This is a genomic window from Rhodococcus sp. ABRD24, from assembly GCF_004328705.1.
Lineage (GTDB): Bacteria > Actinomycetota > Actinomycetes > Mycobacteriales > Mycobacteriaceae > Prescottella.
The window spans coordinates 2,473,108-2,530,778 of the sequence record NZ_CP035319.1 but is presented as its reverse complement, the minus strand read 5'-3'; the positions used below and the strand labels follow the sequence as shown (position 1 = coordinate 2,530,778).

General features: G+C 67.3%; 50 protein-coding genes and 3 pseudogenes (2 of these 53 only partly in view). 28 read left to right on the top strand and 25 right to left on the bottom strand.

Annotated features, from left to right (window positions below; all coding sequences use genetic code 11):
• The 12 genes from ERC79_RS11140 to ERC79_RS11085 all read left to right on the top strand — a co-directional run.
• Positions 1 to 1,086, top strand: partial view of an alpha-D-ribose 1-methylphosphonate 5-phosphate C-P-lyase PhnJ gene (locus ERC79_RS11140; protein WP_131578154.1) — the 3' portion only. The gene continues 762 nt to the left of window position 1, outside the view; the window shows 1,086 of its 1,848 coding nt (coding positions 763–1,848); the start codon falls outside the window, past its left edge; it ends in the stop codon at positions 1,084 to 1,086.
• Between the two features lie 4 nt (positions 1,087 to 1,090).
• Positions 1,091 to 1,831, top strand: a complete 741-nt coding sequence (locus ERC79_RS11135; RefSeq protein ID WP_242676820.1) for an ATP-binding cassette domain-containing protein — start codon at positions 1,091 to 1,093, stop codon at positions 1,829 to 1,831.
• Positions 1,828 to 3,057, top strand: coding sequence for an alpha-D-ribose 1-methylphosphonate 5-triphosphate diphosphatase (locus ERC79_RS11130; protein ID WP_131578152.1), 1,230 nt, complete (start codon positions 1,828 to 1,830; stop codon positions 3,055 to 3,057). Before ERC79_RS11135 ends, ERC79_RS11130 begins: the two co-directional genes overlap by 4 nt.
• A 237-nt stretch (positions 3,058 to 3,294) precedes the next feature.
• Positions 3,295 to 4,245, top strand: a complete 951-nt coding sequence (locus ERC79_RS11125) for a phosphate/phosphite/phosphonate ABC transporter substrate-binding protein (protein ID WP_131578151.1) — start codon at positions 3,295 to 3,297, stop codon at positions 4,243 to 4,245.
• Between the two features lie 43 nt (positions 4,246 to 4,288).
• The gene (phnC, locus tag ERC79_RS11120; protein ID WP_131578149.1) at positions 4,289 to 5,113 is read left to right on the top strand and encodes a phosphonate ABC transporter ATP-binding protein; all 825 of its coding nucleotides are present in this window, start codon (positions 4,289 to 4,291) and stop codon (positions 5,111 to 5,113) included.
• A gap of 94 nt (positions 5,114 to 5,207) precedes the next feature.
• Positions 5,208 to 6,860 carry a phosphonate ABC transporter, permease protein PhnE gene (gene phnE / locus ERC79_RS11115; protein ID WP_131578148.1) on the top strand — a complete coding sequence of 551 codons (1,653 nt, stop codon included), beginning with the start codon at positions 5,208 to 5,210 and terminating at the stop codon, positions 6,858 to 6,860.
• Positions 6,836 to 7,678 carry an inositol monophosphatase family protein gene (locus tag ERC79_RS11110; RefSeq protein WP_242676819.1) on the top strand — a complete coding sequence of 281 codons (843 nt, stop codon included), beginning with the start codon at positions 6,836 to 6,838 and terminating at the stop codon, positions 7,676 to 7,678. Before phnE ends, ERC79_RS11110 begins: the two co-directional genes overlap by 25 nt.
• A gap of 165 nt (positions 7,679 to 7,843) precedes the next feature.
• Positions 7,844 to 8,926 (top strand): sn-glycerol-3-phosphate ABC transporter ATP-binding protein UgpC, encoded by a 1,083-nt coding sequence (gene ugpC / locus ERC79_RS11105; RefSeq protein ID WP_131578146.1) that lies wholly within the window; start codon positions 7,844 to 7,846, stop codon positions 8,924 to 8,926.
• Between the two features lie 146 nt (positions 8,927 to 9,072).
• A complete protein-coding gene (locus ERC79_RS11100; protein ID WP_131578145.1) occupies positions 9,073 to 10,356 on the top strand; it encodes an ABC transporter substrate-binding protein in 1,284 nt (427 codons plus the stop codon).
• 39 nt (positions 10,357 to 10,395) lie between these two features.
• Positions 10,396 to 11,487, top strand: coding sequence for a sugar ABC transporter permease (locus ERC79_RS11095; protein WP_131578143.1), 1,092 nt, complete (start codon positions 10,396 to 10,398; stop codon positions 11,485 to 11,487).
• Between the two features lie 131 nt (positions 11,488 to 11,618).
• Positions 11,619 to 12,434: a carbohydrate ABC transporter permease gene (locus ERC79_RS11090; protein WP_207390510.1), complete on the top strand. Its 816-nt coding sequence runs from the start codon at positions 11,619 to 11,621 to the stop codon at positions 12,432 to 12,434.
• Positions 12,435 to 12,448: 14 nt separating this feature from the next.
• Positions 12,449 to 12,640, top strand: coding sequence for a hypothetical protein (locus ERC79_RS11085; RefSeq protein WP_131578140.1), 192 nt, complete (start codon positions 12,449 to 12,451; stop codon positions 12,638 to 12,640).
• 91 nt (positions 12,641 to 12,731) lie between these two features.
• Here the strand turns inward: ERC79_RS11085 and ERC79_RS11080 are convergent, their stop codons facing one another.
• Both ERC79_RS11080 and ERC79_RS11075 read right to left on the bottom strand, forming a co-directional pair.
• Complete coding sequence (locus ERC79_RS11080; protein WP_131578139.1) at positions 12,732 to 13,505, bottom strand: hypothetical protein; 774 nt, start codon at positions 13,503 to 13,505, stop codon at positions 12,732 to 12,734.
• Positions 13,502 to 14,071, bottom strand: coding sequence for an RNA polymerase sigma factor (locus ERC79_RS11075; protein WP_131578137.1), 570 nt, complete (start codon positions 14,069 to 14,071; stop codon positions 13,502 to 13,504). Before ERC79_RS11075 ends, ERC79_RS11080 begins: the two co-directional genes overlap by 4 nt.
• Before the next feature lie 298 nt (positions 14,072 to 14,369).
• Here ERC79_RS11075 and ERC79_RS11070 point away from each other — a divergent pair, with 298 nt between their 5' ends.
• A complete protein-coding gene (locus ERC79_RS11070) occupies positions 14,370 to 16,631 on the top strand; it encodes a transglycosylase domain-containing protein (RefSeq protein WP_131578135.1) in 2,262 nt (753 codons plus the stop codon).
• A gap of 41 nt (positions 16,632 to 16,672) precedes the next feature.
• On the opposite strand, the pseudogene ERC79_RS11065 reads toward ERC79_RS11070, so the two are convergent.
• The 4 genes and pseudogenes from ERC79_RS11065 to ERC79_RS11050 form a co-directional block, all read right to left on the bottom strand.
• Positions 16,673 to 17,888 (bottom strand): annotated as a pseudogene (locus ERC79_RS11065) (MFS transporter).
• 450 nt (positions 17,889 to 18,338) lie between these two features.
• Positions 18,339 to 19,409 carry an ABC transporter permease gene (locus ERC79_RS11060; protein ID WP_131578133.1) on the bottom strand — a complete coding sequence of 357 codons (1,071 nt, stop codon included), beginning with the start codon at positions 19,407 to 19,409 and terminating at the stop codon, positions 18,339 to 18,341.
• A complete protein-coding gene (locus ERC79_RS11055; RefSeq protein WP_131578131.1) occupies positions 19,406 to 20,263 on the bottom strand; it encodes an ABC transporter ATP-binding protein in 858 nt (285 codons plus the stop codon). The genes ERC79_RS11060 and ERC79_RS11055 overlap by 4 nt, the downstream gene beginning before the upstream one ends.
• The gene (locus ERC79_RS11050) at positions 20,260 to 20,661 is read right to left on the bottom strand and encodes a GntR family transcriptional regulator (protein ID WP_131578129.1); all 402 of its coding nucleotides are present in this window, start codon (positions 20,659 to 20,661) and stop codon (positions 20,260 to 20,262) included. The genes ERC79_RS11055 and ERC79_RS11050 overlap by 4 nt, the downstream gene beginning before the upstream one ends.
• A 184-nt stretch (positions 20,662 to 20,845) precedes the next feature.
• Between ERC79_RS11050 and ERC79_RS11045 the strand changes: the two genes are divergently transcribed.
• Complete coding sequence (locus ERC79_RS11045) at positions 20,846 to 23,005, top strand: transglycosylase domain-containing protein (protein WP_131578127.1); 2,160 nt, start codon at positions 20,846 to 20,848, stop codon at positions 23,003 to 23,005.
• 170 nt (positions 23,006 to 23,175) lie between these two features.
• A complete protein-coding gene (locus ERC79_RS11040) occupies positions 23,176 to 24,774 on the top strand; it encodes a hypothetical protein (protein WP_242676877.1) in 1,599 nt (532 codons plus the stop codon).
• 15 nt (positions 24,775 to 24,789) lie between these two features.
• Here the strand turns inward: ERC79_RS11040 and ERC79_RS11035 are convergent, their stop codons facing one another.
• The 5 genes from ERC79_RS11035 to ERC79_RS11015 form a co-directional block, all read right to left on the bottom strand.
• Positions 24,790 to 25,734: a DUF1214 domain-containing protein gene (locus ERC79_RS11035; RefSeq protein WP_242676818.1), complete on the bottom strand. Its 945-nt coding sequence runs from the start codon at positions 25,732 to 25,734 to the stop codon at positions 24,790 to 24,792.
• Between the two features lie 82 nt (positions 25,735 to 25,816).
• A complete protein-coding gene (locus ERC79_RS11030) occupies positions 25,817 to 26,488 on the bottom strand; it encodes a GAP family protein (protein WP_131578125.1) in 672 nt (223 codons plus the stop codon).
• Between the two features lie 25 nt (positions 26,489 to 26,513).
• Positions 26,514 to 26,939 (bottom strand): hypothetical protein, encoded by a 426-nt coding sequence (locus tag ERC79_RS11025; protein ID WP_131578123.1) that lies wholly within the window; start codon positions 26,937 to 26,939, stop codon positions 26,514 to 26,516.
• Between the two features lie 130 nt (positions 26,940 to 27,069).
• Positions 27,070 to 29,526, bottom strand: coding sequence for a LuxR C-terminal-related transcriptional regulator (locus ERC79_RS23735; protein WP_165497092.1), 2,457 nt, complete (start codon positions 29,524 to 29,526; stop codon positions 27,070 to 27,072).
• Positions 29,527 to 29,681: 155 nt separating this feature from the next.
• Positions 29,682 to 30,284, bottom strand: a complete 603-nt coding sequence (locus tag ERC79_RS11015) for a TetR/AcrR family transcriptional regulator (protein ID WP_131578119.1) — start codon at positions 30,282 to 30,284, stop codon at positions 29,682 to 29,684.
• 93 nt (positions 30,285 to 30,377) lie between these two features.
• On the opposite strand from ERC79_RS11015, the gene ERC79_RS11010 reads away from it, so the two are divergent.
• Together ERC79_RS11010 and ERC79_RS11005 are read left to right on the top strand one after the other, a co-directional pair.
• The gene (locus ERC79_RS11010; RefSeq protein WP_131578117.1) at positions 30,378 to 31,610 is read left to right on the top strand and encodes an acyl-CoA dehydrogenase family protein; all 1,233 of its coding nucleotides are present in this window, start codon (positions 30,378 to 30,380) and stop codon (positions 31,608 to 31,610) included.
• Positions 31,607 to 32,677, top strand: a complete 1,071-nt coding sequence (locus ERC79_RS11005) for a phosphotransferase family protein (protein WP_131578115.1) — start codon at positions 31,607 to 31,609, stop codon at positions 32,675 to 32,677. Before ERC79_RS11010 ends, ERC79_RS11005 begins: the two co-directional genes overlap by 4 nt.
• A gap of 46 nt (positions 32,678 to 32,723) precedes the next feature.
• Here the strand turns inward: ERC79_RS11005 and ERC79_RS11000 are convergent, their stop codons facing one another.
• The 5 genes from ERC79_RS11000 to ERC79_RS10980 all read right to left on the bottom strand — a co-directional run bounded on the left by ERC79_RS11000 (position 32,724) and on the right by ERC79_RS10980 (position 36,904).
• On the bottom strand, positions 32,724 to 33,302 hold the full coding sequence (locus ERC79_RS11000) for a hypothetical protein (RefSeq protein ID WP_131578114.1): 579 nt from the start codon (positions 33,300 to 33,302) through the stop codon (positions 32,724 to 32,726).
• A 166-nt stretch (positions 33,303 to 33,468) separates the two neighbouring features.
• Complete coding sequence (locus tag ERC79_RS10995; protein ID WP_131578111.1) at positions 33,469 to 34,566, bottom strand: inositol-3-phosphate synthase; 1,098 nt, start codon at positions 34,564 to 34,566, stop codon at positions 33,469 to 33,471.
• The gene (locus ERC79_RS10990; RefSeq protein WP_131581007.1) at positions 34,559 to 35,125 is read right to left on the bottom strand and encodes a PadR family transcriptional regulator; all 567 of its coding nucleotides are present in this window, start codon (positions 35,123 to 35,125) and stop codon (positions 34,559 to 34,561) included. Before ERC79_RS10990 ends, ERC79_RS10995 begins: the two co-directional genes overlap by 8 nt.
• 106 nt (positions 35,126 to 35,231) lie before the next feature.
• Complete coding sequence (locus ERC79_RS10985) at positions 35,232 to 36,017, bottom strand: DUF1707 domain-containing protein (protein WP_242676817.1); 786 nt, start codon at positions 36,015 to 36,017, stop codon at positions 35,232 to 35,234.
• Positions 36,018 to 36,040: 23 nt separating this feature from the next.
• A complete protein-coding gene (locus ERC79_RS10980) occupies positions 36,041 to 36,904 on the bottom strand; it encodes a DUF1707 domain-containing protein (RefSeq protein ID WP_131578107.1) in 864 nt (287 codons plus the stop codon).
• A gap of 189 nt (positions 36,905 to 37,093) precedes the next feature.
• On the opposite strand from ERC79_RS10980, the gene ERC79_RS10975 reads away from it, so the two are divergent.
• From ERC79_RS10975 to ERC79_RS10965, 3 genes are all read left to right on the top strand, one after another.
• Entirely contained in the window at positions 37,094 to 37,501 is a 408-nt protein-coding gene (locus ERC79_RS10975; RefSeq protein WP_242676875.1) for a DUF5318 family protein, read from the top strand.
• Positions 37,502 to 37,920: 419 nt separating this feature from the next.
• Entirely contained in the window at positions 37,921 to 40,080 is a 2,160-nt protein-coding gene (locus ERC79_RS10970) for a transglycosylase domain-containing protein (RefSeq protein WP_242676874.1), read from the top strand.
• Between the two features lie 23 nt (positions 40,081 to 40,103).
• Entirely contained in the window at positions 40,104 to 41,690 is a 1,587-nt protein-coding gene (locus tag ERC79_RS10965; RefSeq protein ID WP_131578103.1) for a glycosyltransferase family 87 protein, read from the top strand.
• Positions 41,691 to 41,724: 34 nt separating this feature from the next.
• Here the strand turns inward: ERC79_RS10965 and ERC79_RS10960 are convergent, their stop codons facing one another.
• Complete coding sequence (locus tag ERC79_RS10960; RefSeq protein ID WP_207390465.1) at positions 41,725 to 42,150, bottom strand: DUF2752 domain-containing protein; 426 nt, start codon at positions 42,148 to 42,150, stop codon at positions 41,725 to 41,727.
• A gap of 113 nt (positions 42,151 to 42,263) precedes the next feature.
• Positions 42,264 to 43,607, bottom strand: a complete 1,344-nt coding sequence (locus ERC79_RS10955) for a glycosyltransferase 87 family protein (protein WP_242676873.1) — start codon at positions 43,605 to 43,607, stop codon at positions 42,264 to 42,266.
• A 206-nt stretch (positions 43,608 to 43,813) separates the two neighbouring features.
• On the opposite strand from ERC79_RS10955, the gene rpsF reads away from it, so the two are divergent.
• From rpsF to dnaB, 5 genes are all read left to right on the top strand, one after another.
• Entirely contained in the window at positions 43,814 to 44,101 is a 288-nt protein-coding gene (gene rpsF, locus ERC79_RS10950) for a 30S ribosomal protein S6 (protein ID WP_131578101.1), read from the top strand.
• An 89-nt stretch (positions 44,102 to 44,190) separates the two neighbouring features.
• Positions 44,191 to 44,715, top strand: coding sequence for a single-stranded DNA-binding protein (locus ERC79_RS10945; RefSeq protein ID WP_131578099.1), 525 nt, complete (start codon positions 44,191 to 44,193; stop codon positions 44,713 to 44,715).
• A 41-nt stretch (positions 44,716 to 44,756) separates the two neighbouring features.
• A complete protein-coding gene (gene rpsR / locus ERC79_RS10940) occupies positions 44,757 to 44,999 on the top strand; it encodes a 30S ribosomal protein S18 (RefSeq protein ID WP_031936841.1) in 243 nt (80 codons plus the stop codon).
• Between the two features lie 17 nt (positions 45,000 to 45,016).
• Positions 45,017 to 45,472: a 50S ribosomal protein L9 gene (gene rplI / locus ERC79_RS10935; protein WP_131578097.1), complete on the top strand. Its 456-nt coding sequence runs from the start codon at positions 45,017 to 45,019 to the stop codon at positions 45,470 to 45,472.
• A gap of 501 nt (positions 45,473 to 45,973) precedes the next feature.
• Complete coding sequence (dnaB, locus tag ERC79_RS10930) at positions 45,974 to 48,286, top strand: replicative DNA helicase (protein ID WP_131578095.1); 2,313 nt, start codon at positions 45,974 to 45,976, stop codon at positions 48,284 to 48,286.
• Positions 48,287 to 48,889: 603 nt separating this feature from the next.
• Here dnaB and ERC79_RS10925 read toward each other — a convergent pair.
• From ERC79_RS10925 to ERC79_RS10915, 3 genes and pseudogenes are all read right to left on the bottom strand, one after another.
• A pseudogene (locus ERC79_RS10925) lies at positions 48,890 to 50,053 on the bottom strand (IS256 family transposase); the annotation flags it as partial.
• 63 nt (positions 50,054 to 50,116) lie between these two features.
• Positions 50,117 to 50,935 (bottom strand): IS21-like element helper ATPase IstB, encoded by an 819-nt coding sequence (gene istB / locus ERC79_RS10920; protein ID WP_131578093.1) that lies wholly within the window; start codon positions 50,933 to 50,935, stop codon positions 50,117 to 50,119.
• Positions 50,932 to 52,305, bottom strand: a pseudogene (locus tag ERC79_RS10915) (IS21 family transposase). The gene istB and the pseudogene ERC79_RS10915 overlap by 4 nt, the downstream one beginning before the upstream one ends.
• A gap of 203 nt (positions 52,306 to 52,508) precedes the next feature.
• Here ERC79_RS10915 and ERC79_RS10910 point away from each other — a divergent pair.
• On the top strand, positions 52,509 to 53,099 hold the full coding sequence (locus ERC79_RS10910) for a recombinase family protein (RefSeq protein WP_347563589.1): 591 nt from the start codon (positions 52,509 to 52,511) through the stop codon (positions 53,097 to 53,099).
• A 143-nt stretch (positions 53,100 to 53,242) separates the two neighbouring features.
• Here ERC79_RS10910 and ERC79_RS10905 read toward each other — a convergent pair whose 3' ends face one another.
• The 3 genes from ERC79_RS10905 to ERC79_RS10895 form a co-directional block, all read right to left on the bottom strand.
• Positions 53,243 to 54,646: an ATP-binding protein gene (locus tag ERC79_RS10905; RefSeq protein WP_131578089.1), complete on the bottom strand. Its 1,404-nt coding sequence runs from the start codon at positions 54,644 to 54,646 to the stop codon at positions 53,243 to 53,245.
• Positions 54,647 to 54,866: 220 nt separating this feature from the next.
• A complete protein-coding gene (locus ERC79_RS10900) occupies positions 54,867 to 55,205 on the bottom strand; it encodes a hypothetical protein (RefSeq protein ID WP_242676816.1) in 339 nt (112 codons plus the stop codon).
• Positions 55,202 to 55,990: a hypothetical protein gene (locus ERC79_RS10895; protein WP_242676815.1), complete on the bottom strand. Its 789-nt coding sequence runs from the start codon at positions 55,988 to 55,990 to the stop codon at positions 55,202 to 55,204. Before ERC79_RS10895 ends, ERC79_RS10900 begins: the two co-directional genes overlap by 4 nt.
• A 137-nt stretch (positions 55,991 to 56,127) precedes the next feature.
• Between ERC79_RS10895 and ERC79_RS10890 the strand changes: the two genes are divergently transcribed.
• Together ERC79_RS10890 and ERC79_RS10885 are read left to right on the top strand one after the other, a co-directional pair.
• A complete protein-coding gene (locus ERC79_RS10890; protein WP_131578087.1) occupies positions 56,128 to 56,628 on the top strand; it encodes a hypothetical protein in 501 nt (166 codons plus the stop codon).
• A 20-nt stretch (positions 56,629 to 56,648) separates the two neighbouring features.
• Positions 56,649 to 56,966, top strand: a complete 318-nt coding sequence (locus ERC79_RS10885; RefSeq protein WP_131578085.1) for a hypothetical protein — start codon at positions 56,649 to 56,651, stop codon at positions 56,964 to 56,966.
• Positions 56,967 to 57,000: 34 nt separating this feature from the next.
• Here the strand turns inward: ERC79_RS10885 and ERC79_RS10880 are convergent, their stop codons facing one another.
• Positions 57,001 to 57,671: the 3' portion of a hypothetical protein gene (locus ERC79_RS10880; protein ID WP_242676814.1), read on the bottom strand. The gene runs 238 nt beyond the window's last position; only the last 671 of its 909 coding nucleotides appear in the window; its start codon lies beyond the right edge, outside the window; it ends in the stop codon at positions 57,001 to 57,003.

The window sequence follows — 57,671 nt, the reverse complement described above, 5'->3', positions numbered from 1 at the left end:
GCTGAACAGCGCTGCCACCGTTGTGGTTCGGCGGATACCTTCCTCGTCGAGGCGCCGGGAGGCCGCACTGCGTGCAGTGACGTCGAGTGGTGCACCCGCACCCTCGACGGCGATGTGGACGCGTCGTGGCACACCGAGCACGCCCCGCTACGGTTCCTCCCGGACCCCGCTCAGCGGGTGCGTTCCGCGGCGTCCGCGACTCGTCGCGATCCCGGCGAGCTCGAGGCCCGTCCCGTTCCCGCGACCGCGGAGGGCTGGACGCTGGCGGTGCGCGGTGTCGGCAAGGTGCACGGCCCGGGCGGCGCCGACGCGGTGCCGGGCACCGGTCCGGACGCCGGCACGGCAATCAGTCCCCGCACCGGCGCGGTGGTGGCGGCGTGGGACGTGCATTTCGACGTCGCCCCCGGCGAGGCGCTCGGTCTGATCGGCGAGTCCGGTTCCGGCAAGTCCACGGTGCTGCGTTGCTTGGTCGGTGAGGAGACCGCCACCGCAGGTTCGATGTTCCTGACCACGGTCGGTGACGGCCGCACCGATGTGTTCGGGCTCGATGCCACCGCCCGCCGGGCGCTGCGAGTCGACACGCTGGGTCTGGTGCACCAGAACCCGGCGGACGGATTGACGATGACCGTGTCGGCCGGTGGCAACATCGCCGAACGGCTCACCGCCGCAGGATGGCGCAACTATCACGAGATCCGCGACCGCGCCGCCTATCTGCTGGAGAAGGTGGAGGTGCCGCTGGATCGGATGGACGACCCGGTGCAGACCTTCTCCGGCGGCATGCGTCAGCGCGTGCAGATCGCCAAGGCGCTCGCGACCGACCCGCGGGTGCTGCTGCTCGACGAGCCGACCACTGGACTCGACGCGTCCGTCGCCGCCGGCGTACTGGATTTGCTGCGCAAACTCCTTGCGGAGCGGGACACGGCGGCGGTTGTGGTCAGCCACGATTTCGCGGTCATCGAGGCGCTGACTGATCGCTGCCTGGTGATGAACGTCGGCCGGGTGGTCGAGTCCGGCCTGACCGACCAGCTCTTCCAGGACCCGCACCACCCCTACACCCAGCGGCTCGTCGCCGCGGCACGAAGGTGAGCGCATGATGACGAAGAACGTTCTGTCCGTTCGGGACCTCCGAAAGACCTTCACCCTGCACACCATCGACGGCCGCACGGTGACGTCGCTGCACGGCGTCGACCTCGATGTCGCGGCCGGCGAGCACGTCGCCCTCGCCGGACCGAGCGGCGCAGGCAAGTCCAGCCTGCTGCGTTGCGTGCATCGTAGTTACCTGCCGGACGGTGGCACCGTCACGCTCGGCACCGATGCCGGACCGGTGGAGTTGACCACCCTGCCCGATCGGGAGATGGCCCGGCTCCGGGGCCGTGAACTCGGATATGTCTCCCAGTTCCTGTCCGCGCCGCCGCGCACCGGTCCGATGGAAGTTGTTGCGGCGTCCGGTCGGCGACGTGGACTGAGCCGGTCGGATGCCCGAGACGCGGCGGCCGAGTCGCTGCGCCGGCTGGCGCTGGACGAGACATTGTGGGACGTGGACTGCAGTGTCCTCTCCGGCGGCGAGCGCCAGCGTGTGAACATCGCCGCGGGAACGGTACATCCGCCGCGGCTGCTGTTGCTCGACGAGCCGGTCTCCGCGCTCGACCCGATCAACCGGGAGCGCGCGCTGGAGCTGATCGCGTCGCTGTCCGCACAGGGCGTGGCGGTGCTGGCGGTGTTCCACGACTTGGATGCGATGCGCCGCCTGGCGTCGCGCGTGATCCGGTTCAGTGATGGTCGAATCGCGCAGCAGGGCAGCGCGATCGAGGTTCTCGGGGTGGCGGCATGACGGAGCAGACGACACTCGAACAGCCGCGCGCCTGGTCGCTACCGCGGTCGCCGCGGGACTATGTGCTCGGCCATGTGCGGGCGGTGCTGCCGAACCGCATCCTCGACGACGCCCGGATCGTGGTGCGTGACGGCCGGATCGTGGAGGTCGGCGAGAGCCGGGTCGGCACCCGCGCCGATGTCGACGGTGGTGGGCTGTTCTGCCTGCCGGGGCTGGTGGATGTGCACTCCGACGGGCTCGAGCGTGAGCGACTGCCACGGCCGGGAGCCGAACTGCCGTGGATGTTCTCGATGATGTCGTTCGAGGGCAAACTGCGGGCTGCGGGCGTCACCACCGTGTTCCACGGGGCGTCGTTCTCCGATCGGCAGGCCGCGAAGGACGGCCGCAGCGTCGACTCCGCGCTCGCGATGTGTCAGGCCGTCGCGGACTGGAACGAGAGGCAGGCGGACGGTCGCCTCGTCGACCACCGGGTCCTGCACCGGCTCGACGTCCGCTCAGGGCTGGGTCTGGCTGCGCTGCAACAGCATCTCGAGGCGATGGTCGCGTCAGGTGAGATCGGCGCCGAGCGACCCGCAGTGATCTCGCACGAGGATCACACCCCGGGGATCGGCCAGTACGCGGACCGCACGTTCTACGAGAGGTACGTGGCGGGAATGTCGGGGATCTCGCAGGAAGAGGCTCGCGACCGGGTGGACGTGTTGCTCGCCGAGCGGGAGAGTAACCTGCCGGTCCGCGAGGAATCGATGAATTGGCTGGCCGGCCAGTCGGCGACCGGACGGGTACGGATCTTCGGCCACGACCCGGAATCTGCGGCGGAGATCGCGGATCTGGCCCGGCGCGGCGGCGACGTCGCCGAGTTCCCGACCACCGTGGAGGCGGCCAAGGAGGCCCGCGCACGGGGCATGTCGGTGGTGATGGGCGGCCCGAACATCCTGCGTGGCGGTTCGCACTCGGGCAACGTCTCCGGCCGGGAGTTGGCCGGGCTCGGACTGGTGACGGCACTCGCGTCGGACTATCTGCCGTCCTCGCTGCTCGGTGCGGTCTTCACGCTGGCGGCCGGCACGATGTCCTTGCCGGAGGCGGCCTCGCTGGTCACCAGCGGCCCGGCCACCGCGGTAGGGCTCTCCGACCGCGGCGCCCTCGAACCCGGACAGCGCGCGGACCTGGTGCTCGTCGGTCTCGATCACGATTGCCCGGTGGTGCGGTCGGTGTTGCGCGCGCACTGACATCTTCCGTCTGACCCGGCCCCGGCCCTCATCGAGGTGCCGGGGCCGGGTGCGTTCTGCGCCGCGTGCCGAACGGACAACAACCGGCGTGGTCCGCCCTGGTCCGTTTCGCAGCGGTTCACCTTCGGTTGGACCCGCGGTCATGACGGCCCCGCAGGCTCTAGCCGTGCGCGCCTGAGATGGCGCACGACCCGAACACAGCCCCCGCTGGTGGGGAACACAAGGAGACGATTTCCCATGGGTAGCAACTCGCGCCGCTTGCTCGGTGTCGCCGCTGTCGCCGCGGCCGCCGTTCTGGGTGTCTCCGGCTGCGGCTCGAGCGCCGCGGCCGGAGACGATACGGCCGCGGGTGATCCGCAGACGCTGGTCCTCGCCGCCATCCCCGCGGAGGACTCGGAGAGCCTCCAGCAGCAGTACAAGCTTGTCGCCGAGGTCATCGAGAAGGAGACCGGGCACAAGGTGGAATTCCAGAACGCCACCGACTACTCGGCCGTGATCGAGGGGCAGCGGGCCGGCAAGGTGCAGATCGCGGGCTACGGTCCGTTCTCCTACATCACCGCGAAGGACAGCGGGGTGGGGACGATCCCCGTGGCGGCGCCCGTGAAGTCGGCTAGTGCAAAGCCGGGCTACCAGTCGTACGCCATCACCAAGGGGGGATCGAATATCAAGTCCCTCAGTGACTTCCGTGGTAAGACGGTCTGCTTCGTCGACCCCGCCTCCACCTCCGGCTACCTCTACCCGTCTGCCGGACTGAAGGAACTCGGTATCGACCCGGAGAAGGATGTCACTCCGGTCTTCGCGGGCGGCCACGACGCATCGGTGCTCGCCGTGAACAGCGGCCAGTGTGACGCCGGGTTCGCCTACGACACTATCGTCGACAAGGTTCTCGTGGAGAAGGGCCAGATCAAGCCGGGCGACATCGACGTGGTGTGGAAGTCGGAGACCATCGCGGCCAGCCCGATCGCGATCAGCACGGACCTCTCCCCCGAGTTGCAGGCCCAGCTCACCGCGATCTTCCGCGAACAGCTCAACCGTCCGGCGCTCGTGCAGGCCGGCGTGTGCGCCGACGAGGACTCCTGCGACCTGCCCGAGGACGTCGGGTACGGCTACGTGCCGGTCGAGGACTCCCTCTACGACGGTGTGCGGAAGGTCTGCGAGGTCACGCAAGCCGCTGCCTGCAAGAACTGAGCCGAACCGCAACCACTTCCACCGCCAAGCCAGGGAGACCCTCATGTCCGACCCCGCACATTCCGCGCTCGGCGCGACGATCGACCGCATCCTCACCCCGACCATCGCACTCGACCGGGTGCACAAGGACTTCGGTCCCCAGGTGCGCGCCCTGACCGGCGTGTCTCTGCAGGTGTATCCGGGTGAGGTGGTTGCGCTGCTCGGACTGTCCGGGTCGGGCAAGTCCACCCTGCTGCGGCTGCTCGACGGTCTACACCTGCCCACTTCGGGTACCGTCACGGTCCTCGGCCAGGACGTCGGGACGGCACGGGGCGCGCGGTTGCGTGCCCTGCGCCGCCAGGTCGGTTTCGTCTTCCAGCAGTTTCACCTGGTCGGCAGCATGTCGGTGCTCGAGAACGTGTGCTCCGGCGCTCTCGGTACGCTGCGCGGCCCGAGAGCGGGTCTGTTCATGTATCCGAAGGCGGTGCGACAGGCCGCGATGGAGCAGCTCGATCGGGTCGGGTTGGCGGACCGTCCGTTCCAGCGCGCCGACACCCTCTCCGGTGGTCAGCAGCAGCGGGTCGCCGTGGCCCGGGCGCTGGTGCAGCGGCCGCGGATCCTGCTCGCCGATGAGCCCGTCGCCTCTCTCGACCCGGAGTCCGCCGCGCAGGTGATGGCACTGATCTCCCAGGTCGCGGCGGAGGACAACCTGACCGTCGTCTGCAGCCTGCATCAGGTGGAGCTGGCGCTTTCCTGGGGACACCGGCTGGTCGGCCTGCGGTCCGGAAAGGTGGTGCTGGACAAGCCCGTCTCCGCGATCAGCCGGGACGAAACCATGTCGATCTACTCGTCAGTGGCGGCGGCCGACACCGCCCCGCAGCTCGTCTGACGCCGTGGCCGTTCTGACCTCGCCCGGTCCCCGCCACGCCGACGACCGGGGGACACGACGGACCCTCGCCAGACCCTCCCCGAAGGCGATCGGGGTGACCGTCGTACTCGCCGGGTGGCTGGCCGCCTCGCTGTGGTCCGTCGCCGCCCTGAAGATCAATGTCGCGACGTTCGCCGACAGCATCGGGAATGCCGTCGACTTCGTCTCCCGAATCTTCCCGCTCGACTTCCCGCCGCTCGGCGAGCTGGCGCGGATGACCGGACAGACCCTCGCCATCGTCACCTGCGCCACTGCGCTGAGCGTCGTGCTGAGCGTCCCGGTGTCCCTCGCCGCCGCCCGAAACACCACCCGCTCCACCGGCCTGCGGTGGGCCGCCCGTGCGGTCGTCGTCGTCACCCGGGCCATCCCCGAAATCGTCCTGGCCATTCTGTTCCTGCGGCTGTTCGGGCTCGGCGCGGTCGCGGGCATCCTTGCGCTGGGCATCCACTCGATCGGCATGGTCGGCAAGATGTATGCCGACGCGATCGAGGACACCGAAGCGGGACCTCGGGACGCGCTGCGAGCCGCGGGCGCCACCTGGGGCCAGCAGATCACCGGCGCCGTGCTCCCGCAGGCCGCGCCCGCATTCATCGCGACAGCGTTGCATCGCTTCGACATCAACCTGCGCGCTTCGGTGATCCTCGGCTACGTCGGTGTCGGTGGCATCGGTATGGAGCTGTCACTGGCGATGAAAACCTTGAATTACCAAAGAGGTATGGCGCTTGCGCTGTTCGTGATGGCCTTGTGTATCGCGGTCGAGATGATCTCCGGGGCGGTCCGTCGGTCCCTGCTGGGTCCCGCCGCGCCCACCCGCCCGGGATTGCGAACCCGTCTCGCGCGCCGGGTCACCGGCGCCGCGGGCGGCTGGGTCGACGCTGATCCCGGAACTGCACCGGCGCAGGCACTTCGGATGCCGGACGGCCGCTACCGGACACGTCCGCCGTGGACCCTGGCACGGGTCCGCCGGTTCTCCTACGTCGCCGTCACCGTGCTGATTCTGCTGGCCGCGACCTGGAGTGTCGACATCGATCTCTCCCGGATGGCCGACGGCTTCTCCACGCTGTGGTCCACCCTGGGCCTGTTCGTCCCGCCGTCCACCGGTGGTATCGGTGACGAATTGGTGGCGCAGTTGATCGTCACTATCCAAATTGCGCTTGCTGCAACCTTTCTCGGATTGATACTCGCGGTACCCATAGGAGTGCTGGCGGCTCGCAATGTCGCCCCCACACCCGGTGTCGCCCGATTCTTCAGGATCGTCATCGTCGCGGTGCGTGGCATCCCGGACCTGATTTTCGCGATCGTCTTCATCGTGATCACGGGCCTCGGCGCCACTGCGGGAGCCCTGGCGTTGTCCGTCGGTGCGGTCGGCCTACTGGGCAAGCTGATTGCGGATTCGCTCGAGGAGTCCGACGTGCGGGTGCAGCACGCGGTTGCCGCCGGCGGTGCCACCCGTATCCAGGTCTTCGGCGCCGCCACGCTGCGTCAGTGTGCCCCACCGCTGGTGGCGCACCTGTTCTACCAACTCGATGTCAACATCCGCGCCGCCACCCTGCTCGGCGTCGTCGGTGCCGGCGGCATCGGCTTCTACCTCATGAACGCCGCCCGCGTCCTGCAGTTCGACGTCGTCACCGCAATCGTCCTGATGGTCTTCGCCGTGGTGATGGCCGTCGAAGGAGTGGCGATGTGGATGCGCCGCGCCATGTCCTGACCCCACTGCAACTGGAGCATCAGATGATCTACACGAAAACCATTCCTGCGGAGGCGAACCAGGCGCTCGTGGCCGCTGCGGACGCGGCGGTGTCGGCCTACCGTGACGCCGTGCTCACCCACTCGCCCGACAAGCTCGCGGCGATCGCGATGGACGGCGCCGACGGCACCCCAACGATGTTCATCGATGTCCTCGTCGAGGACGCGATCATCGACGCGGCGACCGCGGCCGGTGTGAACGTGCTTTCCGAGGAACGCGGCTGGGTCGACGTCGGATCGGCCGTCACCCTCGTCGTCGACCCCGTGGACGGGTCCGCCAATGCGGCGGCGGGAGTGCCGCTGTCCTGCTTCAGCGCCGCCGTCGCGATCGACGGCGAGTTCACCGAAGCTCTCACTGCGTGGCTGCACACCGACCAGCGGTGGTGGGCATCGCGGAACCGGTCCGAGTTCACCACGAGTGGCCGCCGATCGGCGCGAGAGGCGGCGGTCTCCGTGCTGCGGCCGCATGCCCGGAACCGGGACTCCTGGACACGGGTCGCCGATGCCGCGAAACGCATCCGCATCCTCAGTTGCAGCACCATCGATGCGGCATTCGTCGCGACCGGAGCCGTCGACGCCTTCGTCGACGCGGGCAGCGACACCCATCGGCTGATGGACATTGCCGCCGCCACCGTCCTGGTCGGCGCGTCGGGCGGCGCGGTCATCGACGCGTTCGATCGTCCGATCGAGTTCGACACCGACCTGACCCGGCGATGGAGCGGGATTGTCGCGGCCACCCCGGAGCTTGCCGCCGAACTCCGGGACCTCATCCGGGGCTGACCCGGGTGCCGGGCGGCGGGGCGGCCGGCGCATCCGCTTCATGCGACTGGACCGGTGCGCGGTCGGCCCACACGTCACGTGGGACGCCTATGCTGTCCCCGCACAGCCGTGCACCCTCACTCGGATCGTCCGGCACGTTCCTGCCGGTGAAGGGACCGCTCCACCATGGCTTCGGTGACATTCGACAAGACGACGTGCCTGTTCCCGGGCGCGACGACCCCCGCGGTCGACAAGCTGGACCTGCACATCGAGGACGGCGAGTTCCTCGTGCTGGTCGGCCCGTCCGGCTGCGGCAAGTCCACCTCGCTGCGCATGCTCGCGGGCCTCGAGGAGGTGTACGACGGCCGTATCCTGATCGGCGACCGCGACGTCACCGGCCAGGAGCCCAAGGAACGCGACATCGCGATGGTCTTCCAGAACTACGCGCTGTACCCGCACATGTCGGTGGCGGAGAACATGGGCTTTGCGCTCAAGCTCGCCAAGACGCCCAAGGACGAGATCAAGCGCCGCGTGCAGGACGCGGCGAAGATGCTCGACCTCGAGCCGTACCTGGACCGCAAGCCCAAGGCGCTCTCCGGCGGCCAGCGTCAGCGCGTCGCGATGGGGCGCGCGATCGTCCGCAGCCCGCAGGTGTTCCTGATGGACGAGCCGCTGTCGAACCTGGACGCGAAGCTGCGCGTGCAGACCCGCACCCAGATCGCGCAGCTGCAGCGCCGGCTCGGCACCACCACCGTCTACGTCACCCACGATCAGGTCGAGGCGATGACGATGGGCGACCGGGTTGCGGTGCTCAAGGACGGGGTTCTGCAGCAGTGCGCCTCGCCGCGCGAGCTGTACCGGCGACCGGTCAACCAGTTCGTGGCCGGATTCATGGGTTCGCCGTCGATGAACATGCTCACGCTGCCGGTCACCGACGACGGCGTCGTGCTCGGGGACGCGGTCATCCCGGTTTCCCGTGAAACCATCGCGGAGATTCCCGAGCGGCAGGTCGTCGTCGGTATCCGCCCCGAGTATCTCGAGCTGTCCGAATCGAGCGGGGGCATTTCGATGGACGTCGACGTCGTCGAGGAACTGGGTTCGGATGCCTACGTCTACGGCCGGACCGGTCTCGGCGGTCCTACCGAGCACCATATTGTCGCGCGCGCCGACTGGCGGACCCCCCCGCGGCGTGGTGAGCGGCTGACTTTGCATGTTGAGCCGTCGGAGGTGCATCTGTTCTCGGTGACCGACGGCCGACGAATCGGATGACCCTGACCGATCCAGTCCGGGTGTAATGACCGAATTTTGCGTCCGGTCGTGCCACAGTAGGCGGCGACATATGCCTCGGTCCGGTTGACGCGCTGCCCTCAGTGCACGATCAAGGGACCGGAGATCGTCTATCTGAAAGGTGGACCATGCGTTCTTTCAATACGCGCTCGCGGGTTGCAGTCGCGGCCTCGGCCGTCGCGCTGCTCGCGCTCGCCGGGTGTTCGAGTGACAACGGCGGCAGCACCAGCGCCGACGACGCCGTCAAGCAGAACCTCGACGGCCGTGGTGCGATCTCGTTCGCGATGGGTAAGAACGACACGGCGACGCTGCAGCCGGTCATCGAGAAGTGGAACGCCGCGCACCCGGACGAGCAGGTTTCGCTCAAGGAGCTGCCCGGTGAGGCCGACGACCAGCGCAACAAGCTGGAGCAGTCGCTGCAGGCGGGCAACGCCGACTACGACGTGATGGCGCTCGACGTCGTCTGGACCGCCGGCTTCGCCGCGAACGGCTGGCTGCAGCCGCTCGAGGGCTCGCTGGCCATCGACACCGCGCCGCTGCTGCCCGCCACGGTCGACAGCGCGACCTACCGCGGCAAGCTGTACGCCGGCCCGCAGAACACCAATGCGCAGCTGCTGTACTACCGCACCGATCTCACGCCGACGGCTCCTGCGAACTGGAAGGCGCTCACCGACAGCTGCACGGTCGCCAAGGACAAGGGCGTCCAGGACTGCATGGTCACCCAGCTCAAGCAGTACGAGGGCCTCACCGTCAACACCACGCAGTTCATCAACTCGTGGGGCGGCGCGGTCGTCGGTGCCGACGGCAGCACCCCCGAGGTCGAGTCCCCGCAGTCGAAGGCCGGTGTGCAGGCCATGGTCGACGCCTACCAGGCCGGCCAGATCGCGAAGCGCTCCACCGGCTTCACCGAGGAGGAGACCAACCTCGCGTTCGTCGGTGGCGAGGCAATGTACGCCTACAACTGGCCGTACATGTGGGACAACGCGCAGGATGACGCGTCGAAGGTGAAGGGCAACGTCGGCGTCGCGCCGATCGTCGGCCCGGACGGTGCCGGTGCGTCCACGCTGGGCGGCTACAACAACGGCATCAACGTCTTCTCGAAGAACAAAGCCACGGCCCGTGACTTCATTGCGTTCATCCAGAATGCAGAGAACCAGATGTCGTTCGCGGACAACTCGTTCCCGCCGGTCCTCAAGTCGGTCTACGACGATCCGGCTCTGGTCGCGAAGTACCCGTACCTGCCGGCGCTGAAGGCGGCTCTCGAGAACGCGCAGCCGCGTCCGGTCACCCCGTACTACACGGCCATCTCGAAGGCGATCCAGGACAATGCGTCTGCTGCACTGAACGGTAAGTCGACGGTCGACCAGGCGGTCACCAACATGACCGCGGCCATCAACAACGCGGCAAAGTAGGCACCACCCGTTCGAACACGAGGAATCAGGTAACGCACGATGGCTGACTCTGCTGGGCTCAGGCGAGCAGACGAGGCCCGCGCCGTGGCCGGGGTCGACGATCCCGGCCACGGCGGTCGCGCTTCCGGGCCCGGGCCCGGCACGGCGCGGACGGGTCACGACGACGAACCGAAGGCGGTCACTCCACGCCGCAAGCGCGACTTCCGGCCGATCTGGCTGATCGCGCCCACGATGGTGATCCTGGCCGTCGTCATCGTGTACCCGGTGTTGCGCGCGGTGTACCTCTCGTTCCAGGCGAACAAGGGGATCGACCCCGACACGGGCCGCTTCACCCCGGGCGGGTTCGCCGGATTCAAGCACTACCTGCAGTGGCTGGTCCAGGACTGCGGTGGCGGCGCGGGCACGTGTCCGCCGGGCACCCTGGCCTCGGACTTCTGGTCCGCCGCGGGCGTCACCGTCTTCTTCGCCGTCGTCACCGTCGCGATCGAGGTGCTCCTCGGCCTGTGGATGGCGACGGTCATGGGCAAGACGTTCTTCGGGCGCTCCCTGCTGCGCGCGAGCGTGCTGATCCCGTGGGCCATCCCCACCGCGGTCACCGCGAAGCTGTGGTTCTTCATCTTCGCCGAAAACGGCATCGCGAACCGCCTGCTCGGCACCTCCATCGCGTGGACCACCGACCCGTGGGCCTCGAGGTTCGCGGTCATCATCGCCGACGTGTGGAAGACGACGCCGTTCATGGCGCTGCTGATCCTCGCGGGCCTGCAGATGATTCCGCAGGACGTCTACGAGGCCGCCAAGGTGGACGGCGCCAGCGCGTGGCAGCGGTTCACCAAAATCACGCTGCCGCTGGTGAAGCCGGCGCTCATGGTCGCGGTGCTGTTCCGCACCCTCGATGTGCTGCGCATGTACGACCTGCCCGCGATCCTGTCCGGCACGTCCGGCGCGACCCCGAACACGACGCTGTCGATCCTGGTGGTCGCCGACATCCGGCAGGGCAACTTCCAGAGTGCGTCGGCGCTGTCGACGCTCATATTCCTCCTGATCTTCGCCGTCGCGTTCGTGATGGTGAAGTTCCTCGGCGCCAATGCGGTGCGAACCCAGGAAGAGCAGCGGAAGGGAGCGGACCGCTGATGGGACGTCACCGTAGGCCCGACGAATACGACAACCTCGAGGCGGCTGCCGCAGTGGCTGTCGCTCCCCCGCCCGCGGCTGAGGCTTCGACGGTGATCGACAAGCCGCGCCGCCGCACCGACCGCGGCAAGATGGCGCGCACCTACCTCGGTGTGGCGATCATCCTGATCTGGGGTCTGGCACCGTTCTACTGGATGGTCGTCACGGCGTTTCGGCGCGTCGACCACACCTTCGACACCACCCCCTGGCCGACGTACCTGACGCTCGACAACTTCCGTGCCGCGCTGTCCACGGACAAGGGCAACGACTTCCTCGGCGCGATCGTCAACAGCCTCATCATCGGCGCGGTCACCACCGCCGTCGGCCTGCTGCTCGGAGTATTCACCGCGTATGCGCTGGCCCGGGTCGAATTCCGCGGCAAGTACATCGTCACCGGCATCATCCTGGGCGCGTCGATGTTTCCGACCGTCGCGCTGATGACACCGCTGTTCCAGCTGTTCGGCGACTTCGGCTGGATCGGTCAGTACCAGGCCCTGATCATCCCGAACATCTCGTTCGTGCTGCCGCTGACCATCTACACGCTCACCTCGTTCCTGTCGGATCTGCCGTGGGAACTCGAGGAGGCCGCGCGAATCGACGGCGCCACCAGGTTCCAGGCGTTCCGGCTGGTGATCCTGCCGCTGGCCGCGCCCGCCCTGTTCACGACTGCGATCCTCGCGTTCATCGCGACGTGGAACGAGTTCATGCTCGCGAGCCTGCTGTCGACGGAGAAGACCGAGCCGGTCACCGTCGCGATCGCCCGGTTCGCGGGCGCCAACTCGTGGGAGCAGCCGTACGCCGCGATCATGGCGGCCGGCACGATCGTGACTATCCCGCTGGTGATCATGGTGCTGCTGTTCCAGCGCCGCATCGTCTCCGGCCTCACCGCTGGTGGCGTGAAGAGCTGACATGGTGGCTCCACGTGCCTAGACCGTCGCGGCGGCGTCAGTCGCTCGAGATGCTGATCGGCATCGTCGGGTTCTTCACGGTGATGGCGTTCCTCGCCGCCGCTGTCGCCATCGTCCGCGGCGAGCCGTCGGTGACGTCGTCGCTGGTGCTGCTTGGCTGCGTCGTCGTCCTCGGTGGGGTGATCGTGCTGCGGCGGCGGACCTGACTGACGCCCTCCTCCCCCGCGTTTTGCGCACTTATCGCGCGTTCCGGGGCCGATTTCTCGCGATAAGTGCGCAAAACGCGAGTCGGATCACCTAGAAGTTCGGCCCGATCTCGAAGCTGCCGACGACGGTGCCGTCGGCGGCGTATCCGGTGAGGACCGGCCGGGGGCTGCCGGGCGTCGGCGGCATCGGGTACCAGCCGAAGAAGCTGCCGTCCGCGAGAACCATGGGAAGCACCTGCCCGGTGCTGGTGCGGATTTCGGCACGCACCGCCTCGCCCGCCGCCGCGTCGAAGGTCACGGCGTTCGGTAGCACCTCGCCGCCACCACCGTCGCCGAACGACGCGACGGGGAATGTGCCAGCACCGTCACCCAGACCGCCGGCGCTCTCGGGTCCCTGGCGGCAGCGTCCGCCCAGGTCGGTGAACTCCGACGGTCCGGGCCGCGCCGCGCTCTCGGGGCTCTCGAACACTGCAGCCATGCACCGTTGGTCGCCGGCCCCGCGGGCCACGAAGACGCTGAGCACAAAGCTGTCCGGGCCGGGAACGGATCCGATCCGCTCGGCTGCGGCCGGATCCACCGGGGTGGACCCCGGCCCCGGTTCTTTCCAGGAGTAGTAGTGGTCGGTGAACGCCTTCGGCATTATCCCGGAGGCGGCGGCCGCCCCGACACCGCCCGCGGCGATCAAGGCCGCGACTGCGACAACGGTGCCCACCCGCCGGGTCCGCCGGGCGGGGCTCGCCGGTTCGGTGGTGGTCGCCATGATGCGGGCGCGCTCCGTCGCCTGCAGGTGCTGCGGCCATAACAGCGAGTCGGTCCCGGTGTCGGGCCGCATACCTTCGAGGGTCTTCAACAGGTCTTTCGTCATCGGATGCTCCTCGGTTGGGGGACGACCCGCAGCGGGGTCGAGGTGGTGGATTCGGTGGCTGCCTCGGTGCGCATACGGCGTCGGGCCCGGAAGAGCCGGACGTGCATGGCAGGGACGGAACACCCGACGACACGGGCCGCTTCGGCGGCGCTCAAGCCGTCCCACGCGGTCAACAGCAGGGCTTCGCGCTCCGTAGAGGTGAGGGCCGCCAGGGCCGCGAGCACCTCGGCACGGTCGGTGACGGTGATATCGGCGCCCGGCGCGGACCCGGCGACCTGCTCGATGCGGGCCATCTTCTCCGTCAGTGCATCACGGCGGCGGTCGGTGCGGCGGTGGTTGGACATGGTGTTGCGGGCGACCACCAGCAGCCACGGCAGCGCCTCGTCGGGGACCTCGGGCAGTCGTCGCCACGCCACCAGGAACGTCTCCGACACCACCTCCTGAGCGGTGTGGTGGTCCACATGCCGACAGGCATACGCGAACACCCGCCCGCCGAAGTCGTCCCACAATGTCGTGAACCGCACTCTGTCCCGCGATGCCGGCGATCCCGGCTGTTCCTCTCCCATACGAAGAAGTGTCCGGCCAGGCGTCGTTTCTTACCGGACCCTCCGGACCGAGCGCGCCGACGGTTCGCCGCCGCTCCGGTTTCCGTCGCGCCGCTCCCCCGATCGGCGGTGCGACGCCGCAAACATCGGAGCGGCGTCGGGTATGCCGGGTCCGTCCTCGCCGGATCGACAATCACGTGCCGTCCGCGCCCGGGAGTGCGAGGATCGAGGGACGACCGGATCCAGCCGACCCCGGTTGGGGCTCGATTGGATCGCCAGTTGCGGACCGGAAGTTGCGCGCGTGAATCCCACGAGCAGCATGACACCCGAAGAACCCCAGCGGCCCGAGCGTCGGCCTCGAACCCGCCGCAGCCGATTCCTGCGCATCCTCGCGCTGGTGGTTCTCGTGCCGGTCGTCCTGCTGGCCGCGGCGTATCTGCTGGCCGACGTGCCACGCCCCGCGGACATGCAGACCAACCAGGTGGCGACCATCCTCGCGTCGGACGGGACGAGCGTCGTCGCCAAGGTGATCCCGCCGGAGGGCAACCGCACCGATGTCCCGCTCGAGGCCGTGCCCGGATCCGTCCGGAACGCGGTGCTCTCGGCGGAGGACCGTGACTTCTACTCGAATCCTGGTTACTCGATCTCGGGCTTCCTGCGGGCCGGCCGGGACAACCTGCTGGGCCGGGAGAGCGCCGGCGGCGGCTCCACCATCACCCAGCAGTATGTGAAGAACGCGCTGGTAGGCACCGACCGCAACGTGATCCGGAAGGCGCGGGAGCTGGTGGTGTCGGCGAAGATGGCGCGGCAGTGGTCCAAGGACGAGATTCTCGGCGCCTACCTGAACACCATCTACTTCGGGCGCAATGCCTACGGGATCGCGGCCGCATCGAACGCGTTCTTCGGCAAGCCGGTGGAGCAGTTGACGATCGCCGAGGGTGCGGTGCTGGCGTCGGTGATCCAGAGCCCCTCGATGCTCGATCCGGCCACTGATCCCGACGCGCTGCGGGCGCGCTGGAACTACGTCCTGGACGGCATGGTCGAGATGGGGGTGCTTGCCGCATCTGAGCGCGCGGCCGTCGAGTTCCCGGAGGTGCTGCCCGTTGCCCCGCCGTCCCAGGCCGATGTCGCGCCCGGTCCCGAGGGGCTGATTCGGACGCAGGTGGCTCACGAGCTGGAGGCGGCCGGGATCGGCGAGCGGGACCTCGAGACGGGTGGGCTGCAGATCACCACGACCATCGACGCGAAGGCCCAACAGGCCGCGGTCGATGCGGTGAACCGCGCCCTCGGCAACCAGCCTGATCAGCTGCGGGCGGCGGTGGTGTCGATCGATCCGCGGTCGGGGGCGGTGCGCGCCTACTACGGCGGTGCGGAGGGTGCCGGGTTCGACTTCGCGCAGGCGGGGTTGCAGACCGGATCGGCGTTCAAGGTGTTCGGGGCGGTGGCGGCGCTGCAGGACAAGGTGCCGCTGTCGACGCCGTTCAGCAGTGCCCCGCTGACGGTCGGCGACATCACCATCAAGAACGTCGAGGGTGAGACGTGCGGTACGTGCAGCCTCGCGGAGGCGCTCAAACGTTCACTCAACACCAGCTACTACCGGCTCACCCTGTCGATGGAGAACGGTGCCCAGAAGATTGCCGACGCGGCACACCAGGCGGGCATCCCGAAGCAGGTTCCGGGTATCGAACATGAGACCCTCACCCAGTTCGGCGGCCCACCGGAGACCGGAATTGTGTTGGGCCAGTATCAGACCCGACCCATCGACATGGCGTCGGCATACGCGACGCTCGCGGCTTCCGGAATGTACCACCAGCCGTTCCTGGTGCAGAAGGTGGTGGACGCGGACGGCAAGATTCTCTTGGACCGGCAGCCGCCACCCGGTGAACAGCGGATCGAGGCCCCGATCGCGGACGCTGTCACGCAGGCGATGGTGCCGATCGCGCAGTACTCGCGCGGGCACGGCCTGGCCGGCGGCCGGGTGTCGGCGGCGAAGACGGGAACCGCGCAACTCGGGGACACCGGTGAGAACAAGGACGCGTGGATGGTCGGTTCCACGCCGTCGCTGTCCACCGCGGTCTGGGTGGGCACTGCGGACGGAAAGTCGATCGAAACCAGTTGGGGTGGAATGATATACGGTTCCGGTCTGCCGTCGGACATCTGGAAGGCGACGATGGACGGCGCGTTGGCAGGTACCCCGAACGAGCAGTTCGGGAACGCGCAGCCGTCCCGTCCGCCCGCCGCGACCGGGGGTTCCTCGGCGGGGGCCACCGAGCAGGGCTATACCGAACCGCCGTCGACGCGGCAGCGGTCGGTGCAGACGCAGCAGGAGGCGCCCTCGTGGACTGCTCCCCCGGCTCAGGCGGTCCCGCAGGCGCCTGTTCAGCAGCAGGCACCGGTTCAGCAGGCGCCCGCTCAGCCGCAGCCGAACGTACCTCAGCCGCAGCGGAGCTCGCCTGTGCCGCAGCAGCAGGCGCCCGCCCCACAGGAGCCGGCTCCCGTCCCCGCTCCCGCACCCCCGGCCCCCGCCCCGCCGCCGGGAATTCAGATCCTCCCGGGTGTCACCATCCCGCTCCCAGGTTAGTCCGATTCGGCGAGTGGAGAACTCGCCGAATCGCCGTGCCATCAGCCTGCGGTGACCAGCTCGTCGCCGTCGGTGGTCGAGTGGGTGGCCGCGGCCGGAACCTCGGTCTGGGAGATGTTGCGCAGCAGCAGGAAGGCCGCGCCCGCACCGATGAGCGCGACGATCACACCGATCCAGAACGTCACCTGGAATCCGGCCTCGTCGTAGACCACGGCACCCTGCAGCGTCGCCTGGACCTCCGGTGGGAACTGCACGATGTGCGAGTTGTTCATGACCGCGAACGCGATGAGGGCAGCACGGCCGGGAACACCGACTGCGCCACGCCCACCATGGAGGCGGAGCTGGCCTGCGCCGGCACGGCCTCGATCGGCAGCTGGTACAGGCGAGGCCCTCGGCGTCGACGCCGAAACCGGAGCCCAGGCTGAACAGTGCCGGGGCCATGACCATCATCGGCAGCAGGATGGTGAACAGGCTGGATAGGTCGTAGACGATGCCAGAGCTGATCGTCGTGAGCAGCACGGGACGTTTGCCGACCACGACCAGGAGCACGAGGACACCGATGAGGTAGGTCAGGGTGCCGCTGTCCGTCCAGCCCCGCGAGGGACCGAAACTAACCGGGATGAGGATGCCGGCGATACCGCCGCCGAGCAGGATCGCGCCGACGAGGTCGATCCGCGAGCGCAGACGCACGCCCGACTCGGGCATCGTGACTGGATCAGGACACCGAGCACGACCAGGCAGATGTCGAAGAACCGGAAGATGGATCGGAAGCCGAAGTCGTCGAGCCAGCCGGTGAGGAACGGCGCGGGGATCGCGATGAGGCCCATGCCGCTGGTCGCGATGCTGACGGCGAGCGCCACCGTCTTCTGCGGGAAGACGTCACGGATCAGCGAGTAGCTCAGGAACAGGGGCGGCACCATGAAAGCCAGCCAGGCAGCGTCTGGCGATCATCATCGCGTACGACGTTGCGATGGCCGAGATGAACGATCCGACGAGCGCAGCTCCGACGCAGGCCAGCAGCATCTTGCGCTTGCCGTACATGTCCGCGAGCTTGCCGATCAGCGGCGTCGCCCTGGCGCCGAACAGCAGGAACGCGGTCAATAGCCACGCGCCCTGGGTGGTTTGGTCATGCATCGCGATCGACGGCAGGGCCTTCGAGATCATCGTGTAGCTGACTGCTAGGAGCTCGAGCAGAAGCACGATCGACGCGAGGGAGAGGACGAGGCGAAGGCTCCAGTCTTCCTCTCGTTCCGGCACGTGGGACCGGAGTGCGACGGCATCGCGCCGCTATGGGTGGTGGCCATCCGTGGAATCCTCTCAGATGCCAATAAGGAACGGGTGCAGACAATTTCGTGTCCTCGGTGAAGCTTCCGGAGTGGGTGGGCACTCGGCGCCCACCTGCGCACCCTCGGTCGGTTGACGGTGCCTTCACATCACAGTGATGCACGAACTGTGGCACCAGAGACATGTCCGTCCAGTAGGACAATTGGCGGCCGTGGGTAATCGAGTGCCGTAGCTGGCGAATTCGACTCGTTACCAAAGTGATTGAGCGCCTGAGTGCCACAAAGTGCGTTACTGGGCGATTTGCCTGAATCGCCGTGGGGCGGGTTCGGGACGGACAAGCAAGTTGGACGGCGCACAAAACAAACGCTCGGTGCCCCGGATTCCGGGGCACCGAGCGTTCGAGGCTTTCGATTTGGTTGTGCGTCAGGGGCGCAGTCTGCGCAACGCCCACATCGACGGGATCAGCAGGAGCGCCGAGAGCGCGAGGGCAATTGCTGCTTCCGTCAACTGGAAGCGGCGCAACAGGCTGTCGGGGTGGTACCTGAACTCGAAGCGGTCGATACCCTGCCGTTCCTGGCAGGCAGTGAACTCGTGGTTCATCGCGGCGTTGATGGCGTCCTCTCGTGCCTCGTACTCGGTGAGTGTCTCGTCGGGCCGTTGCCCCCAATCTTCATCGCCGCCGATCTGGCCACACTCCGAGTAGTCGAACTCCACGCCCTTGCCGTCCGCATCGACGAATCCGGAACTCAGCAGCCATACGTTCCTGTTCTCGTCATCCGGCCTGTACGCGACTGTTCGTCCGGGACCGTCTATTGTTTGTGCCTCGACGGCGGGTGCCGTGTAGTGCGGTCGTGCGCCCAGTTGGAAGCTGACCGTCACTGCGCACATCGCGGCCAGTGTCACCACCATCGCACCGAGCGTGTTGCGGAGCAGCAGGGCGGCAAGGCTTCCGAGAATCAGCGCGAGGAACGTGTACGCGGCGGCAACCAGTCCGCTGGATTGGAACAGCGGGAACGTCAGGCGAGAGTATCCGTACCAGACGCCGGTCGAGGCGTAGGCGTAGTTCGACTCGAGCCCCGCCGAGCGGGTCCACTCGAGTACCGACCCCAAGAGTGCCATCGCGGCGGTGACAGGCACGAAAACCACCAGTAGGCGGGTCCAGTACCACCGAGTGCGGCTGACCGATTGGGACAGCCCCACCACGTGCGTGCCCCGTTCGATATCGCGGGAAAAGGCGGTGACGCCGACCAGCACGCCGAGTAGGGCGGGCAACAAAGTGGTGCCCAGGGTGATCAGCGTGAGTGACGATTCCGACCAGCATGGGCCCGCGCCATCGCCCGTCTTCGGGCATCCGAACATGGTGCCGAAGGCAATCGGCCTCGCGGACCCGCGGATCGCGACCCCGCAGATCAGTGCGACGATCGTCAGCGCCAGGATCGCGCCGACCGCGGCGAGGATCGTCGTTCGATGCTGCCGCCAGATAACCCAGATCATGCTGCCTCTTCGTCGGTAGTGGTCAGATAAGCCAGGACGATGTCGTCGAGGTTCGGAGATTCGACGCGCCATCCGTCGGTGGACGCGGGACGGGGGCCCCGCACCAGATGAGTGCGGTGCCGCGACTCGACGACGCTGCCACCGTCGATGACGCCGGCGGGGTCCGACGTACCGGTGAGCAGGTAGTGCTCGTCGAGTAGATCGTCGAGCGCGCCGGTCAGCCGGGTCCGGCCGGAACCGAGGATCACCAGTTGGTCCGCGATCTCGGCGACCTCGGAGAGAACGTGTGACGACAGCACGATCGTGGTGCCGCGTTCGGCGGCGTCCGTCATGAGGGTTCGGACGACGGATCGTCGTGCGAGCGGATCGAGTTCGGCCAGTGGCTCGTCGAGCAGAAGCACGTCGGGGCGCCGTCCGAGCGCAAGCGCCAGCGCGACGCGGGCGCGCTGCCCGGGAGAGAGCGTCTTGACCCGTGCCGACAGCGGAATCTGCGCCTCGGCGACCAGGGAGGTCGCGTAGTCGTTGTCCCATCGGGTGTTCGACTTCTCGCCGAACAGCAGGATGTCGGCGACGGAGAATCCGTGGTATAGCGGCTTGTGCTGGGCCACGTAGGCGAGGCCGGGCACGATTCCGTTCCGGCCGGGGCGACGGCCCAGCACCGTCACCTCTCCCGCGTCGGGCTCGAGCAGTCCCACCGCGATCGACATCAGCGTCGACTTACCCGCCCCGTTCGCACCCACGAGGGCGGTGATGCTGCCGCGTTCGACATCGAACGAGCAGCCTCGCAACGCCTCGGTGCGGCGGAACCGCTTGTGCACCTCGCGCACCGTCAGCGCGCTGTTTGTCTCACTCATGTCAACTCTCCTGTGTCCTCACCGAATTCGCCGTCCAACGCGGCTGCCACCAGTGCCTCGAGGTCCGAGCGGTCCAGGCCCGCGGCGGCAGCTTGGCGGGCCCACGTCGCGAGTTCGTCTTGCAGTGCCTGCCGTTCCGCCATGCCGGGCTTGAGAAGCGACTGGGTCACGAACGTGCCCAGTCCGGGCCTCGCTTCGACGAGTCCGTCGTTCTCGAGTTCCCGGTACGCCTTGAGCACGGTGTTGGGGTTGATCGTGACCGCGGCGACCACGTCCTTCGCGGTCGGAAGGCGGTCACCCGGCTTCAGGTCGCCCAGGCGCAGCGCCTGCTTCACCTGGAGCACCAGCTGGACGTACGCGGGAATCCCGGATCGACGGTTGATGTGGAACTCGACCATCGAATCTCCATTTCACTACAACAATAGTGAAATAGAGGTTGCATGGTCCGGCATCCACTGTCAACCTGTTCGAGAGGTTTGCGAGGGCCGAGAGGGTCGTTGCGTGTCGCGACAAATGCGAGTCGAAGGCACTGAGCAGTGCGAAGATTCGAACGAGTGTACAGATTGGGACGGAAGTTCGATTGTGAATTCAACCAACACGGAAGACGCGGGCGGGTCGAGATCCGGCGCGCCCACGGCACGGCACGGGCGGCGCAAACCGCGACGACGCGGCCGTCGTATCGCCCTCTACACAGCCCTCGTCGTGGTCGTGCTGCTCATCGCCACACCGCTCGTCGCGTTCGGTGTGGCATACCAGTCGACGGACGTTCCGCGGCCGGGTGACATGCGGACCAACCAGGTCGCGACGATCCTGGCATCGGACGGCACGACGGAGATCACGCGGGTGGTGCCGCCCGAGGGGAACCGCACCGAGGTCTCGATCGACCAGATTCCGGTATCCGTGCGTAACGCCGTGCTGTCGGCGGAGGACCGGGATTTCTACACCAACCCGGGATTCTCGGTGTCCGGCTTCGCTCGCGCCGCCCGCGACAACGTGCTCGGCAAGGACAGCGCCGGTGGCGGGTCCACCATCACACAGCAGTACGTGAAGAACGCACTCGTCGGCTCGGAACGCTCGCTCACCCGCAAGATGCGGGAGCTGGTGATGTCCGCGAAGATGGCCCGCGAGTGGTCCAAGGACGAGATTCTGGCGGCGTATCTCAACACCATCTACTTCGGCCGCGGCGCGTACGGTATCGCGGCAGCGTCCAACGCCTACTTCGGCAAGCCACTCGACCAGCTGACCGTTGCGGAGTCGGCAGTGCTCGCCGCGGTCATCCAAAGTCCGTCGAGCCTGGATCCCGCGATCAACCCGGCTGCGACGAAGGCGCGCTGGGACTACGTGCTCGACGGCATGGTCGGTGCCGGCACCCTCGGCGCCACCGAACGCGCGGCGGCGCAGTTCCCGGTGGTGCTGCCGTCGGCGCCGCCGACGGATTCCGGTGAGGCACGCGGGCCCGAGGGGTTGATTCGTGCGCAAGTGCTGCAGGAGTTGGAGGCGGCGGGGATCAGCCAGCAGGATCTCGACACCGAGGGCCTGCAGATCACCACGACGATCGATCCGAGAGCTCAGCAGGCCGCGATGGACGCGGTCGCCGACACGTTCGACGGCGAACCCGAGAACCTGCGGACCGCGGTGGTGTCGATCGACCCACGCTCGGGTGCGGTACGCGCCTACTACGGCGGCGCCGACGGCGCGGGCTTCGACTTCGCGCAGGCGGGGCTGCAGACCGGCTCGTCGTTCAAGGTGTTCGGGCTCGTTGCCGCACTGCAGCAGGACATTCCACTGTCCCAGATGTACGACAGCGGACCCCTCTCCGTGTACGGCGTCACCATCAGCAATGTCGAGGGCGAGTCCTGCGGGAAGTGCACCATCGCCGAGGCGCTCAAGCGGTCGCTGAACACGAGCTTCTACCGGCTGACGCTCTCGATGGACGATGGCGCGCAGAAGATCGCCGACGCCGCTCACGAGGCCGGAATTCCGAAGACGGTACCGGGCTGGCCGTACGAGACCCTGACGCAGGATGGAGGGCCGCCGGAGAACGGGATCGTGCTGGGCCAGTACCTTTCCCGGCCAATCGACATGGCGTCGGCCTATGCGACGCTCGCGGCATCCGGCATGTACCACCAGCCGTACTTCGTGCAGAAGGTCGTCACCGCCGATGGCGTCGTCCTGCTGGATCGGCCCGTGTCCGAGGGTGAGCGCCGGCTCGATGCCGCGGTGGCGGACAACGTTACTCAGGCGATGCTGCCGATCGCGGCGTACTCGCGCAGCCACGGGCTGGCCGGGGGACGGCCGTCGGCGTCGAAGACCGGCACCGCGCAGCTCGGCGACACCGGCGAGAACAAGGACGCCTGGATGGTGGGCTACACGCCGCAGCTGTCCACCGCAGTGTGGGTGGGTACGGCGGACGCGAAGGCGATCGAGAACAGCAGGGGCGGACTGGTGTACGGCTCGGGTCTGCCGGCAGACATCTGGAAGAAGACCATGGACGGCGCCCTCGAGGGTGCCGCCGTCGAGAAGTTCCCGTGGCCTGCACCTATCGGCGGGCAGGCCGGGGTGCCGTCGTACAGCGGCGCCGGGTCCGGCTCCGGCTCCGGCACAACCGCCGCGAGGCCCAGCACCTCGGAGGCTCCTGTCCCGTCCGCCCCGGCAGCGCCACCACCACCGGTGGCGCCGGGCCCACCCCCGCCGCGAGAGATCGAGATCCTGCCCGGAATCAAGATCACGTTGCCGGGCTGACGGGGCGACCCGAGTCGCGCGAGTGACGCGGGTCGATATCGGCGGCGCATGTGTCCAATCCGCGATTGAAGAATCTTCGAACGGCAGGTGTACTCGTGGTCGTGACTGAACCAGCGCGTCGGCGCGTGTCCTCGGTGTCCCGTCTCCGCGTGCCATTGGCCAGCGCGGCGATGCTGGCCGGACTGGTGGTATCCGCGCCCGTCGCTGTCGCGACCACTGGCGCGGAACGGCCCGCCTCGTGTGTGCCGTTCGGTACGGCTCAGTTGCCGCCGGGTCTGCCATCGCAGGGCGGCCGCGACGGCCTCGGGAACCTCCCCGAGTTCCATGGGGACCACGCACCGGATTCGATCGAGCTACGCACGCAGACAACGCAGTTCAACAGATTCTGGGACTTCGCGTTGGTCGATGCCGCGCTGCTTGCCCGCCCGCGGGCGCAGTCCGGGGCCACGCCCGATTCCTGGCGGTACGCGCCGCTACCGGAGTGCCTGCGGAACCGTCTGGTGGGTATTTCAGTCGATGACGACGAGCTGATCGCCGTTGATGATGCCGGCTGGATCTACACGATGGACAACGCGTCGCAGTCGCCGATGTTCTGGAACTGGACATCGGCTTTCGGGTCGCCGCTGTGGACCGGGCCGGGTCAGCGGTTGGCCGGGCGGGAGCCGGGCACGTGGGCACTGAGCGTCGCCTCCCCGTGGGACAATCAGACCTACGTCGACGCCGCGGGCCGCGTGCACCATGTCGGGCTGGGCAAGATGACGATGGTGCCCGCGCTCACCGGCGACGGCAGCCGCATCACCTACGCCGACCCGTGGCTGCCGAACGACAACAGTTACGAGATCGGCGGTCCGCTGGGCGGACGGTTCCGCTCGGTTGCCCTCTCGTCGGCCGGGTCGACGACGTTCGTGACGAACGAGTTCGGCGACATGTACACCCGCAACTTCGACTTCGACTCCGGCGGTTCGGATTCGGTGTTCTTCCGCTACAGCTGGGATGACCAGACCGGCAAGCCCACCGCGCCGAACATGTTCGCGGAGCTGCTGGTTCGCGACTACGCGGCGATCCGCTTGCCCGCCCAGGACTGGTTGCCGCAGCCGAAGATTCAGGGCGAGATCACGTCGGCGATCAGCATCCATTCCACCGGCGTCGGCCCGGACCAGCGCGAGCTGCGGGTTGCTGGACGCCGCGACGACGTTGCCGGCTTCTGGCACAAGGAGCTGAACGCACCGGCCTGGGACTTCACCGCGACGGGGATGGAACTTCCGGGCACTCCGCTGGAGAACTCGCCGTGGAACCGTTCGGCCGAGACGCTGGCCCCGCCCGCACCATGGCATCTGTCGGCGTCGTTGCCTGCGCGCGACGCGGTGGTCGACGGGCAGTTCCTCATCGACGTCGGGCTGCCGTACACCCTGGTCGATCCGCGCCTGCTCGACGCCATAGGCCAGCAGGTGGGGCCGTCCGGCTACCGGATCTCCGTCGAGCACTTCGATCCCGCGGCCACCACCCGCGGGGCCACGGTGACCACGCCCGACGGCACGGCGATCCCGGTGCTGCTGCATACCGCCGACGGTCTCCGCTTCGCAGCTCGCGGCGCCGGCCTCGACGCGCAGCCACGGCATCTCGTCGGTGCGATCGAGATTCCGCAGGCCGCGTTCGACGCCCGCGCCGCCGACCCCGCATTGGATGCCTTCATTCGGGACTGGATGCGCGACAAGCGGATTGCGCCGATCAGCCTGAGTGCCACCGACACCGATCTGGTGGTGCGGTAATCGCCGGCGGTTCCGTTAGGGCGCTGGGTGCAGGTCCGGTAGCTGCCACGTCCCGTCCAACACCTGCGGACGCGGTCGGTACAGGCGGACAAGGAAGTTCCAGCCGTCGGCGACAGGGAGCGCGTTGGGGGTGCCTTCCGGGTAGTCGCCGAACCGGACCGTCACGGAACCGTCAGCGTTCGATGCCCCGGTGATGTTGTTGACGCTGTACGCGTTCTGCGGGTTCGGCTCGAAGTATCCCTGCGCGTTGTATACGGAGACGGACCAGAAGCCGTCGACCGGGACATCCCGCAGCGTCAGCTCGTAGTTGCCGGACGGCACATCGGGCGCGACACCGATGTAGGTGGCCTCGCTGCTCGGTAGTCCACCCCATCCGGCGGCGGTACCGATCAGATGCCGTACCGGGTCGACCTGGTCTTTGCGGCCGAAGGAAGCATCGAAGCTGGTGAGTCCGCTCGCCAGTTCGAGCAGTGCAGACCGGGTGGCGTCGAGGCTGGCCTTGTCGTACTCCGGTGAGACGAAGGGTTGGGCCGAGGCGGCGTCGATTGCGATCTGGTCCTGAATCTTCGCTACTTTCTGCACGTCGTCGGGGTTTGTCGGGTCAGCCAGCGTACGCACTGCCACGAGGACGTGCGGCGAGCCGAATGTGTCGGCAGTCAGGGGGTATTCGCCGGCATCGTGATAGATGGCCCCGACGTAGTGGTCCCGGTTCACCACCATCGCCGAGACATACCGCTCGTCGTGCTCCGGGAGAGTAAGCGTTGCACCCGCCGAGATATCGACAACCGCGGAACTGTACAGCGTGTCGCGGTTCAGGCGGATCACCGTCTGACGGTCGATCGGGGCAGGTTCACGATTGTGTTGGAGCAGGTTGACGCCTCCGGCGTCGCGCTGCAGGTCGGCGAACATTCGGTCGGTCTCGGCTCGCACGAAGTTGTCTACGTTGACACGAATACTCAAGGGGTATCTCCTATTCGATTGCGAAACGGACGCACGCAGCGTCCCACACCGGCGCTGGCGGTACCACCGGAACGAGGTGCCATCACAACGCCCCCAATCCGCTGCCGATGAGTTTGGTTCCGAGGACCAGCAGCAGCACTGCCATGATGGTGGCGTTGTTGGACGCCAACCAAGTGCGGATCGAATCGAGCAGCGGTACAGCCCGTTCCGGAGCGACCAGGTATCCGACCGTCGGCACCGCGATCATGAGGGAGGCGACGGCGACGAAGATGCTGATGCAGATCGCTACCGACCCGACGCCGAGGCCGGAGGTGCCGAGTACCGATCCGGCGGCGATCGCCAGGAACAGGTTCTTCGGGCTGACGGCAGCGAGGAGGGCCGCCGTTCCCAGTGAAGCACCCGGGCGCATCGTGTCGAACTTCGTCATCCATGCCGGTAGACCCTGTTCGTCGTCTGGCTGCGGCCTCGACCGCATCTGGCGCACAGCCATTCCCAGTAGCGTGGCGCCGAGGAGCAGCTGCACGGTTCCGACCACCGGTTGGCCCTCGGAAGGCGACGACTCGGGAAGGACACCCGCCAGCAACGTGAACGCGACGACGCTGGTGAGGACCCCCAGCACCCAGCCGATGAGGAAGCACGGTCCGAGGACGCGCGCCCGCGGCCCCATCAGCAGCAGCGTGGCGCCGATGATCGGCACCGGGCTGATCGCGATCGCGACAGCCAAAGGGAGCAGATCGCCGATAACGGTGTTCATGCGAATCGGTGGGAGGCTCCGCCGCTCAGCAGCCGAGGGACGAGCCGAGTGCGTTCTGCGCCGACACGATCGACGCCACGTTGCCACGCAACTGCTGCGCAGCCTCCGGTACGGTCAGGTTCGGGTCCAGGTTCGTCACAGCCTGGTCGTACTCGGCCCAGGCGGCCGACAGTGCATCGAATCGGTCCTGACTCACCGCCGTCGCCGATGTGGCAAGCGCGTCATGCGCGCCGGCGACCTCGGCCCGGGTCGCACCGATCTCCTCGAGGGTGGAGGAGGCGTCGAGCGATGTCTGCGCTTCGGCGACCGCGCCGACGAACGCGGCATAGGCATCGCACGTCGCGGCCGCATTGTCCACAGCGGAGTTTTCGTCGTCGCTGCTGCATCCGACGACGGACAGCATCAATGCACCGGCGACGAACGTGGTGGCGAGCAGCTTGGTCCGAGACATGTGTAACTCCTGGAAGCGAGTAGGGATTCGAGCGCACGGGGCCGGCCGCCAGGCTCGCACACCGGAGTGTTCGACAGGTAGTGCTCGGGTCGAGAATCATCCGCAGTTGATGAGTCGCCGGGGCCATCGGTCACGGCCTGAGCTGAACGGCCTCACGCCGATTGGTGACTCCGAGCTTGCGATAGATGGATCGCTGATGTGTGCGAACGGTGTTGACGGACACGAACAGTTCGGCAGCGATCTCGGCGGCGGTCATGCGGGTGTAGAGGAATCCGAGGATCTCGCGTTCGCGTCGGGTGAGAGAGGAGCCGAGCGGTTGACGGTCGGCCGCCGATTCGGCACGGGCGAGGAGCGTCGCCAGGAGCTGTTCGTGTCGGGTGCCCCAGGCCGCGTGCTCGGTGAGGAGGGTCCGGAAGGGCGCATCCATCCGGCCGAACGGTCGGATGATCCGTTGGGGTTCCGCGATATCCAGGGCGCGCTCGAGCTGTCGGTGCGCACGCTGGTGAGCGCCCTGGCTCCAGCCGATCTGGGCCGCGGTGACGAGACCGCTGACCTTGACGTAGGAGGTCGGCAGCCCCACGATTCGCTTCAGGCACCGTGCGGCGTCGTCCAGGCGCCCAGCGCGCCGGTACATCTCGGCCGCCAGGACCGTTACCATCGGCAGGCTGCGGGAGAAGTCCAGGCTGTCGAGGCGTTTGCAGGCGAGTTCGATGTCGCCACCCGCGGCGGCAAGTGCGGCGGCTGTGGCGGTCCGGAACGTCTGCCAGGGAACGCCGTGGACTTCGGCGTCGACAACCTCGGTCAGAAGGTGCGCGGCTTCGTCGAGTGCGCCGGCGTCGTGGGCGGCCGCCACGGTCAGCGCGTAGAAGATACGTGCGAGCGAGGTGTACGCGGTGTGCTCTCCGGCCGGCATCGACAACGTGCGGAAGGTCGCCTGCGCCGCCGCCAACTCGTCGTGCCAGTAATGGATGAAGCCCCGTGTGACGAGCTCGATTCCACCGTCGTACTGGAACCACTCGGTGTCCCCGTCGGCAGCCGCTGGAGGTGCCTGGTCCAGTGTGAGCTCCGCCTGTAGGAACTCCCCGCCGAATGCGAGTGCGAATGCCAGATTGGAGGCGGCTCGGTGGGCGAGGACGCGATGACCGGCGGCCCGAGCCTCGTTCCTCGCGGCGGCGAGGAAGCGCACAGCTGCCGGGGTGTCGCGGCGCAGTCGCAATTCCGTCCAGCCGAGGAGGAAGACCGCGTGAGCATGACTGTGGTGTGCGGTACCCCCGATGTCGAGCGCGGCCCGTACCCGGTCGGCTGCGGCCTCCAGGTCCGCCGGCCGATGCGCGAGGAACAGGTCGGCGAGTGCCCGGGTCGATTCCAGGTGCGCGGCGACAGCGGGGTGGGCCGGTCCCGTCGACCGGGCGCGGGCGAGGAGGAGCGCCGAACCGGCCGAATCGCCGAGGACATCGACACAGCACGCGCGGATGAGCAGTATCTCGGGGGTGTCCGCGAGGTTGGTCGGGAGCGCGAGGCACCGTGCATTCAGGGCACTCGCGTGTGACTCGATCACCAGTCGCAACCAGTGCTCGCGGATGATGTCGACGGCGCGACCCGGCGCGCCCGCGCGCATTGCGTGAACCGTCGCCTCGATCGGGAACCTCGGGGCGAGCCAGTCGGCGGCCACCAGGTCGAGCCGTGCCGCGCTTGCCGCGTCCAGCCGTTGTAGCGCTACCCGACACCGTTGCGCAAACACATCGTGCCAGCGATACGCGGTGCTACCGTCCGCGCCGACGTACCGGTCGAGGAACAGTCCACGACGGACGCACTCCTCGAGCAGCGGCGCGCTGTGACGGTGGCCGCTCAGCGCCGTCGCGAGATCGGCATCGATCCGATCGCACGTCGTGGTTGCGAGGACGAACTCGGCCAGTTCCGGTGGCAGGTGGTTCAGTACCGTGTCGGTCACGTAGCCGGTGAGCAGGTCATCGGAGATATTCGCCGGAAGGGCCGGGTTGGTCGCCGCCCGATCGTCGAGGTTCAACAGTGCCAGCCGCACAGCAACCGGCCAGCCGCCCGTTTCACGGTGCACCGACGCGGCCACTTCCGCGGACGCCGGAGCGTCGAAATCGCTGGTCGCCTCCACGATTTCCACAGTCGTCAATGCGAGATCCTGCGAGGTGACCAGGGTTGCAGCCCCGCCGACCAGCTGTCGGTTGAACCAAGTGTCGAGCTTCCCGGTACCCGCGAGGACGAATCGAATGCTGCCGGAAGCCGATTCGGCCATCGGGCGGATGACTTCGACAAGGTCATCGGCCTCGGCCAAATGGGCGTCGTCGACGATCACCACCACGGGGCCGGGAAGGCCGCTCGCTACTCGTTCGAGGTGTGTGATCAGGGCCTGCCGGCCGTTGGGCGCGATGAATCTGCCGCGTACCGGGAGTCCGTGCCTCTCGGCCGTCCTGTGCAGCGCGGTGACCAGCCCTGCCGCGAAGCTCTCGGGCCCACGGTCGTGTCGGGAGAGCGACAGCCATGCAGTCGGTTGGGTGCCGGCCCGCGCCCACGCCGCGAGCGCGGTGGTCTTGCCGAAACCGGGAGGTGCCACGACCAATGTGATCGGCGAGTGCGTCACCGCTGCGTCGAACAATGTTTGCAGCCGCGGTCGGGGCCGAGTGCCGGGACTGGGGTCTGGCGGTTCGACCAAGAACCATGGCGCATAACTCCAGTGCCGTCGCAGCTCACCGCCCATATCGGCGGAGTTTAGTCACCGTGTGGATACAGGGCGCACCTGAGCGGAGCAGGCAGGCTGGCCAGTGCGTGATCGACGACGTCGTCGACGGTGAACACCGGCTCGGTGGTGCGGTCTATGGCGAGGCTCTCGACCATCGACCACCAGCCGCGTAGCAGGATCCGGGTGGCCGCGGACGGTTCGCTGCCGGTCGCCTCGAGCGTGCGCTCGACCATCGTGTTCTTCATGTGCTCGCGGATCTCCCGGATCTGCGGGTCGGCGCCGAAGCCGCCGTGGAAGAACGATTGGTAGTTTGCGCCGTGCCGGTCGATGAACGAGACGAATGCGTGCACGACTGCCCGGAGCGGTTCACCGGCGGGATCGGCAGGGTCTGCCTTGGCTGCGCGCAGCAGTCGGCGGGCGGCTGCCCCCACAACGGCGACGTAGTAGTCCTGCTTCGTTGGGAAATAGCGGAACAGGAGGCCGCGCGATATCCCGGCCTGTTCGGCGACGCGGTCGATGGACAGCGCATGGATCGGCCGGGCCGCCAGTTCCTGCAGGCCGATTGCGACCAGCTGGCGCTTGCGCTCCTCCGGAGGCAGCCGGCGGCGGGGGGCGCCGGTTTCGGTCGACAAGAGATACACCGTCCAGGTTCTTGATTGCGCGGTCAGTCTACGGATAGATTAACTGAGCAATGCTCAGTTATTGCTGCCGTTATGGAGGACTGCATGGATTTCTCACAGACCGCACGGTCGAGGGAGTACCTCGACCGACTGCGCGCCTTCATCGCGACCGAGGTTGCCCCCGTCGAGGCCCGGCTCCGGGCCGAGCGCGTCGCGCCGCTCGCGCAGCGCTCCGACGTCTCCGGCGCCGCGATGTGGCAGGTCTCCGATGAGTTCCGTGCGCTGCAGACCAAGGCCCGCGAGCAGGGTCTGTGGAACCTCTTCATGCCCGACGCCGAACTCGGCGCCGACCTCACCAACGTCGAGTACGCCCCGCTTGCCGAGGAGATGGGACGCTCGCCGTTCGTCTCCGCAATCTTCAACTGCGACGCCCCCGACACCGGGAACATGGAGGTGCTCTACCACTACGGCAGCCCCGCACAGAAGGAGCGCTGGCTACGCCCGCTGCTCGACGGCGAGATCCGCTCGGCGTTCTGCATGACCGAACCTGAGGTGGCGTCCTCCGACGCCACCAACATGGCCGCGACCGCGATCGTCGAGGGTGACGAGGTGGTGCTGAACGGCCGCAAGTGGTGGAGTACCGGCATCGGTAGCCCCGACTGCAAGATCCTCATCTTCATGGGCCTCACCGATCCGGAAGCGCACCGGTATCAACGGCATTCGATGGTGCTGGTCCCGATGGACACCCCCGGCGTCAAGGTCGAGCGGATGCTCTCGACCATGGGTTTCTACGACGAGCCCGGCGGGCACGGCGAGGTGTCGTTCACCGATGTGCGGTTGCCGCTGGACGCGATCATCGCCGGTCCCGGAAGGGGATTCGAGATCGCACAGGGGCGCCTGGGTCCGGGACGTGTGCACCACTGCATGCGTCTGGTCGGTCTCGCCGAGGCCGCGCTCGAACTTGCGATCCGCCGCGGCACCGAACGCGTTGCGTTCGGCAAGCCGTTGATCAATCTGGGTGGCAACCGCGAACGCGTCGCCGACGCCCGGATCGCGATCAACCAGTTGCGGTTGCTGGTGCTCAACACCGCGTGGCTGCTCGACACCCAGGGCATCGCGGGCGCGCGGTCGGCGGTGTCCGAGATCAAGGTCGCCGCACCGCGCGTCGCGCAGCAGGTGATCGACTTCGCGATCCAGATCCACGGCGGCGGAGGGTTGTCCGACGACTTCCCGCTCGCCGGTGCGTGGACGGCGGCCCGGGCGCTGCGGCTGGCCGACGGCCCCGACGAGGTGCACCAGGGCCTGGTGGCCCGCTTCGAGTTGGGCAAGTACCAGTGACGGCGGACCTGCCCGAGAACGCGCGCGCCGTCCGCGACGAGGACGCCTTCGATGTCGAGGCCGTCGCGCAGTGGCTCCGAGAAAACAGTGTGCACGAGAACGGTGTTCCCGAGGTGCGCCAGTTCGCGGGTGGGGCGTCGAACCTGACCTACTTGCTGCGCTACCCGCACCGAGATCTGGTGCTGCGCCGTCCCCCTGCCGGGGCGAAGCCGTCGTCCGGGCACGACATGGTCCGCGAGTACCGCATCCAGTCGCTGCTCGCGCCCGTGTACCCGCACGTGCCGGCGATGGTGGGCCTGTGCACCGATCCTTCGGTGCTGGGCAGCGACTTCTACGTGATGGAACGCGTCGAGGGCACGATCCTGCGGGCCGCTCCCCCGGCGGAACTCGGCCTGACGCCGGAGAACACCCGCGAGCTGTGCCTGCGCGTGATCGACCTGCTGATCGAACTGCACGGCGTCGACCCGGACGCGGCGGGACTCGACGAGTTCGGCCGCGGCACCGGATATGTGGCGCGGCAGGTGGCGGGCTGGACCAAGCGCTATGCGGCGGCCCGCACCGACAACGTGCCCGATTTCGCACGGGTCACGAAGTGGCTCGAGGACAATCAACCGGAGGACATCGCGTCGGCGGTGATCCACGGCGACTTCCGGCTCGACAATGTCGTGCTCGGTGACGACCTGATGCCCCGTGCCGTCCTGGACTGGGAGTTGGCCACCATCGGCGACCCGCTGATGGATCTGGGTTCGAGCCTCGCGTACTGGGTGCAGGCCGACGATCATCCGATGATGCAGGCCACCAAGCGTCAGCCGTCGGACCTGCCGGGCATGCTCACCCGTCGGGAGATCGTCGACTATTACGCAGAGCGAACCGGCCTCCCCGTCGACAACTGGGGTTTCTACGAGGTGTTCGGGCTGTTCCGCCTAGCGGTGATCGCGCAGCAGATCTACTACCGCTATCACCACGGCCAGACCACCAATCCCGCGTTCGAGCACTTCTGGATGGCGGTGGGCTATCTCGATACCCGGTGCAACGAACTGATCGACGGCACGGGGAAGGCGCAGTAGTGGTGACTTGCGTCATGCATTGATGCAGACCGCCGGGCGGCCACGCCTATCGCGGGCCGTCGAGCTCGAAGTACAGCGTGTCCGACCAGTAGCCGAGACCGAGTTCACGGAGGGGCTCCTCGATGCTCTCCTGCGACGGCGTGAACACCCGCTGCCAGAAGGTCGGCTTGGCGGGTACGAACTTGGTCAGCACCGCCTCCATTTCTGCATCGATGTCCGCCAGCCCGGCCATCAGTGCGCGCCCCTGGTCCGCGAACGGCTCGTCGTCCATGTCGAAGACCTCGCCACATTCGAGGACGAAATGGTGGTCGGGTTCGGTGTGGCTGCGCAGGAACCGCAATGCATCCTCGGCCATCGTGCCGAGACCGGGATGGTCGATGCGGCCGAGGAAGCGGTCGAGCCGGTCGATGCCGGGGCCGCAGCGCGCCGTGACCGCGATCAGGCCGGGGGTCTCGTCCCAGATGATCGACTGGCAGGCGCGGGGGTCCGCGGAGACCAGGATCCGGGGGACCAGCGGTATCGCGTACGACCACTCGGAGATACCGGACAGGCGCCGGCTGCGAACCCTCGCCGGATCGTCCTGAGGGGCAATAGGCGTGGTGTAAAGGTAGGTGCGGTTGGCCACGGCCGCTTCCTGTCTGTGGTCGGATCGGGCGATGAGGTCGAGTCCAAGCCCTCTCCGTCCGTTGGGGGTTTCATCGTCCAGATTTGAGGCTCGATCCGAAAACACCTGTGGCGGTGGAGGAGTCCGAGGACCCGCCCACCGCCACCGGGAGTAGCGACGAGTGCTGTTACTCGGCGCCGATGATGAAGGCCTCGAGGTCGGCGCGTGCCTTGTCGTCGGCCATCTGGACCGGCGGCGACTTCATCAGGTAGGCGGAGGCCGGGTAGACCGGTCCACCGATGCCGCGGTCCAGCGCGATCTTCGCGGCGCGGACGGCGTCGATGATGATGCCAGCGGAGTTCGGCGAGTCCCAGACCTCGAGCTTGTACTCGAGGTTCAGCGGGGCGTCACCGAAGGCGCGGCCCTCGAGACGGACGTACGCCCACTTGCGGTCGTCGAGCCACTCCACGTAGTCCGAGGGACCGATGTGGACGTTGCGGTCGTGAACCTTGCCGGCGAGCGAACCGGTGAGGTTCGACGTCACGGCCTGGGTCTTGGAGACCTTCTTGGACTCCAGGCGATCACGCTCGAGCATGTTCTTGAAGTCCATGTTTCCACCGACATTGAGCTGGTAGGTACGGTCCAGCACGACGCCGCGGTCCTCGAACAGCTTCGCCATCACGCGGTGGGTGATGGTGGCACCGACCTGGCTCTTGATGTCGTCGCCCACGATCGGGACGCCGGCGTCCTTGAACTTCGCGGCCCACTCCGGATCGGAGGCGATGAAGACGGGCAGGGCGTTGACGAACGCGACACCGGCGTCGATGCAGCACTGCGCGTAGAACTTGTCAGCCTCCTCGGAGCCCACCGGCAGGTAGGAGACGAGGACATCGACCTTGGCGGCCTTGAGGGCGGCGACGACGTCGACGGGCTCCGCGTCGGAGACCTCGATGGTCTCCGCGTAGTACTTGCCGATGCCGTCGAGCGTCGGACCGCGCTGGACCGGGACGTCGAGCGGCGGCACGTCGGCGATCTTGATGGTGTTGTTCTCGCTGGCGAGGATCGCCTCGGACAGGTCGAATCCGACCTTCTTGGCGTCGACGTCGAAGGCGGCGACGAACTGGACGTCGCGAACGTGGTACTGGCCGAACTTCACGTGCATCAGGCCGGGAACGGTCGAGCTCTCGTCGGCGTCCTTGTAGTACTGCACGCCCTGGACCAGGGACGAGGCACAGTTACCCACGCCCACAATGGCTACGCGCACCGTGGTGCTGTTCTCACCCATGGTCGGGTTCTCCTTCGTTTTTCTTGGGTGCTGATGTTGTTGATGTTTGTTCGGCGGCGATCAGCTCGTTGAGCCATCGCACTTCCCGTTCGCTCGTTTCGAGACCGAGCTGGTGGAGCTGGCGGGTGTAGCGATCGAGTGATCCGCTGGCCCGCCCGACGGCGTCGCGGAGGCCCTCACGGCGCTCCTCGACCTGGCGTCGTCTGCCTTCCAGGATTCGCATCCGCGCTTCGGCGGGGGTACGGCTGAAGAAGGCGAGGTGCACGCCGAACCCGTCGTCGGTGTAGTTCTGCGGCCCAGTGTCCGCCACCAGCTCGGTGAAACGCTTGCGGCCGGTGGGGGTGAGCTCGTAGACGCGGCGCGCCCGGCGCTTGATGGTGCCGTCGACTCCCGCGTCCTCGGCGATCAACCCGTCCGCCTGCATGCGGCGCAGGGTCGGGTACAGCGAGCCGTAGGAGAACGCGCGAAATGCACCGAGCAGGCCGGTCAGCCGCTTGCGAAGCTCGTATCCGTGCATGGGTGACTCGAGGAGTAGCCCGAGAATTGCGAGTTCGAGCAAGATCACACCCCCTGAGTGTCCCGAACATAACCGATAGATGCGATCGCCAACTATATCGCACCGATATATACGCACGCACTGTTCCGGGAAACCGCTGTCAGAAGACCTACCGGTCGCTCCGGTAGACGCTGCGGACCACGCCGTCGAAATCGGCCGTCAGGAACCCCTGCGAGCCGGTGTCCTCGTTCCGCAGATAGATGCTCACGACCGGCCCCGCATCGTCGTCGCGGTCCGCGATCAGGTAGATCTGGGTCGGATCGTCCACACCCAGGGTGCGATCGGCGCCTTTCAGCAGCCCGATCAGCCGGGAGACGTTCGGGCGGAGTTTCGCCAGATCGACAGGTACGCCCTCGGTGCGGCCCGGCGACCTTCCCTCGTCCGTGAGCTTTCCGTCTTCGTAGCGGTACGACTGTTCGCTGCCGGGCGCGCCGGGCACCGGGCGGGAGATCGACGCGTACTCGGGATAGATCGTCAGGCTGTCGACCTCCGAACTGCCCAGTTGCCGGTCGATGTCGTCGAGCATCTGCCCGAGCCCCGTTGCGGTGGTCAGGTCGGCGCCTGCCGCGCCACCAGCCGCATCGATGTGATCCTGGGTCGCCGAGGCCACCACCGCGACGCCGCACACCAGGACGACAGCGGCCGCGAGCGCGAGAATCCAGCGGGGGCTCCGCGGTGGGGGCGGGGTGAGCACGGAATCCCGCAGAGGCGAGTGCGCCTGCAGGTCCCGCACGAGCCGATCGAGATCGTCCAGAGTGCGCGCCGCCCGTGCGGCATGCACTCGCTTCCGGTGCTCGACATCGGATAGTTGCCCGTCGGCGTAGGCCGTGTCGAGGGCATCGCACACCACCGCGCGGTCGACGTCACGGGCGCGAACTCGCGTTGTCGCGGTCATGGGGCGACGATTGTTCGGCATGCTCACCGTCCCTGGGCCGGCGAGACGTCGATGATCGTGCCGTCCATCCGCGTGTCCACCATTCCTGTTCGTTTCTCTTGGTCCTCGAACAAGACGCTGACCAGACCCTCGCCACCCTCGCCCGAATCCGGTCGCACGAAGATGTGCTCCACCTCTGCGGCGGGCATTCCGACACGCCCCGGCCCGGTCGCGATCACCTCGGCGAGGCGGTCGACGTCGAGGGCTGCGAGGTCGACGGTGACAGTGTCCAAGGAGCGGGACTCCGGCGCCCTCGACGGTGAGAAGCCGCCCCGGAAGCTCCAATCCTGTGCGCGATACGGTTGGTCCGGCAGCATCCGCGCGAAGAACACGTAGGTCGGGTAGAAGATCACGTCGTCCACCCGCAGGTCACCGAACTTCTGCTCGTACTGACGCAGGAAGTCGCGGATCCCTTCGGGAGAGCGGGGGTCGAGCGGCTCGATCACGATCGGTGCCGGCTCACCGGGTGCGACGGGAGCAGGCGCCGGGGCCCGATCAGCGACGACGGCCGTCTCGGGGGCCGCGGCGTCGCCCCGATTCGTGTACACCACCGTTCCGAAGATTGCCACGACCGCGACGGCAACCGCGGCCACGGCGCCTCCCGGAACCCGCCTGCGCGGTGCCGGCGAGGACTCGCGCGCGGCCTCGACGAGATGCTCGGGAACTTGCAGATCTGCGACGAGGGAACCCAGTTCGCCGAGCGTCTTGGCCTTCATGGCCTGCGTGGTCCGGGCCTGGTACTCGGTCGGGTCCAGTTGGCCCTCTCCGTACCCGGCGTCGAGGAGTGTGCAGGTCTGGGCGCGATCGATGTCGCGCGCACGTTTTCTCGCCGAGGCTCGCTGTGGCACCTGGCTGATCCTAGGGAACCGGCCGGAATGTGTCGGCACCCGTCCGTACCCGCGCTCGCACCCGCTGGGCACCGACGTTGACACCAACTGTCAAGACCTTGTGTTCGTCCCCACGTGTGTCCAGTCCGATCGACTCGGTTGTCGGGGGACGCACGTACTCTGGTCTGCGTGCGGATACAGCGGCAGGTCGTGGACTACGCGCTGCAGCGCCGGTCCTTGCTCGCCGAGGTCTACTCGGGGCGGACCGGCGTGACCGAAGTCTGCGATGCGAGTCCCTACCTGCTGCGGGCGGCCAAGTTCCATGGCCGCAGCAGTTCCGTGATGTGCCCGATCTGCCGTAAAGAAGAGCTGACCATAGTTTCTTGGGTTTTCGGCGACAGATTGGGTCCGGTTTCCGGCTCTGCTCGGACGCCGGAGGAGCTGGTGCGACTGGCTGCGAGCGAGGAGGAATTCTCGGTCCACGTCGTCGAGGTGTGCCGCACGTGCAGCTGGAACCATCTGGTTCAGTCCTACGTTCTCGGTGCGGTACCGGCGCCGAAGCGGCCGCGGAGGTCCACCTCCAGCCGCTCGTCGGCCCGCCGCACCGCGATCGAGTAAGTTCTCCACCCCATATCCACCGCCCGACACGACCGAGGACTGCCCACAGTCGCCCGATTACTGGAGATTTGTACGTGAGTTCCCCCCACAACAACCCGCAGGGTGGTCGACCCACCGGACCCCGACGACCCAGCGGGCCGCTGCCGAGTGGCCGCCCGGCTGGGCCGCAGTCCGGTCGACCCGTGGGGGGTCCGCCTCCGCGTCGCAATCCCGCCCCTCCGGCCTCCGGCCGTCCGGCTCCGCGCCAGCCGCAGGGTCAGGGCGGACGCCCTCCTCAGGGTCGGCCGCCGCAGGGTGGCGGGCGCGGTCCAGGTGGGCGTCCGCCGGCCGGACCGCCGCCCACCGCGCGCAAGTCCGGTGGTGGAGCGGGCGGTCAGCCGCCGAAGCCGCCGAAGAAGACCAAGTCCAGCCGGTGGAAGATTGCCCGGCGCACCGCGTACGCCGTCATCGCCGTCGGCCTGATCGTGCCCATTCTGGCGTTCATGGTTGCGTACGTCGTCGAGGACGTGCCGAGGCCCGGTGACATGAAGACCAACCAGGTCGCGACGATCCTGGCGTCGGACGGCACGACGGAGATCACGCGGGTGGTGCCGCCCGAGGGGAACCGCACCGAGGTCTCGATCGACCAGATTCCGGTGCACGTGCGTAACGCCGTGCTGTCGGCGGAGGACCGGGATTTCTACACGAACCCAGGCTTTTCGGTGTCCGGCTTTGCTCGCGCCGCCCGCGACAACGTGCTCGGCAAGGACAGCGCCGGTGGCGGGTCCACCATCACGCAGCAGTACGTGAAGAACGCACTCGTCGGCTCGGAACGCTCGCTCACCCGAAAGATGCGGGAGCTGGTGATCTCCTCGAAGATGGCCAAGCAGTGGTCCAAGGACGACATTCTCGCGGCGTATCTGAACACCATCTACTTCGGTCGCGGCGCGTACGGCATCGCGGCGGCATCCAACGCCTACTTCGGCAAACCGGTCGAGCAGTTGTCGGTTGCCGAGGGCGCCGTGCTCGCCTCCGTGATCCAGTTGCCGTCGGCACTCGATCCCGAAACCAATCCCACCGGCGCACAGGCGCGTTGGAACTACGTGCTCGACGGTATGGTCGCCAGCGGCACGCTCAGCGCCGCCGACCGCGCCACCATCAAGTTCCCGCAGGTGGTTCCCCTCGCCGAGGTCGACAACGGCGGCGGTGCCGGAGGCCCCGAGGGCCTGATCAAGCAGCAGGTGCTGCAGGAGCTTTCGGCGTCGGGGATCAGTGAGCAGGACCTCAACACCGAGGGCCTGCAGATCACCACGACGATCGATCCGCAGGCACAGGCCGCGGCGGTCAAGGCAGTCGAGAAGTACATGGACGGGGAGCCGTCCGAGCTGCGGACCGCGGTGGTGTCGATCGATCCGCGCACGGGCGGGGTGAGCGCCTACTACGGTGGCCCGGACGGCGCGGGCTTCGACTTCGCTCAGTCCGGCCTGCAGACCGGATCGTCGTTCAAGGTCTTCGGTCTCGCAGCCGCACTGGACCAGGGCATCCCGCTGTCGCAGATGTACGACAGCTCGCCGCTCACCGTCAACGGCATCACCATCGGCAACGTCGAGGGTGAGTCCTGCGGCACGTGCACCATTGCCGAGGCGCTCAAGCGGTCGCTGAACACCAGCTTCTACCGGATGATGCTGCAGATGGACGACGGCCCGCGGGCTATCGCGGACATGGCGCACAAGCTCGGCATCCCCGAGTACATCCCCGGTGTCGGTGACACGCTCACCGAGCCGGGCGGGATCGGCCCCAACAACGGCATCGTGCTGGGCCAGTACCAGTCCCGGGTGATCGATATGGCGTCCGCGTACGCCACGCTCGCCGCGTCGGGCGTCTACCACACCCCGCACTTCGTGCAGAAGGTCGTGACCGCCGACGGCACCGTGTTGCTCGACCGGGGCACCCCGACCGGCAAGGAGGTGGTCGACGCAGCGGTTGCCGACAATGCCACCGCCGCGATGGTGCCCATCGCCGGGTACTCCAACGGCCACAACCTGGCCGGTGGTCGCCCGTCGGCGTCGAAGACCGGCACCGCTCAGCTCGGCGACACCGGTTCCAACAAGGACGCGTGGATGGTCGGCTACACGCCGCAGCTGTCCACCGCAGTGTGGGTTGGCACCGGGCCGGGTCTGCCGCTCGTGAACAGCTGGGGCGGAATGATCTACGGCTCCGGTCTGCCGTCGGACATCTGGAAGGCAACGATGGACGGTGCGCTCAAGGGCACCGACATCGAGAAGTTCCCGACGCCGGCCCCGATCGCCGGCCAGGCCGGGGTGCCGCAGTACTCGGCCCCGGCTCCGGCGAAGACCACGCCGCCCGCCCCGTCGTCGACGACATCGACGCCGACGCCGCTCATCCCGCCGGTCGAGATCACCACGCGTGACGTGGAGATCCTTCCCGGCGTGACGATCCCGATCCCGGGTATCGCCCCGGGGAGGACGACGACGGCGCCGACGACGCCGCCGAGCTCGCCGAGCACGCAGACCCAGGAACCGCAGACGCCGCCGCAGGGACAGCAGCGACCGGTCCCGCAGCCGGTACCCGCCGGATAGTTTCTTCCCGGTAGCCTCGCGGGGTGGCCGACAACGCAGCGGGCAGCACCGAATCCGACACCGACGTCGAACTGGTGTCGCCGGCGCCGCTCGCTGCGGATCGGCGTTCTGCCGACTGGCGGGACGTGCCGGGCCACACCGATCCGCTGACCGCGCAGCTGTCGTCGACGATCGGTGGCCCGGTCGGACGGCACGCGCTGATCGGGCGCACCCGCTTCTTCACACCGATGCGGGTGATCCTGCTACTGGCCGTGGTGTTCCTGAGCCTCGGCTGGTTCAGCAAGGCGGGCTGCATCCAGCAGGCGCCGATCGGCGCGAACGGTGCACTGGGACTGGATTGGAGCGGCAACCGCCAGTACGTGGCGATGTGTTACTCCGACACCGTTCCGCTGTACGGGGCGGAGCGGCTCGACGAGGGCGCCTTCCCTTACAAGAAGTGGTGGGAAGAGCCTGGGGCCGACGGTTCGGTTCAGCGCCGCTACATGGAGTACCCGGTGCTGTCGGGGCTCTACCAGTACGGCTCGATGGCGGTCGCGAAGGCATGGGACGCTGCGTCGTGGCTGCCCGGCGGGCTGCAGGTCGCGATCTACTTCAATGTCGTCGCGTTCGGGCTGGCGGTGGCGTGGCTGGTGACGGTGTGGGCGAGCGCCCTGCTGGCCGGCCGGCGTGTGTGGGACGCGGCGCTCGTCGCGTGCTCTCCATTGGTGATCGTTCATGCGTTCACCAACTTCGATCTGTTGGCCACTGCCTTCGCGACGGGTGGTCTGCTGGCGTGGGCCCGTAAGCGCCCGGTGCTCGCGGGCATCCTGTTGGGTCTCGGCGGGGCGGCCAAACTGTATCCGCTGATGTTGCTCGGTCCGCTGCTGGTGCTGTGTCTACGGTCGGGCCGGATGCGGGTGTGGACGCAGACGGCACTGTCCGCGGCCGCGACCTGGCTGGTGGTGAATCTGCCGATTGCGCTGCTGTTTCCGCGTGGGTGGGCAGAGTTCTTCCGGCTCAACTCGGAGCGTGGCGCCGATCCGGATTCGGTGTACAACGTGATCCGCTCGTTCACCGGGTGGACGGGATTCGATGGGACTCTTGCGGCCGGTGAGGCGCCGAGCGTGCTCAACGCGGTGTCGCTGCTGCTGTTCATCGCAGTGTGCGTCGGCATTGCGTATGTGGCATTGACGGCGCCGCAGCGCCCGCGGGTCGCACAACTGTGCTTCCTGCTGGTCGCGGGCTTTCTGCTCACGAACAAGGTGTGGAGCCCGCAGTACTCGCTGTGGCTGGTGCCGCTCGCGGTGCTGGCTCTGCCTCACCGTCGGATCCTGTTGGCGTGGATGACCATCGACGCGCTCGTGTGGGTTCCGAGGATGCTCTACTACCTCGGTGTCTCGAACAAGGGGTTGCCGGAACAGTGGTTCACCGCCACCGTCGTGGTCCGCGACCTCGCGGTACTCGGGTTGTGTGCACTGATTCTGCGGCAGATCTACCGGCCGTCGGAGGATCTGGTGAGGTACGGGTTCATCGACGACCCGGTCGGCGGTGTTCTCGACCAGGCCGTGGACGACCCGCCGCGATGGCTGCCGAACAGGCTGCGCCCACGCGTTTCGGTGCACACCGAGTAGGTGGTGCTGATCGGCTCTGCCGAGCGTGGTCCGCTCAGACCCGGAGCGAGGTGAACGGTGCGAACGGGATGATCCGGACGGCGAACCACAGCGCGGTGACCGCCATCGCCGTGGCCGGCGCCCAGCGAAGGTGCTGCCAGCTGCGAATCTTCCTGCCCCGCAGTCTCCCCCATGTCCAGGCGCAGTACGCCCAGACCGACAGGACGAGTGCGGCGACGCCGACGGCGTTGTACTGCAGGGCTGCCGGGACGTCGAGGTGCAGTAGTGAGTACAGCATTCGGGTACTTCCGCAGCCTGGGCAGTTGATGCCGAACAGCGCCTTCGTGGGGCATACCGGGATGGCACCGCCCGGAGTGGTCGGATCGGCCCAGGCCACCGCCCCGCAGACCAGGACCGCGGCCCCCGCCACCGCCGTGGGTGCGCTGAGGCGGCGGAGCAGCCGTGGAGACAGGATCCGCACGCGATCGGATGCGTCACATCGAGCCAATATCCGCCCCTGCCAGCTGTTCCCGCAGGTTCCGACCGGAATTCGGTTCGTTCCTGAGGAAGGGATTCTGCGTCACTTGCCGAACCTCATTGTCTCAGGGGGAGCCGTGCTGTCACGGATTGCGCGTCAGGCGCTGACTTACCCGATGTGACGGCCCCGGGCCGAACTACATGATCGCCCACCCCTTGCCGCGGCCGGGCCCACAGGAAACGGAAGAAGAAGACCGACAGCAGCACCGCCTGCACCCACACCCCGAGCTGGACGGCGGCCTCAGCGACGCCTCCGTCGGCTCCGGTGACGAGGGCGTCGAAGTACCGGAACACGCCGATTCCCAGCGTGAGGTCCGCGAGCAGGTATGCCCCCACCAGCGACCACGGCACCCGCAGGAGCACCAGGAACGGGATCAGCCACAGCGTGTACTGGGGCGAGTGCACCTTGTGCAGCAACAGGAATGCGCACAGCATCGCGCCGCTGACCCCGATCCAGGGGTAGCTGCCCTCCCGCTCGTAACGCTTCCACCCCAGCCACAGTGCGAGCGCGAAGACGGCGCACAACAGCAGTGGCGACGCGACGCCGACGAAGTGGTGATAGGCGTCGGAGCCCTGCTGTCCGCCGCCCATCAGTGGTCGCAGGCCCCAGTACCAGATGCTGTTGCTGGTGAGGTCGGCTTTGCGGAGCTGCTGGAACGCGAAGGACGCGCGCCAGCCGTCGTAGCCGGCCAGTGCAAACGGCAGGTTGATCGCGATCACCGTCGTCGCGGCGGCCCCGATCACGGCGACCGCCCCGCGCACGTCGAAGCGGCCGCGAGTGCGGTCCTCGGTGAGCACGTACAGCGCGAGCGGCAACACGAACAGCCCCGGGTAGAGCTTGAGGCAGAACCCGACGCCGAGCAGCACCGCCGCGAGCACCGCACGGGTGCGCAGCGACCAGCGGTTCGACGCCATCACGAAGATCGCACCCACCGCCGTCGCGACCACCGGCAGCTCCCAGTTGTGGAATGCGTACAGCAGCAGCGGCGGCGCGGCCGCCCACAGCAGCGCGCGGCGGCCAGCGAGCCGGCCCAGCATCCACGCCGTCGCCAGCCCGAACGGTGCGAGCAGCAGTGCCGAATGTTCGAGGAATGCGGCGTCAGTGTGGGCTCCGATCCCGCCGAGCCACATCAGCAGCCCGCTGAGTACCGGATATTCGACGGTGCCACCGGTGAGCAGTCCGTCGCGGGTGATCCCGCCGCCGACGTACGGGAACAGGTGCAGGTCGATGCCGCGGCCGAGCCACAGGTACTGGATGTCGGAGTAGCAGACGTTGCGGTCCTTGATCCGGTCGAAGATCAGGCTGCGCCCGTCGGCGCCGAACGGGGGGCCCACACAGCGGGCCTTGTCGAGGTAACCCAGGAGGAGTGTGAGCGTGCAGGCAGTGACGATCGTGGCCATCGTTCTGGCCCGGATACTCGCCGCCGCCCGCATGGAATCCAGCGTAGGGCGATCCGGGGCGGCGGTGGGATCGGCGAGATCGCAGTGAGGGTTGATTTCCCTGGTCAAGGCCGCTCGTGTAGCCTGCAAAGGTTGCTGACGCAACGACCCTCCTGCCACGGACAGCCCGTGGCCGTTTCACAGTCCATAGGAGGTGATGAGGTCTTATGCGTCATTACGAATTGATGGTCATCCTCGACCCCAGCCTGGACGAGCGCACTGTCGCCCCGTCCCTGGATACGTTCCTCAATGTCGTCCGCAAGGATGGCGGCAGCGTCGACAAGGTCGATGTCTGGGGTAAGCGTCGTCTCGCGTACGAGATTGCCAAGAACGCCGAAGGCATCTACGCGGTTATCGACATCAGCGCCGAGCCGGCCACCGTCAAGGAGCTCGACCGTCAGCTTGGTCTGAACGAGTCGGTGCTTCGTACGAAGGTCCTGCGCCACGGCAAGTGATTTCCGGCTGATCCAGGCTCGGGCGTTGGTCGGTACCAGCACCTAGGCTCTGGAACAACAGGAACTCCCCATACTGCAGGAGGAACCACATGGCAGGCGACACCGTAATCACCGTCATCGGAAATCTGACGGCTGATCCCGAGCTTCGATTCACCCCCGCGGGTGCCGCGGTCGCGAACTTCACTGTCGCGTCCACGCCCCGAACCTTCGACCGTCAGACCAATGAATGGAAAGACGGCGAGGCACTGTTCTTGCGCTGCAACATCTGGCGCGAGGCAGCGGAGAACGTGGCGGAGAGTTTGACCCGCGGTTCACGAGTGATCGTGAGCGGCCGGCTCAAGCAGCGCTCCTACGAAACTCGTGAAGGTGAAAAGCGCACTGTCGTCGAGCTCGAGGTCGATGAGATCGGCCCCTCGCTGAAGTACGCCACGGCCAAGGTCAACAAGGCCAACCGTGGTGGCGGCGGCGGGGGCGGCTTCGGTGGCTCCTCCGGCGGATCGGGTGGAGGACGTCCGGCTGCCAGCCAAGGTGGAGACGATCCGTGGGGTAGCGCGCCGCAGGCGGGCTCCTTCGGTGGTGGCTCCGGTGCTGGCGACGACGAACCCCCCTTCTGATCCGTACCTGATCGACAGCATCCAGAAAACGGAGAAAGACAATGCCGAAGCCGCCGTTGCGCGACAAGGTAATGAAGAAGAAGGTCTGCACGTTCTGCAAGGAAAAGAACACGCAGATCGACTACAAGGACACGACGCTGCTGCGTAAGTACGTCAGCGACCGCGGCAAGATCCGCGCGCGCCGTGTCACCGGCAACTGCGTTCAGCATCAGCGCGACGTGGCCGTTGCCGTGAAGAATTCGCGTGAGGTGGCCTTGCTGCCTTACGTCTCGACGGCTCGCTAAGGAAAGGGAGGGAAGACATGAAGCTGATCCTCACTGCTGACGTGGACAACCTCGGTGCGCCTGGCGACACCGTTGAGGTCAAGGACGGCTACGGCCGTAACTACCTGCTCCCCCGCGGCCTGGCCATCGTGGCCACCCGTGGCGCTCAGAAGCAGGTCGAGGGCATCCGTCGTGCGCAGGAAGCGCGCGCGGTCCGTGGCCTCGACCACGCCAAGGAGCTCAAGGCCGCCATCGAGGGCCTCGAGGGCGTGTCGCTGACGGTCAAGACCGCTGGTGACTCGGGCAAGCTGTTCGGTTCCGTCACCGCGGCCGATGTCGCTGCTGCCCTCAAGGCTGCCGGCGGACCGGTCGTCGACAAGCGCAGCCTGGAGCTGCCGAAGGCTCACATCAAGAGCGTCGGCAAGCACCTCGTCGTGGTCAATCTGCACCCCGATGTCGCTGCCAAGTTCCACCTGAACGTCGTCGGCGCCTAGTCGTCACGTTCCACTCGAAGGGCCTCGCGAACTCCGGTTCGTGAGGCCCTTCGGGCGTCTGGGGACAGCCTGTGGATAGATTCGCCACTCGGTGCCTTTCTGTGACCCACTTCATGTCGTGGTTAGCCGACCGTTTACCCAACACGCCCGGGATGTCAACCTGCGCGACACGCCGTGCGATTGTTAATCCACAGGTAAAAGAAGAGAAAAAAGGCCTTCTAGCTGGGAAATGTGGAGTGTGATGTTCGTCCATCCCCAGGTTGTCCACAGCTGGTTAACACTGCATGGTCCCTGAGTCCCCACTTCATCCACAACTGTGTACACAGGCCGGTTTGGTATGGGGTGTTTTGGGCCTTAACGTCACGGCAGAACGTGTCTCTCGATTTGCTCGTGCGGTGCCGCAGAGTTGTCGGGGGATACGGGTACAAAGAGTGTGGAAGATGCCTTCCGGCCACCGGTCCGGACAAGGTCGGAGCATCGGCGCGCGGAAGGACGGTCGTTTTGGCGGTTGTAGATGATCGTGGTCATTCCGAGTACCCGGGACCGCCGGAGAGCGAGCCCACCGAGGAGTTCGGCAGGCAGCCCCCGCACGACATGGTCGCGGAACAGTCGGTGCTCGGCGGCATGCTTCTGAGCAAAGACGCGATCGCGGACGTGCTCGAGGTGTTGCGCCCCGGAGATTTCTACCGCCCCGCCCACCAGTCGGTGTACGACGCGATCCTCGACCTCTACAGCCGCGGTGAGCCGGCTGATCCGGTGACCGTGTCGGCGGAGCTGGATCGCCGCGGCGAACTGCGTCGCATCGGCGGCGCCCCCTATCTCGTGACGCTCACTCAGACGGTGCCCACCGCCGCCAATGCCGGTTTCTACGCGGAGATCGTGGCGGAGAAGTCGGTGCTGCGCAGGCTCGTGGATGCGGGCACGCGCATCGTGCAGTACGGCTACGCCGGTTCCGACGGCCAGGATGTCGCCGAGGTGGTGGACCGCGCACAGGCCGAGATCTTCGACGTCACCGAACGCCGCACCACCGAGGACTTTGTGCCGCTCGAGGAGCTGCTGCAGCCGACGATGGACGAGATCGACTCCATCGCCAGCCGTGGCGGCCTGTCGCTCGGTGTGCCCACCGGATTCGCGGAGCTCGACGAGGTCACCAACGGCCTGCACCCGGGTCAGATGATCATCGTCGCGGCGCGACCCGGTGTCGGTAAGGCGCTCGCCCTCGACACTCCCCTGGCCACGCCCACCGGCTGGACGACCATGGGCGAGGTCGCGGTCGGCGACCAGCTGATCGACGCGCATGGCAGGCCGACCACCGTCGTCGCTGCGACCGAGGTAATGACGGGTCGTCCTTGCTACGAGGTGGAGTTCTCCGATGGCACCGTGCTGGTGGCCGACGAGCAGCACCAGTGGCTGACGGAGACGGACGTCGGCGAGAGTGTACGCACCACAGGCCAGCTCGCCGCGAGCATCGACGGCACAACACATTCGGTGACGAACACGCGGCCGTTGCAGCTACCGGCCTCGGATCTGCTCATCCCGCCGTACACGTTCGGCGCGTCGCTGGCCATCGATTCGGCCATCGATTCGGAGATCGTCATGCGGATCGAGGGCGAGGAATCCGAGTATGGCTCCCCCTCGCGCAGCCGGACCTTCGGTCCGCGCACCCTGGGAGTTTTGGGCTACAAGCACATTCCGGTGCAGTACCTGCGCGGCTCGGAGACACAGCGGCGGGCGGTGCTCGCCGGGCTGCTCGACACCGACGGCACTGTCACCGACGGCGGATCGGTGCAGTTGTCCGTCACCAGTGAACGGCTGGTGCGTGACGTCGAGGAGCTGATCGTCAGCCTCGGCTACCGCTGTCAGCTGAGCGCCAACCGGGTGATCGGCCGGACCGAGGAGGCGTCCTCGACCGCGTTCACGCTCACCTTCGCGACGGACGACGAGGTGTTCGGACTGCCGCGGAAGGCTCTGCTGCACAAGGAACGTCGCGCCGGCCGCAGCACGGCACGGTCCGGCTCGCGGCGCATCGTCGACGTCCGCAAGATTGCGAGCGTGCCGGTGCGGTGCGTCGAGGTGGACAATGCCGAGCACCTGTACCTGGCTGGTCGGTCGATGGTGCCGACGCACAACTCCACCATCGGTATGGATTTCATGCGATCGTGCTCCATCAAGCACGGCATGGCGAGCGTCCTCTTCTCGCTGGAAATGAGCAAAACCGAGATCGTGATGCGTCTGCTGTCCGCGGAGGCGAAGATCAAGCTCTCGGACATGCGCTCGGGCAAGATGACCGACGACGACTGGACCAAGCTGGCGCGGCGGATGAGCGAGATCAGCGAGGCGCCGCTGTTCATCGACGACTCCGCCAACCTGACGATGATGGAGATCCGGGCGAAGGCCCGCCGGCTCAAGCAGAAGCACGACATCAAGCTGATCGTGATCGACTACCTGCAGCTGATGTCGTCGGGCAAGAAGGTCGAGTCCCGCCAGCAGGAAGTCTCCGAGTTCTCGCGAAGCCTCAAGCTGCTGGCCAAGGAACTCGAGGTTCCGGTGGTCGCGATCTGTCAGCTCAACCGTGGTCCCGAGCAGCGAACCGACAAGCGGCCTCAGGTGTCCGACCTGCGTGAGTCCGGCTCGCTCGAGCAGGACGCCGACATGGTGATGCTGCTGCACCGCCCCGACGCCTTCGAGCGGGACGACCCGCGCGGCGGCGAGGCCGACATCATCCTCGGCAAGCATCGTGGTGGTCCCACCGCGACCATCACCGTCGCGCACCAGCTTCACCTGTCGCGGTTTGTGGACATGGCGCGGGGGTAGTTTCAGAAGTGTAGGTTCCGGATCTAGATGTCCTTTTCCAGGGTAATCAGTCCCGTACTTGTCATCAATCCAGGCTATATGTCCGTTCTGGTCGCATTCCGATAACACGTGTCGGCACTGAGTGTCACGCGGGTCTGGAATTTCTTCTAGAACCGCGGAACACTGCTTCTCCGGAGGTGGTCACTCCCATGTGGTGTGACGCTGGAGTCTTGCGTCACTTGAATTGGGCCGGGATTTGCTGTCGGGGGTGCTCGGTAGGGTTTCGATCACGCAGTTGATCTGCAGAAATTGTCAGTGCGCAGACTTCCAGGGGGGCAACACATATGGGATATACGTCCGTCGTTTTGGAGGACATACGGAGCCAGTTGGCGCCGGCTGATGTGGTGTTTGGCGAGCTTCGGAGAGTCGCGGGATCCGCATGCAATGAAGCGTGGAACGAGGCTCCCGTGCAAGGCGTTCGTGTCCTGCACCGTGTCGGTACCGATTGTTGGACCCGCTGCGCTGGTCGGATGGCGGCAGCATAGGACGTGGGGGTTTTCGCGCCTTTCGAGGTCAAGTCCAGGGGCGTGGTGTATCGGGGTCGTCGCGTGATTCCTCGTCGGGTTATGCGGTCAGGGCTGGTGTGAACTCCTCGGCGGGTTCGGTGGTGGTGTCGGCGGGCTTGTCGCCGCGGGCGGTGGCGAGGACGTCGAGTCCGAGGTAGCGGCGTCCTTCGATCCACTCGTCGTGTTGTTCGGCGAGCACGGCGCCGACGAGTCGGATCAGGGCGGTGCGGTCGGGAAAGATGCCGACGACGTCGGTGCGCCGACGGATCTCCTTGTTGAGCCGTTCTTGCGGGTTGTTCGACCAGATCTGCCGCCAGATCTGCTTCGGGAATCCGGTGAACGCGAGGAGATCGGCCCGGGCGCCGTCGAGGTGGTCGGCGACCTTCGGGAGCTTCTCGGTGAGGGCGTCGATGATCCGATCATATTGTGCGTGAACGGATTCCGAATCGGGCTGATCATAGACCGAGTGCAGCAGAGTTCTCACCCACGGCCACGAGGTTTTCGGGGTGACCGACATCAGATTGGTCGCGTAGTGGGTGCGGCAACGCTGCCACGAGGCGCCGGGCAGGGTGGCGCCTATCGCCGCGACCAGGCCGGCGTGGGCGTCGGAGGTCACCAGTTTCACCCCGGACAGGCCGCGGGCGACCAGGCCGCGGAAGAAGGTGAGCCAGCCGGCGCCGTCCTCGGCGGAGGTGACGTCGACGCCCAGGATTTCGCGGTAGCCGTCGGCGTTGACCCCGACCGCGACCAGGGCGTGAACGTTGACCACGCGCCCGTTCTCGCGGACTTTCAATACGAGGGCGTCGGCGGCGACGAATGTGTACGGGCCGGCATCGAGGGGCCGGTGGCGGAACGCCTCGACCTGCTCGTCGAGCTCCTTCGCCATGATGCTGACCTGGGACTTCGAGAGCGAGGTGATGCCCAACGTGTCGACCAGTTTCTCCATCCGGCGGGTCGACACCCCGAGCAGATAGCAGGTGGCGACGACCGTGGTCAGGGCACGTTCGGCACGTTTGCGGCGTTCGAGAAGCCAATCCGGGAAGTAGGAGCCTTGGCGGAGTTTGGGGATCGCGACGTCGAGGGTGCCGACGCGGGTGTCGAAGTCGCGGTGCCGGTACCCGTTGCGGGAGTTGGTGCGCTCATCGGAGCGTTGCCCGTAGCCGGCGCCGCACAGCGTGTCGGCTTCGGCGCCCATCAGGGCGTGAATGAACATCGTGAGCAGTTGATGAGGCTCAGCGGAAGTGCTCAGATGTGCTCGGTGAAAGTGCTCACCTGTGGGCGGGGTTCACTGTAGTGGTTGACGGGTGCCTGTGACGGTTTTGCGGAGTTTCTCGGTGCGGGCGTGGTGGTCGCGGAGTCGGTAGGAGTCGCAGTCCAGGTTCAGCACGACGGAGCGGTGCAGGAGCCGGTCGAGCATGGCAGCGGCGACGGTGGTGTCGCCGAGGACCTCACCCCATTCACCGACGCCGCGGTTGGTGGTGATGACGATCGAGGTCTTCGTATAGCGTTGCGCGACAACCTGAAACAGTGCGGATGCGGCTTCGCCCGGAAGTGGTAGGTAGCCGAGTTCGTCGATCACCAGCAGGGTCGGTCCGGCGTAGAACCGCATCGTGGTCGCCCACCGGCCTTCGATGGCGGCCCGGTGGCAGCGGGCGGCGAGGTCGGCGGCGGTGGTGAAATACGTGCGGTAGCCGGCATGCGCCGCTGCGCGGGCGAGCCCGACTGACAGGTGGGTCTTGCCGACTCCGGGTGGGCCGATGAGCAGCACGTTGGTGGCGGTCTCGAGGTAGCGGCAGGTGCCGAGCTCGGCGAGCAGTGCCCGGTCGACGCCGGGGGCTGCGTCGTAGTCGAAATCGTCGAGCGACGCCGGGGTCGGCAGACACGCGAACCGCAGCCGGCCGGCCAGACGGCGGGCCTCGGTGGCATCGACCTCGATCGACAACAGTTGCTCGAGGGCCGCGGTCATCGACAGACCGTCTTTCTGCGCGCGATCGAGAACCGACGGCAGGGCTTCGGCAGCGTCGTGGAGTTTCAGTGTGGCCAGGTGTCCGCGCAGGCGCTGGTAGAGACTCGTCGTCTGCGTGGTGGTCGGGGTTGCGCTCATGCGAGGGTGTTCCTTCCGCGGGCGGCTCGTTCGTAAACGGTCAGGTCAGTGACGGTTGAAGTGTGTGCTGGAGTGGATGATTCGCCCGCGATCTGCCTCTCGGTGGCGCTGCGGTGCAATGCTTCTGCCGCGGCGATCGCGTCGGGTCCGGGTGGGATGCGTTCCTTGCGGCGGTGCGGCCGACCACCCGCTGAGGCGGTGGCCATCGCCGCTTGTTCGAGGGCGACGACGTGGCCGTGGTCACGGACGGTCGCCCCGGCCCCGTCGGGTGCGAGTCGGTGCCTGGCGACGGTGATCTGCGAGGCGGTGTCGATGTCGACGACATCGCCGCCGAGAACTCGGGAGACGGTGACCTGCGCTGCAGCCAACTCCGGGGGCACCGAGTAGCGGTTGCCGCGGTAGGCGACCAACGCCTGCCGGCTGACGGTGCGGGTCTCGGTGACGGTCACCGGATACGGAACCGGCGGTGCGGTCAACGGTTCGGCCGCGGCGACGGTGGCCACCGAGGATCGGCCATCCGCGGTCGGGCGCAACCGGGTGTCGCCGCGCAGCCGGCAGAATTCGTCGAGGCTCGCCTGCGCCTGCTCCACCGTCAGGTCATCGGCGAGGGTTCGCCACCAGCGTTGTGCAGCAGTGTGATTGGCCTTCTCCACCACGCCTTTGCGGTTCCCGGATCTCGGTGGGCAGATCGCGACCGAGACACCTTAGTGCTTGGCGACACCGGCGAAGGAAGCGGTGACCTTCCCCGAGTCCGGGTGGCAGACCGTCGCCATCCGGTCGAACCGCCAGCTGCGGGTCAGGCCACCCAATGCCCGGACGATGCGGTCGAGACCGTCGATCAGCTGCGGCTGGGTCATCGCCGGGGCGAGGATCCCGCGCCACCGCCCGGACTGCGCGAGGGAGCCTACGAGCAGATGCGCCGTCTTTCCCCAGCCCCACCCGGTCGGGGGGTTCGGCAGTTCGACCCAGTCCCATTGGGTTTCCTCGCCCGGCGGGTGCTCGATGACCGCGTTGGGGCGGCCGGTGGCGCACGCGCAGGCCTTGCACACCGGTCGTAGCTTTCGCTGCCGGATCTGCCGGATCTGGCGGGTCAGGGTCTGATACGAGGCGGTGTAGCCGAGCGCCTCGAGTTCGTCGCACAGGGTGCGGGCCCACAAATGTGGGTCCTCGACCAGGCGGGCGGTGACGTAGTCGACGAACGGCTCGAACGGATCCTGGCGTGCTGGTTTGCGCACGCCGGGCGTCGTGGTCCCGTTCAGGTAGTTGCGGACCGTCCTACGGTTGCGGCCGGTGTGGCGGGCGATCGCCGAGATCGTCCAGCCTCGTTTGTGGAGTGCGTGTATCTCCAAGTCGTCCTCCCATGTCAACATGAGAAAGCGGGTCTCCTTTGGGGTGCTGGTGCGTGGTCAGAGACCACCAGCATCGAAGGAGACCCGCCCTCATTGGCGGAGCCACACGGGTGAGCATTTTCGGTGAGCAGAGTTGAGCATTTTCAATGAGCGCCATCACTGGCGGGTGTCGGACGTTTCTGAGACGGTCTTGCCCTGTGAGCGCGATTTTGGGGTACGTGAGGGTGTCGACCACCGATCAGTCCGTCGATCTGCAGACGGACGCACTGCGGGCGATCGGTTGTTTTCGGATCTGGGAGGAAACGGCCTCCGGGGCCCGCCGAGACCGGCCCGAGCTTGAGAAGGTGCTCGACGCGCTGAGGCCGGGTGACCAGATCGCGGTGTGGAAGCTCGATCGTCTCGGTCGTTCGCTGAGCCACCTGATCGAGACCGTCCGCCGGATCGAGGAGGCCGGCGCTTCTCTCCGCAGCATCTCCGACTGCATTGACACCTCTACCCCGAACGGTCGCTTCACCTTCCACGTGTTCGGTGCGCTCGCGGAGTTCGAACGTGAACTCGTCAGGGAACGCACACTCGCCGGGCTTGCGGCTGCCCGCGCCCGCGGAAGAGTCGGCGGTCAGCCCCCGAAGGTCACTCCTGAGAAGGCCCGCCAGGTCAAACGGATGCTCGAAGACGGCACCCCGAAGGCCGAGATCGCCCAAGTCCTCGGTTTCAGTCGCGCGACCCTCTACCGCTACATCAACGCCCACATGCCAGACCACCGCAGGGAAGTGCCGGGAGCCGAAACACCCGCCATCAGAGCGGAAGTGTCCTGACCCGTCTACGCACGGCGTCGACTGGGGCAAGAACTTCTGCTGACAGTTCTGATGATGACAATCTGGGAGTGTCAACCTCCGGCTGGCCTTCCCAGATTGCTCGTGTCAGATCGGACGCACCGCTCACTCCGATGGAGTGCCTGTCAGAGCTCCGAGTCGTCGACGCCGACGCCACGGTCAGTGGCCCACGTCAGCGCTGTCGGCCGGAACTCTTGGATCAAGCCCCAATCGCGGATCTCTCCGTCTTCCGTGAGCCAAGCCGGCTGGATGACGCCGAAGCCTTGAAGTATCGGCAGCGCAGCGGAATACGCAACTCGAAGCTTGTCCTGCATCGTGTGAAGTGACGCCAGATCAGCGAGTGTCGTCGCGACCTTCCCGTCCCGAGCGTGGCGAAGTCCGTGTACCGATACCCCTCCGCTCGTGGCCAGTCGGACCGATGGCGACATCGCTCGGCTGTTTTCACCAACGACGAGACCGATCTGAACGGTTGCGTTGCCCCAGCGGCCTGATCGCTCGACTGTCCAGTCCAAGGTGTGTATGACGAGCGACGCGATCGCGTCGATCAGATCATCGGGGTCGAGCACTACGTCCTGGCCGCCTTCACCACCGTTCGCCAGCATCAGGGCGGCGTATGTACTGCCGTCGGCGTGCAGCTCCCGGTATGAACCAGCAGCTTTCGGGATCTTGGTGCCGGTTCGCTGATCCTGCCCGAGATCGGTATAGACCATCTTCCCCGGCGCGGGGAAGGGGTAGTCCCGAGCAGACTCTCGACGTCCGAGGATGGAGTCAGGAAAGGTCTGGGGATTGTCCCACGCCTTGATCTCATCGCGGACCTGCGTTGTCAGCTGTCCGTCGACCGGAACATCAGGAACGACTGCGACAGCGAGCCACACGAGCGCCCCGCTGTATGCAGTCAACTCGGCCCGACCTTCGCTCCATACGGTGGCTGCGTGGCGTGCGCGGTCCTCTTGCCGACGATGCCTGACGCTGTAGCGGTCCGCGACTTCGTGCTCTCCGAGGGTCCTGATGTGGGTTTCGCCAGTAGCGCGGACGAAGTAGGAGAACGTCTGCCGTTCTTTCCCTGGACCAGCTGTGACAGCATGTGGGGCCCCCGCGCTCGGCGGGACGACGAGGACGAGATAGAAGCCACCCGTCGAAGCCTCAACGGCGAACATGTCGAACAGTGGTGTCGGTGCCACGAACTGTCGAATGTCGATCCGGAACTGCTCAATCAGCTTGTGCGCGTCGGCCTCCCCGTCAAAGGGCTTCATACGTTCCTCGACGACGCTGAACTTCTTGTCATCCTCGATCCCGTAGATCAGGATCGCGCCGCGGCCGTTCGCGGGCGCCGAAACATCCTTACCTCGTTCCTGTTTGAACTCGGTTTTCGGCGGCTTCTTGAACTCGTCGCAGCTCTTGTACTCGACAAACTCACTCTCGACAGGGATTGCCTCTACCAGCTTGCGGAGTCCTGCTTCGGTGATCACCCCTTGCTCGAGCTTCCCTCCGAGGATGTCCTCGAGGTCCCGATTCCGCCACAGTGCCATCCGTCGATTCTGGCAGAGAACAGGTGGTCGACCTGCCTGAATCGTCACGTTCGCTCAGCGCCCCTGCTGCCCCGAGATTGACCATCGACTCATGTGGCTGCAGCACTCGACATGGCACCGACCCGGGACGTTCTTACCTGACTCCGTGGCCGCTTCGTCTCATAGTTTTCAAAGACACCGACTGAAACCGCTGTTCAAGCCCTCAACAACTCAGACGCCACTACATCGTTCTGCGGGTGACGTTCCCGGCATCGACCCACAACCAGAGGTCGAGTTCGCTGCGCCCGTTGACCGATCGGGCGGGGATGCAGACTTGGGCGAGCCAGCGGCCGTCAGCGACGCGCAACCAGCAGCTCAAGGTCCCTGGCATCTGCGCTTCGAGTTGGATGCCGCCGGCGCGCACGCGTAGGGGGAGGTTGTCGGCGCGGGTGAAGGCGGCGTTGCCGGGCAGGACTCGGGAGACGTCGACGAACACCGGGACCGGGCGTTCGAGGTAGCGCACGGTCGGGGCGCCGGGGAACGGCTCGGCCCAGTTCGCGAGGCCGGGTGGCAGGTTCACTGCGCGATCCTCAACGGCGCCGCGGCGGCCGCGCTCGTGGCGGCGGGTGTCCAGTCGACGTGGCCGCCGCGACCGGCGAGCGTGACGGTCCGGTGGCGGGCCTGCTGCCCGCGCACTGCGGCGCGGATGTCGAGGTCGATGCCGGTGATGCGGCCGCGCCCGGCGTCGAGGCCGCGATAGCGGGTGACGCGGGCGTCGAGCTGCAGGTCGGTCGACGGCCACCGGCCCTCGGTGAAGGCAAGGACGGCCCCGTTACGGCGAGCGCGAGCGGTCACGGCCCTCGCCCGACTCGGGGGTACGTCGGCGCCGGCGAGGGACAACAGGACCAGGTCGAGGCCGTCGGCGAGGACGGCCGCGACCGCGACCGGATCCGGGCCCGGATCAGCGATGACCGCGCACCGCCGCAAGTCCGCACCCATCTCCGCGGCCGCCAGCAGGCACAGGGTGGGGGATCCGACGACCGCGGCCCAGCCTCCCGCGCTGGTCACGGACGCGATCAGTCCCGCCCGCAGCGACGTGACGCCCCCGAGCCGCACGGTCGATCCCCGGGCCAGCCCGCGATGGGGGAGCAGCTCGGCGAGCGGCTCGGGCACCGGCAGGGTCCGGATCGGGGACGGCTCCACCCGCACCTCCGGTCCCCGGTCCGGGTTCGGGTCCGGGTCCGGGCTCGGGCGTGCGCAGGTCAGGGCCGCGAGGGACGGTCGGGCCGGCCCGACCGAGCGTGCCGGGATCGCGGCCATCTGCTTGCGCAGCTGGTCGATCATCGCCGCCTTCGACTCGCTCACACTCTCACCACCTTCACGCACCCCACCCACCACCATATTAGAACGTATGTTCGACACACTCGGGGTGGGAGTCGAATACTCCGGGGCTGTCGAGACCGTCACTCCGGGTCTCGGGGTGGGGGTGCGATAGTGGCCGGGTGCCCTTGGACGACCGGTCTTCGACGCAGATGGGGCGAACGCCGATCGGGCCGCCGATCCAGGTGCAGTTCTCGGAGGAAGCGCACCTCGCGTTGTGCGCGGCGGCGGAACCGTTCGGGCAGCGCCGGCGCAGCGCGGTGGTCCGGGTGGCGATCGGCCGACTCCTGAGCCGCCAGGCGGGGTTGGCGGCGATCGTGCGCTCACGCAAGCGCAATCACGTCTCCAGACCAGCGTTCTCGAAGGTGATGGCCATGCACCTCGGCGAAGGCCTCACCGCCCGACTCGACACCCTCGCGCGGCGGGTCGGGGTCGCTCGGGGCGAGTTGATCCGGATCGCGGTGGACCGATTCTTCGTCGAGATGGCCGAACTCCGCCTGGCGGGTGCACCGTTCGACCTCGAAACCGCCGTCAACGCGGAGATATTCAACGGCGAAGCGAGCCGTGACCGGCTGATCCGGCGACGCCAGCGTCTGGAAGCTGCACGCCGCGAGGCGAACTGACCTCGTGTGACAATCCCCAGGTGGCCACGACAGCACGCCGAACCCTTGCCGGCCTCGCGGCCGTGGCCATCGTCTTCATCGCCGGTGGGCTCCTGTTCGACCGCCACGAGACCCAGTCCCACTCCGAGTGCATGAACGGCTTTTGGGGGACCTTCAGCGCAGGGGACCTCACCGTGCCGGAACCCGACGTGTACACCGGCAACCTCTACCTCCCCGACTGCGAGGATGCGAACCGCGCCGGCCTGATCGCAGCGGGGATCGGCGCGGCCGCGCTCGCCGCCTCGGCGATCATCTGGTGGCGGCAGCGTTCCGCGCCGACCGGCGCCGGCGGGCAGTGACCACTCCTCCCGAACGCGGTGACAGAGCCGCCGGCTACAGCTCTATCCCGGTATCCGGGCTCGGCGGCTCGAGTCCCTGTGTCTGCTGTGGATCGGCCGGGGCCGGGCCTGCGGACCGGCTGCGGCGGGGCCGGGTGGGGTGGGCGAGCGCGGCAGCGCTGAGCCCGCCGAGCAGGTCGGGCGGGAGCGGGGTGGGGGCTTTCGCGAGGACCTGCAGGGCAGCGTGTCCGCGGCCGCGGCGGGCCGCCGGCACGGCGGACCAGGCCGGGTGATCGGCGCGTTCGAGCGCGGCCGCGAGGTAACGGATCCGTTTGCGGTCGCTGCCGATCATCCGATCGCGTTCGAGGACAGGGTTGTCGAGGGTGCAGGCGAGGACGGCGGCGTCCTCGAGATGCCGGCCGCGGTCCCGCGCATCCTCGCGGTAGGCGGCGCCCTTGAGGACCAGGGCGCCGAGGGCGTCGGGGACGCTGAGCTGCACCGCGGCGCCGTCGACGTCGATGCGGCAGTCGACGGTCTTGCGGAGGGCGGAGGTCCCGGCGGGGAGCGCGAACACCGCTCGCCCGTGCACGGTCGGCCGGTGTGTGGGGGCGAGGTTGTCGGCGACCATCACATCGACGTGTTCGTGCTCGCGGACGAACCGGTGTGCCGGGCCGTCGCCGACGGGCATCCGTAGCCGGTAGTCGAGTTGTTCGAGGCGTTCCCGGA

Excerpts from the sequence above, each read along its gene's own strand:
- ERC79_RS11040 (WP_242676877.1), top strand. The coding sequence starts at position 23,176 with ATGCTGGCCGGACTGGTGGTATCCGCGCCCGTCGCTGTCGCGACCACT.
- ERC79_RS11135 (WP_242676820.1), top strand. The coding sequence starts at position 1,091 with ATGATGACGAAGAACGTTCTGTCCGTTCGGGACCTCCGAAAGACCTTC.
- ERC79_RS11100 (WP_131578145.1), top strand. The coding sequence starts at position 9,073 with ATGCGTTCTTTCAATACGCGCTCGCGGGTTGCAGTCGCGGCCTCGGCC.
- ERC79_RS10905 (WP_131578089.1), bottom strand. The coding sequence starts at position 54,646 with ATGGCACTGTGGCGGAATCGGGACCTCGAGGACATCCTCGGAGGGAAG.
- ERC79_RS11050 (WP_131578129.1), bottom strand. The coding sequence starts at position 20,661 with ATGGTCGAGTTCCACATCAACCGTCGATCCGGGATTCCCGCGTACGTC.
- ERC79_RS10995 (WP_131578111.1), bottom strand. The coding sequence starts at position 34,566 with ATGGGTGAGAACAGCACCACGGTGCGCGTAGCCATTGTGGGCGTGGGT.
- rplI (WP_131578097.1), top strand. The coding sequence starts at position 45,017 with ATGAAGCTGATCCTCACTGCTGACGTGGACAACCTCGGTGCGCCTGGC.
- ERC79_RS11025 (WP_131578123.1), bottom strand. The coding sequence starts at position 26,939 with ATGTCTCGGACCAAGCTGCTCGCCACCACGTTCGTCGCCGGTGCATTG.
- ERC79_RS11095 (WP_131578143.1), top strand. The coding sequence starts at position 10,396 with ATGGCTGACTCTGCTGGGCTCAGGCGAGCAGACGAGGCCCGCGCCGTG.
- ERC79_RS10955 (WP_242676873.1), bottom strand. The coding sequence starts at position 43,607 with ATGGCCACGATCGTCACTGCCTGCACGCTCACACTCCTCCTGGGTTAC.
- ERC79_RS11130 (WP_131578152.1), top strand. The coding sequence starts at position 1,828 with ATGACGGAGCAGACGACACTCGAACAGCCGCGCGCCTGGTCGCTACCG.
- ERC79_RS11060 (WP_131578133.1), bottom strand. The coding sequence starts at position 19,409 with ATGATCTGGGTTATCTGGCGGCAGCATCGAACGACGATCCTCGCCGCG.
- ERC79_RS11080 (WP_131578139.1), bottom strand. The coding sequence starts at position 13,505 with ATGACGAAAGACCTGTTGAAGACCCTCGAAGGTATGCGGCCCGACACC.
- ERC79_RS11090 (WP_207390510.1), top strand. The coding sequence starts at position 11,619 with ATGGCGCGCACCTACCTCGGTGTGGCGATCATCCTGATCTGGGGTCTG.
- istB (WP_131578093.1), bottom strand. The coding sequence starts at position 50,935 with ATGAGCGCAACCCCGACCACCACGCAGACGACGAGTCTCTACCAGCGC.
- ERC79_RS10985 (WP_242676817.1), bottom strand. The coding sequence starts at position 36,017 with ATGACCGCGACAACGCGAGTTCGCGCCCGTGACGTCGACCGCGCGGTG.
- ugpC (WP_131578146.1), top strand. The coding sequence starts at position 7,844 with ATGGCTTCGGTGACATTCGACAAGACGACGTGCCTGTTCCCGGGCGCG.
- ERC79_RS11070 (WP_131578135.1), top strand. The coding sequence starts at position 14,370 with ATGACACCCGAAGAACCCCAGCGGCCCGAGCGTCGGCCTCGAACCCGC.
- ERC79_RS11125 (WP_131578151.1), top strand. The coding sequence starts at position 3,295 with ATGGGTAGCAACTCGCGCCGCTTGCTCGGTGTCGCCGCTGTCGCCGCG.
- rpsR (WP_031936841.1), top strand. The coding sequence starts at position 44,757 with ATGCCGAAGCCGCCGTTGCGCGACAAGGTAATGAAGAAGAAGGTCTGC.
- ERC79_RS11075 (WP_131578137.1), bottom strand. The coding sequence starts at position 14,071 with ATGGGAGAGGAACAGCCGGGATCGCCGGCATCGCGGGACAGAGTGCGG.
- ERC79_RS11030 (WP_131578125.1), bottom strand. The coding sequence starts at position 26,488 with ATGAACACCGTTATCGGCGATCTGCTCCCTTTGGCTGTCGCGATCGCG.
- rpsF (WP_131578101.1), top strand. The coding sequence starts at position 43,814 with ATGCGTCATTACGAATTGATGGTCATCCTCGACCCCAGCCTGGACGAG.
- phnC (WP_131578149.1), top strand. The coding sequence starts at position 4,289 with ATGTCCGACCCCGCACATTCCGCGCTCGGCGCGACGATCGACCGCATC.
- ERC79_RS11055 (WP_131578131.1), bottom strand. The coding sequence starts at position 20,263 with ATGAGTGAGACAAACAGCGCGCTGACGGTGCGCGAGGTGCACAAGCGG.
- ERC79_RS11010 (WP_131578117.1), top strand. The coding sequence starts at position 30,378 with ATGGATTTCTCACAGACCGCACGGTCGAGGGAGTACCTCGACCGACTG.
- ERC79_RS10945 (WP_131578099.1), top strand. The coding sequence starts at position 44,191 with ATGGCAGGCGACACCGTAATCACCGTCATCGGAAATCTGACGGCTGAT.